General features: G+C 60.4%; 50 protein-coding genes and 3 pseudogenes. 24 read left to right on the top strand and 29 right to left on the bottom strand.

The annotated features are described in order from the left end of the window. Window positions 1-146 precede the first annotated feature (146 nt). Complete coding sequence (locus BLW02_RS14840) at window positions 147-374, bottom strand: HAD domain-containing protein (protein ID WP_244273713.1); 228 nt, start codon at window positions 372-374, stop codon at window positions 147-149. A gap of 155 nt (window positions 375-529) precedes the next feature. Between BLW02_RS14840 and sigZ the strand changes: the two genes are divergently transcribed. From sigZ to BLW02_RS14790, 9 genes are all read left to right on the top strand, one after another. After that, entirely contained in the window at window positions 530-1,045 is a 516-nt protein-coding gene (gene sigZ, locus BLW02_RS14835) for an RNA polymerase sigma factor SigZ (protein ID WP_092699796.1), read from the top strand. 95 nt (window positions 1,046-1,140) lie between these two features. Then, the gene (locus BLW02_RS14830; RefSeq protein ID WP_092699794.1) at window positions 1,141-2,193 is read left to right on the top strand and encodes a permease; all 1,053 of its coding nucleotides are present in this window, start codon (window positions 1,141-1,143) and stop codon (window positions 2,191-2,193) included. Between the two features lie 25 nt (window positions 2,194-2,218). After that, window positions 2,219-2,452 carry a thioredoxin family protein gene (locus BLW02_RS14825; protein ID WP_092699792.1) on the top strand — a complete coding sequence of 78 codons (234 nt, stop codon included), beginning with the start codon at window positions 2,219-2,221 and terminating at the stop codon, window positions 2,450-2,452. Further along, window positions 2,449-2,886, top strand: coding sequence for an OsmC family protein (locus BLW02_RS14820; RefSeq protein ID WP_092699790.1), 438 nt, complete (start codon window positions 2,449-2,451; stop codon window positions 2,884-2,886). The genes BLW02_RS14825 and BLW02_RS14820 overlap by 4 nt, the downstream gene beginning before the upstream one ends. A gap of 10 nt (window positions 2,887-2,896) precedes the next feature. After that, window positions 2,897-4,177, top strand: coding sequence for a hypothetical protein (locus BLW02_RS14815; RefSeq protein WP_244273712.1), 1,281 nt, complete (start codon window positions 2,897-2,899; stop codon window positions 4,175-4,177). 9 nt (window positions 4,178-4,186) lie between these two features. Further along, window positions 4,187-5,077, top strand: a complete 891-nt coding sequence (locus BLW02_RS14810) for a class II glutamine amidotransferase (RefSeq protein ID WP_092699786.1) — start codon at window positions 4,187-4,189, stop codon at window positions 5,075-5,077. Between the two features lie 178 nt (window positions 5,078-5,255). Beyond that, entirely contained in the window at window positions 5,256-6,344 is a 1,089-nt protein-coding gene (locus BLW02_RS14805) for an FAD-binding oxidoreductase (RefSeq protein ID WP_092699784.1), read from the top strand. Between the two features lie 17 nt (window positions 6,345-6,361). Beyond that, a complete protein-coding gene (locus tag BLW02_RS14800) occupies window positions 6,362-7,546 on the top strand; it encodes a thiolase family protein (RefSeq protein ID WP_092699782.1) in 1,185 nt (394 codons plus the stop codon). A 313-nt stretch (window positions 7,547-7,859) separates the two neighbouring features. Next, a complete protein-coding gene (locus BLW02_RS14790; RefSeq protein ID WP_092699778.1) occupies window positions 7,860-10,202 on the top strand; it encodes a heavy metal translocating P-type ATPase in 2,343 nt (780 codons plus the stop codon). A 10-nt stretch (window positions 10,203-10,212) separates the two neighbouring features. On the opposite strand, the gene arsH is transcribed toward BLW02_RS14790, so the two are convergent. The 6 genes and pseudogenes from arsH to BLW02_RS14765 all read right to left on the bottom strand — a co-directional run bounded on the left by arsH (window position 10,213) and on the right by BLW02_RS14765 (window position 15,145). Next, window positions 10,213-10,926 (bottom strand): arsenical resistance protein ArsH, encoded by a 714-nt coding sequence (arsH, locus tag BLW02_RS14785; protein WP_092699776.1) that lies wholly within the window; start codon window positions 10,924-10,926, stop codon window positions 10,213-10,215. Further along, on the bottom strand, window positions 10,901-11,947 hold the full coding sequence (arsB, locus tag BLW02_RS14780) for an ACR3 family arsenite efflux transporter (protein ID WP_208859741.1): 1,047 nt from the start codon (window positions 11,945-11,947) through the stop codon (window positions 10,901-10,903). Before arsB ends, arsH begins: the two co-directional genes overlap by 26 nt. Before the next feature lie 8 nt (window positions 11,948-11,955). Next, entirely contained in the window at window positions 11,956-12,462 is a 507-nt protein-coding gene (locus BLW02_RS14775) for an arsenate reductase ArsC (RefSeq protein ID WP_092699804.1), read from the bottom strand. A gap of 89 nt (window positions 12,463-12,551) precedes the next feature. After that, the gene (locus BLW02_RS14770; protein ID WP_092699774.1) at window positions 12,552-12,875 is read right to left on the bottom strand and encodes an ArsR/SmtB family transcription factor; all 324 of its coding nucleotides are present in this window, start codon (window positions 12,873-12,875) and stop codon (window positions 12,552-12,554) included. A 165-nt stretch (window positions 12,876-13,040) separates the two neighbouring features. Next, window positions 13,041-13,229: pseudogene (locus BLW02_RS19740) on the bottom strand (transposase); the annotation flags it as partial. A 53-nt stretch (window positions 13,230-13,282) separates the two neighbouring features. Continuing rightward, on the bottom strand, window positions 13,283-15,145 hold the full coding sequence (locus BLW02_RS14765) for a heavy metal translocating P-type ATPase (RefSeq protein WP_425285666.1): 1,863 nt from the start codon (window positions 15,143-15,145) through the stop codon (window positions 13,283-13,285). A 2-nt stretch (window positions 15,146-15,147) separates the two neighbouring features. On the opposite strand from BLW02_RS14765, the gene BLW02_RS20445 reads away from it, so the two are divergent. Beyond that, window positions 15,148-15,477, top strand: coding sequence for a TilS substrate C-terminal domain-containing protein (locus BLW02_RS20445; protein WP_425285665.1), 330 nt, complete (start codon window positions 15,148-15,150; stop codon window positions 15,475-15,477). A 445-nt stretch (window positions 15,478-15,922) separates the two neighbouring features. On the opposite strand, the gene BLW02_RS14760 is transcribed toward BLW02_RS20445, so the two are convergent. Both BLW02_RS14760 and BLW02_RS14755 read right to left on the bottom strand, forming a co-directional pair. Next, window positions 15,923-17,260 (bottom strand): heavy metal sensor histidine kinase, encoded by a 1,338-nt coding sequence (locus BLW02_RS14760; protein WP_092699770.1) that lies wholly within the window; start codon window positions 17,258-17,260, stop codon window positions 15,923-15,925. Then, entirely contained in the window at window positions 17,257-17,943 is a 687-nt protein-coding gene (locus tag BLW02_RS14755; protein WP_092699768.1) for a heavy metal response regulator transcription factor, read from the bottom strand. Before BLW02_RS14755 ends, BLW02_RS14760 begins: the two co-directional genes overlap by 4 nt. Before the next feature lie 156 nt (window positions 17,944-18,099). Here BLW02_RS14755 and BLW02_RS14750 point away from each other — a divergent pair, with 156 nt between their 5' ends. From BLW02_RS14750 to BLW02_RS14715, 8 genes are all read left to right on the top strand, one after another. Beyond that, window positions 18,100-18,438 (top strand): DUF4148 domain-containing protein, encoded by a 339-nt coding sequence (locus BLW02_RS14750; protein WP_092699766.1) that lies wholly within the window; start codon window positions 18,100-18,102, stop codon window positions 18,436-18,438. Between the two features lie 74 nt (window positions 18,439-18,512). Further along, window positions 18,513-18,872: a cation efflux protein, CzcI family gene (gene czcI / locus BLW02_RS20380; RefSeq protein WP_082758766.1), complete on the top strand. Its 360-nt coding sequence runs from the start codon at window positions 18,513-18,515 to the stop codon at window positions 18,870-18,872. 157 nt (window positions 18,873-19,029) lie between these two features. Next, window positions 19,030-20,385 (top strand): TolC family protein, encoded by a 1,356-nt coding sequence (locus tag BLW02_RS14740; RefSeq protein WP_092699764.1) that lies wholly within the window; start codon window positions 19,030-19,032, stop codon window positions 20,383-20,385. A gap of 2 nt (window positions 20,386-20,387) precedes the next feature. After that, on the top strand, window positions 20,388-22,004 hold the full coding sequence (locus BLW02_RS14735; protein WP_092699762.1) for an efflux RND transporter periplasmic adaptor subunit: 1,617 nt from the start codon (window positions 20,388-20,390) through the stop codon (window positions 22,002-22,004). A gap of 15 nt (window positions 22,005-22,019) precedes the next feature. Then, window positions 22,020-25,208: a CusA/CzcA family heavy metal efflux RND transporter gene (locus tag BLW02_RS14730; protein ID WP_092699760.1), complete on the top strand. Its 3,189-nt coding sequence runs from the start codon at window positions 22,020-22,022 to the stop codon at window positions 25,206-25,208. A gap of 63 nt (window positions 25,209-25,271) precedes the next feature. Continuing rightward, window positions 25,272-25,652, top strand: coding sequence for a hypothetical protein (locus BLW02_RS14725; RefSeq protein ID WP_044402376.1), 381 nt, complete (start codon window positions 25,272-25,274; stop codon window positions 25,650-25,652). A gap of 158 nt (window positions 25,653-25,810) precedes the next feature. Further along, on the top strand, window positions 25,811-26,068 hold the full coding sequence (locus BLW02_RS14720) for a hypothetical protein (RefSeq protein WP_092699802.1): 258 nt from the start codon (window positions 25,811-25,813) through the stop codon (window positions 26,066-26,068). Between the two features lie 67 nt (window positions 26,069-26,135). Next, window positions 26,136-26,696: a hypothetical protein gene (locus tag BLW02_RS14715; RefSeq protein WP_044402927.1), complete on the top strand. Its 561-nt coding sequence runs from the start codon at window positions 26,136-26,138 to the stop codon at window positions 26,694-26,696. A gap of 33 nt (window positions 26,697-26,729) precedes the next feature. On the opposite strand, the gene BLW02_RS14710 is transcribed toward BLW02_RS14715, so the two are convergent. Then, entirely contained in the window at window positions 26,730-27,782 is a 1,053-nt protein-coding gene (locus BLW02_RS14710; protein WP_092699758.1) for a DMT family transporter, read from the bottom strand. 68 nt (window positions 27,783-27,850) lie between these two features. On the opposite strand from BLW02_RS14710, the gene BLW02_RS14705 reads away from it, so the two are divergent. After that, the gene (locus BLW02_RS14705; protein WP_092699756.1) at window positions 27,851-28,699 is read left to right on the top strand and encodes a hypothetical protein; all 849 of its coding nucleotides are present in this window, start codon (window positions 27,851-27,853) and stop codon (window positions 28,697-28,699) included. Between the two features lie 302 nt (window positions 28,700-29,001). On the opposite strand, the gene BLW02_RS14700 is transcribed toward BLW02_RS14705, so the two are convergent. From BLW02_RS14700 to fabF, 3 genes are read right to left on the bottom strand one after another with little or no spacing between them, the layout of a single operon-like run. Beyond that, on the bottom strand, window positions 29,002-29,670 hold the full coding sequence (locus tag BLW02_RS14700) for a DUF1638 domain-containing protein (RefSeq protein WP_051249032.1): 669 nt from the start codon (window positions 29,668-29,670) through the stop codon (window positions 29,002-29,004). After that, on the bottom strand, window positions 29,657-30,280 hold the full coding sequence (locus tag BLW02_RS14695) for an SIS domain-containing protein (RefSeq protein ID WP_026437447.1): 624 nt from the start codon (window positions 30,278-30,280) through the stop codon (window positions 29,657-29,659). The genes BLW02_RS14700 and BLW02_RS14695 overlap by 14 nt, the downstream gene beginning before the upstream one ends. Window positions 30,281-30,288: 8 nt before the next feature. Further along, the gene (gene fabF / locus BLW02_RS14690) at window positions 30,289-31,554 is read right to left on the bottom strand and encodes a beta-ketoacyl-ACP synthase II (RefSeq protein ID WP_026437448.1); all 1,266 of its coding nucleotides are present in this window, start codon (window positions 31,552-31,554) and stop codon (window positions 30,289-30,291) included. Window positions 31,555-31,859: 305 nt separating this feature from the next. On the opposite strand from fabF, the gene BLW02_RS14685 reads away from it, so the two are divergent. Continuing rightward, window positions 31,860-32,432 (top strand): TetR/AcrR family transcriptional regulator, encoded by a 573-nt coding sequence (locus BLW02_RS14685; RefSeq protein WP_026437449.1) that lies wholly within the window; start codon window positions 31,860-31,862, stop codon window positions 32,430-32,432. A 123-nt stretch (window positions 32,433-32,555) separates the two neighbouring features. Here the strand turns inward: BLW02_RS14685 and BLW02_RS14680 are convergent, their stop codons facing one another. The 9 genes from BLW02_RS14680 to BLW02_RS14630 all read right to left on the bottom strand — a co-directional run bounded on the left by BLW02_RS14680 (window position 32,556) and on the right by BLW02_RS14630 (window position 40,001). Further along, entirely contained in the window at window positions 32,556-34,520 is a 1,965-nt protein-coding gene (locus BLW02_RS14680) for a relaxase/mobilization nuclease domain-containing protein (RefSeq protein WP_092699754.1), read from the bottom strand. A gap of 448 nt (window positions 34,521-34,968) precedes the next feature. After that, window positions 34,969-35,556, bottom strand: a complete 588-nt coding sequence (locus BLW02_RS14670; RefSeq protein WP_092699750.1) for a S26 family signal peptidase — start codon at window positions 35,554-35,556, stop codon at window positions 34,969-34,971. Beyond that, window positions 35,553-36,098: a DUF2840 domain-containing protein gene (locus BLW02_RS14665; RefSeq protein WP_092699748.1), complete on the bottom strand. Its 546-nt coding sequence runs from the start codon at window positions 36,096-36,098 to the stop codon at window positions 35,553-35,555. Before BLW02_RS14665 ends, BLW02_RS14670 begins: the two co-directional genes overlap by 4 nt. Beyond that, complete coding sequence (locus tag BLW02_RS14660) at window positions 36,095-36,346, bottom strand: chromosome partitioning protein ParB (protein WP_092699800.1); 252 nt, start codon at window positions 36,344-36,346, stop codon at window positions 36,095-36,097. Before BLW02_RS14660 ends, BLW02_RS14665 begins: the two co-directional genes overlap by 4 nt. Further along, complete coding sequence (gene parA, locus BLW02_RS14655) at window positions 36,343-36,981, bottom strand: ParA family partition ATPase (RefSeq protein ID WP_092699746.1); 639 nt, start codon at window positions 36,979-36,981, stop codon at window positions 36,343-36,345. The genes BLW02_RS14660 and parA overlap by 4 nt, the downstream gene beginning before the upstream one ends. 289 nt (window positions 36,982-37,270) lie before the next feature. Further along, window positions 37,271-38,044: a replication initiator protein A gene (locus BLW02_RS14645; RefSeq protein ID WP_244273714.1), complete on the bottom strand. Its 774-nt coding sequence runs from the start codon at window positions 38,042-38,044 to the stop codon at window positions 37,271-37,273. Between the two features lie 86 nt (window positions 38,045-38,130). Next, entirely contained in the window at window positions 38,131-38,406 is a 276-nt protein-coding gene (locus BLW02_RS14640; RefSeq protein ID WP_092699798.1) for a helix-turn-helix transcriptional regulator, read from the bottom strand. A 125-nt stretch (window positions 38,407-38,531) separates the two neighbouring features. Continuing rightward, window positions 38,532-39,287, bottom strand: coding sequence for a DUF2285 domain-containing protein (locus BLW02_RS14635; RefSeq protein ID WP_092699740.1), 756 nt, complete (start codon window positions 39,285-39,287; stop codon window positions 38,532-38,534). A gap of 363 nt (window positions 39,288-39,650) precedes the next feature. Further along, window positions 39,651-40,001 carry a DUF2958 domain-containing protein gene (locus BLW02_RS14630; protein ID WP_092699738.1) on the bottom strand — a complete coding sequence of 117 codons (351 nt, stop codon included), beginning with the start codon at window positions 39,999-40,001 and terminating at the stop codon, window positions 39,651-39,653. 317 nt (window positions 40,002-40,318) lie between these two features. On the opposite strand from BLW02_RS14630, the gene BLW02_RS14625 reads away from it, so the two are divergent. Beyond that, window positions 40,319-40,612 (top strand): helix-turn-helix domain-containing protein, encoded by a 294-nt coding sequence (locus BLW02_RS14625; protein ID WP_026437458.1) that lies wholly within the window; start codon window positions 40,319-40,321, stop codon window positions 40,610-40,612. Between the two features lie 67 nt (window positions 40,613-40,679). Here the strand turns inward: BLW02_RS14625 and BLW02_RS14620 are convergent, their stop codons facing one another. The 4 genes and pseudogenes from BLW02_RS14620 to BLW02_RS14600 form a co-directional block, all read right to left on the bottom strand. Then, entirely contained in the window at window positions 40,680-40,994 is a 315-nt protein-coding gene (locus BLW02_RS14620; protein ID WP_019718167.1) for a DUF736 domain-containing protein, read from the bottom strand. A gap of 643 nt (window positions 40,995-41,637) precedes the next feature. Next, window positions 41,638-42,795, bottom strand: a complete 1,158-nt coding sequence (locus BLW02_RS14610; protein ID WP_092699734.1) for an FAD-dependent oxidoreductase — start codon at window positions 42,793-42,795, stop codon at window positions 41,638-41,640. A gap of 429 nt (window positions 42,796-43,224) precedes the next feature. Beyond that, window positions 43,225-45,270 (bottom strand): ParB/RepB/Spo0J family partition protein, encoded by a 2,046-nt coding sequence (locus BLW02_RS14605; RefSeq protein ID WP_092699732.1) that lies wholly within the window; start codon window positions 45,268-45,270, stop codon window positions 43,225-43,227. A gap of 79 nt (window positions 45,271-45,349) precedes the next feature. Next, window positions 45,350-45,844, bottom strand: a pseudogene (locus BLW02_RS14600) (DUF932 domain-containing protein); the annotation flags it as partial. A gap of 57 nt (window positions 45,845-45,901) precedes the next feature. Here BLW02_RS14600 and BLW02_RS14595 point away from each other — a divergent pair. Together BLW02_RS14595 and BLW02_RS14590 are read left to right on the top strand one after the other, a co-directional pair. Beyond that, window positions 45,902-46,756 carry a DUF3732 domain-containing protein gene (locus BLW02_RS14595; RefSeq protein WP_244273711.1) on the top strand — a complete coding sequence of 285 codons (855 nt, stop codon included), beginning with the start codon at window positions 45,902-45,904 and terminating at the stop codon, window positions 46,754-46,756. A 19-nt stretch (window positions 46,757-46,775) separates the two neighbouring features. Then, a complete protein-coding gene (locus BLW02_RS14590; RefSeq protein ID WP_092699728.1) occupies window positions 46,776-47,585 on the top strand; it encodes an abortive infection family protein in 810 nt (269 codons plus the stop codon). A gap of 108 nt (window positions 47,586-47,693) precedes the next feature. On the opposite strand, the gene BLW02_RS14585 is transcribed toward BLW02_RS14590, so the two are convergent. The 3 genes from BLW02_RS14585 to BLW02_RS14575 all read right to left on the bottom strand — a co-directional run bounded on the left by BLW02_RS14585 (window position 47,694) and on the right by BLW02_RS14575 (window position 51,569). Then, window positions 47,694-49,151: a Shedu immune nuclease family protein gene (locus BLW02_RS14585; protein WP_092699726.1), complete on the bottom strand. Its 1,458-nt coding sequence runs from the start codon at window positions 49,149-49,151 to the stop codon at window positions 47,694-47,696. 210 nt (window positions 49,152-49,361) lie between these two features. Further along, on the bottom strand, window positions 49,362-50,966 hold the full coding sequence (locus BLW02_RS14580; RefSeq protein ID WP_092699724.1) for a hypothetical protein: 1,605 nt from the start codon (window positions 50,964-50,966) through the stop codon (window positions 49,362-49,364). Window positions 50,967-51,029: 63 nt separating this feature from the next. Then, a complete protein-coding gene (locus BLW02_RS14575) occupies window positions 51,030-51,569 on the bottom strand; it encodes a hypothetical protein (protein ID WP_092699722.1) in 540 nt (179 codons plus the stop codon). Between the two features lie 67 nt (window positions 51,570-51,636). Between BLW02_RS14575 and BLW02_RS14570 the strand changes: the two are divergent. Continuing rightward, window positions 51,637-51,964: pseudogene (locus BLW02_RS14570) on the top strand (Tn3 family transposase); the annotation flags it as partial.

Below are 51,964 nucleotides of genomic sequence, written 5' to 3'. Positions count from 1 at the left end.
CTTCCAGCGATTCATGGCTGCTATCGCCGAGAAAAGCTCCGCTACCATTCATTGAATATCAACCAGCGGTGTTGCACTTCAGATTTGAGACCGCCCCTAGATTGGTGTTTTCTGAGGTCAGGTGGTCTGCCCTCCTGGCAGTCTTTTCAAAGTGTGGTTTGAAGACGAGCTGTCAGTTGTGAACCGGTGGCCTGCGTAAGTCCCGTTCGCCCATCGACCAAAAACAACGACTTGCAGAACGGCCGATAGAGCCACGATCGATCATCCACCGCCACCCATCTGCGATGTGGCACATCGTTGGCCCAAAGCCAGGCCTGACACTCCGCCTCCCGCTCGTAGGCAGTCAGATAATTTGTAGCGATAGCTACAGCCATGACTGCTCATAGTAGAGACAATGTGAGACATGAAACTTGTCACCAAATTCCACCCCAAATGGAGCACCTGCCGCAAGGCCCAGGCAGCGACGGGTGAGGGTGTGAGCCAGACTGCGACGTGAATCATGGCGGGCGTGCATGAACTACCTTGCCTGATGGCCGCGTGGCATGCTCACGAGCGGCAATTGCGCGGCTGGTTGATCCAACACGTTGAAGATCACGCGACAGCGCAAGATCTGCTGCAAGACGTCTTCATGAAAGCTCTTCGCCAGGGAAAGGGCTTTTGTGATATCGATAACGCCCGTGCTTGGCTGTACGAGGTCGCGCGCAATACCGTGACCGACCACATGCGTCGTCGCCGCGAGTGGGTGGAACTGCCTGATGACTTGCCAGCGGTACCAGACGACCCTGTGCCTGCGGTAGACAGTCTCGCCTCTTGCCTGCCGCGTGTCCTTGGCGAGTTGAGTGAAGAAGACCGGGATGCCATCACCGAGTGCGACCTCAACGGCATGAGTCAGGAAGCCTACGCAAAGAAACTGGGCTTGAGTTTGCCTGGCGCCAAATCACGTATCCAGCGAGCCCGCAAGCGACTGAGGTTGCAGTTGACCCAATCCTGCCAAGTGAAGCTCGATGCTTCAGGGCAAGTCTGCTGTTTTGTGCCTCGTATCTGATGAGCATCCATTTGACGCCTGCATCTTTTTGACAGCATGTGCGTCTTCTTGACTGACAGGCTTGACCTGATGACCTAGAAGACCACACTGCTGCCATGAACACCACTGCATCCCCCGTACCCCGGCCTGCGCCCCTGATTCGTTGGCTAGCGGGCTTAGCGTTGGCGGCCCCCGTCTGGTTCTGGGCTTACCAACATCTCACGGATTTCGCCGATGCTGTCCTGAGTTTGACCGGTCTCACGCGCCAGAGCGCCTTGGGCGAGGCGCTGCACTTCTTCTTTTTCGACACACCCAAGGTCTTGCTTCTGCTGACGGGTATTGTGTTCGTCATGGGCATCGTGCAGACCTTCTTTGCACCAGAGCGCACACGCGCCCTGCTGGCGGGTAAACGAACCGGTGTTGGCAACGTACTGGCGGCCCTTCTGGGCATCGTCACACCTTTTTGCTCTTGCTCCGCTGTGCCCTTGTTCATCGGCCTGCTCTCGGCGGGCGTGCCGTTGGGCATTACCTTCTCGTTTTTGATATCAGCTCCCATGGTCAACGAGGTGGCATTGGCGCTCCTGTTTGGCATGTTCGGTTGGAAAGTGGCAGGCCTTTACCTGGGCATGGGGCTGCTGGTGGCCATCGTTTCTGGGCTGGTAATTGGCCGACTGGGTATGGAGAAGCACCTGGAGGACTGGGTGCAGGCCATCGCGCGGGGGGATGCAGCGCCTGTACAGGATGAGGGCCTCAATTGGGTGCAGCGTTTCGAGGCGGGCTGGAGCCACGTGCGTGAGATCGTGGGCAAGGTCTGGCCTTACGTGATCGTTGGCATTGCGCTGGGAGCTGGCATTCATGGCTATGTTCCTGAGGACTTCATGGCATCGATCATGGGACGTGATGCTTGGTGGTCAGTACCCGTGGCGGTCTTGCTGGGCGTGCCCATGTATACAAACGCAGCAGGCGTCATCCCCATCGTGGAAGCACTGATCGGCAAGGGTGCCGCGCTAGGAACAGTGCTGGCTTTCATGATGAGCGTGATCGCCTTGTCCGCCCCGGAAATGATCATCTTGCGCAAGGCGCTGAAACCTCGCTTGATTGCCACCTTTGCTGGCGTCGTTGCCCTGGGCATTTTGCTGGTGGGCTATGTGTTCAATCTGGTTCTGTAAACCTCTCATTCACAAGGGAACAATCATGAAAGACATCAAGGTTCTGGGCTCGGGCTGCGCTAACTGTAAGACCACCATTGCACTCATCGAACAAGTTGCGCAGGACAAGGGCGTCGAAATCAAGGTGGACAAGGTGCAAGACATGCAGGCCATCATCGGCTACGGCGTGATGTCCACTCCGGGCGTGGTCATCGATGGCAAGGTGGTGCATTCCGGTGGAGTGCCCAGCCGAGACAAGATTCAGCAGTGGTTCGCATGAGCGCCCCCGAAGCCGCCAAGCTCACGTTTGACGTGCTGTCTGCGCGACTGAGCGCGCATGCCAGTCAGGCGCAGTGCAAGCAAGCCACGATCACCCTGGACACCGATTTGGCGGGTAACCCACAGGCTTTTAACCCTGCGGAGTTGCTACTGGCAGCATTATCGGCATGCATGATCAAGGGCATTGAACGTGTTTTGCCGATCCTAAAGTTTGAATTGCGGGGCGTTGAGGTTCGTGTGCACGGTGTGCGTCAAGACGTGCCCCCACGCATCGAATCGATCACCTATGAGATCGTGGTCGATACAGACGAACCTGATCGCAGGCTGGCCTTGCTGCACGAAAACGTCAAAAAGTACGGAACGGTATTCAACACTGTGGCTCCAGGCACAGATCTGTCGGGGGTGTTGCGGCGCAAAGACCAGGCCACGACATGAGCTTCGATTGATGAACACTGTTGCGCTGCCCCTGACCACCGCCGAAGCGCTCAACCAGGGCTGCTATTGCCGCACGCTGAGCGCCGAGAAGTTGCAGCGTCAACTGGAGAAAGACGACAGTTTGGCTGGCATGGCGCAAGACATCGCGCGCACACGCCCGCATCTGTTTTCCTCTACGGTGGTTTTTCTGGCTCAGCCCGTTGTCGAGAAGATGCGGTTGGCCGTGCAAGCGCTGGAGCGCGTCATGGCGCTACCGGCTTACCAGACCCAGGCGCTGGCGCGCGCACCGGCCATCGCCCAGCATGAGTTCGGTCCCCTGGGCATGTTCATGGGCTATGACTTCCACCTGGGTGCACAAGGGCCCCGGCTCATCGAGGTCAATACCAATGCCGGTGGCGCCTTGCTCAATGCGGCGCTGGCCCGCGCCCAGCAGTCTTGCTGCGAAGCCATGAATTGGGCGTTCAAGCCTGACCCCACGCCGGCTGGTCTGGAAGACGAACTCTTTGAGATGTTCACCCGAGAATGGCGCCGCCAGCGGGGCGACACACCCATGGGCTCGGTGGCCATCGTGGATGACGATCCCGCCGCTCAGTACCTGGCGCCTGAGTTCGAACTGTGCCGCCACATGCTGAAACAACGTGGCGTAGATGCCCAAATATTGGCGCCCGAAGCCCTTGAATGGAGCGGCGGCCAGTTGTCTTCTGGTGGCGAAGTGATCGACATGGTCTACAACCGACTTACGGACTTCTACCTGACAGACCCTGCCCACAGCGCCCTGAAAAGCGCCTATGAAGCCGGGGTCGTGGTGATGAGCCCGCACCCGCGTGCACACGCCCTGCACGCCGAGAAGCGCAACTTGGTGGCCCTCAGCGATGCCACGCTGCTGTCATCCTGGGGTGTGAGCGAGGCCGATCAAGCGCTGCTGGCTGCGGTGGTGCCCCAAACCGTACAGGTTACGCCTGAGCGAGCTGAGGAACTCTGGGCGCAACGTCGCCAGTGGTTCTTCAAGCCCGAATCCGGCTATGGTGGCAAAGCCGTCTACCGAGGCGACAAGCTGACCCGCCGGGTCTGGCAGGACATCATTGCCGGCGGTTTCGTGGCACAGGCAATGGTGCCACCCGGCGAGCGCCTGATTGAGGTGGACGGCGTGCATACCGACCTCAAATTCGACATCCGAGCCTACACATACGCGGGGCATGTGCAACTGTTGGCCGCACGCATGTACATCGGCCAGACCACCAACTTCCGCACCAACGGTGGTGGGTTTGCACCTGCCGTCATCGTGCCTTAGGAGAAAGCCATGTGTGAACTCCTGGCCATGTCCAGTTCGCGACCGAGCCACCTGACGTTTTCACTTCAGGCCTTGACCGAGCACTCGGTGCATGGCAGTCGGGATGGGTGGGGTGCAGCGTTCTACGCAGGGCGCGATGTGGCGCTTTTTCGAGAGCCTGAAGCTGCCAGTGGCAGTGCCTTGGTGAGTTTTTTACAAAACCAGGGGCCCAGCACGACACTGGCTATCTCGCACATTCGTCACGCGACGATGGGTGAGGTGGCACTGGCCAACACTCAGCCGTTTGTGCGGGAGATGGCAGGGCGAATGCACACATTCGTACACAACGGCAACTTGCCCGGCATTAAAAGTCATCCGCGCTTCGCTGAGGGCCGTTTCCGGTCCATTGGCGATACAGATTCCGAACATGCATTTTGCATTTTGCTGGACCGTATCCAAGAACTATGGGCGACCACAGAAGTGCCCACGCTGGATGCGCGGCTGAGCGTGATTTCGAAATTTTCGAGCGAACTGCGTCAACTGGGACCCGCCAATTTTTTCTATACGGACAGTGATGTTCTGTTTGCCCATGGTGATCGTCGGTTGCAGGCAGCGGACGGGCGCACGCGATCGCCTGGACTTTGGTTACTTGAGCGCCGATGCGGGGATAGCGACAAGGCGTTGCATGCCGAAGGCATATCGGTAAAACCAGGGTTTCAGGACCTCGTGCTCATCGCAAGCGTCGCCTTGAACGCTGAACCTTGGAAAGCTTTCTCTGAAGGTGAACTGGTCGCTGTTTCGATGGGCAAGGTGCTCAAATCGGGCGTGCAACAGCCTGTGCCGACGCCCCCGCTAGAGCTCACAGTGGTTGGTTATGGCGAGGCTGTGCAGCGCATGCATATGAAGAAACGCCAGTTCTGATCCATCAGGGCTCTGTGGTGTTGAACGGTCTACTCCCGACAGAGGAAATTGAGGCCTGGCTCCTTGGTTTCAATCCGAAGGGGTAATTCACTGAGCTTGATTTTCATCAAGAACCATTTGTGATCCCTGTTGCCTGATAGCTGCCGGGTTTCATTCTTTTCTTCACCGAGACACAGGCATGCCCAATCCTCAATTCACCAAGCCCTGGCACGGTGTGCCACGCGACCAGATCCACTGGAACCCCAGCATCATTGAGGACGCATGCATCGGTTGCGGCACATGCGTCACGGGTTGCAGTCGCCTGGTCTACCGCTTTGAATTCGACCGTAAGAAGCCCGTTGTCGTCGATCCCATGAACTGCATGGTGGGCTGCACCACGTGCGCCAACACCTGCCCCGCGCACGCCATCGCTTTCCCATCCATCGACACGGTGCTGGCCTTGGAAGGGCTGGGGCAGGTTCGTCACGCAGTGGAAGACGATTTGCTGGCGCGCCACGACATCTTGATGGCGACCGAATCCCTCCCTCATCCTGATCGCATCATCACCTTGGCCGTCGCGCAGATAGAGCATCTCGGCACAGACGTGCTGCGGGTTCAATTCAAACCGGCGCAGGCGGGCGAATGCTTCTGCGAATTCACGCCGGGGCAGTACATCGAGTTGTGGCAACCTGAGTCCTCACACCTGTCGCGGTCCTATTCAATTGCCAACGCACCTCATGGTGACGGGAGCATCACCTTGCACATACGTCGCGTCGAGGGGGGGCGATTCACCCAGTGGGCGTTCGAAGCGATGAAGGTGGGTGACACGGTACAGGCCAGGGGCCCGCTGGGAGGCTTCACCATGCGCTCCAAGTCAGACACGCCCTTGCTGTTCATGGCTGGGGGAACGGGTCTAGCGCCCGTTCTTGCCTTGCTGGAGCAGCAGTCTCGATTTACCCCGCAGCGTGACATGGTGTTGGTGTGGGGCATGCGAAGCCCTGAGGCGTTTTATGCCCTGGATGATCTGCTCGCCTTGATGGCACGGGCGCCAGCGCTCAAGGTCTACCTGGCAAGCGCAGAGGGCTGGGCGGGACAGGTGGCTGCTGATGGACTCCTTCACCGTGTTGCCGGTACGGCAGTCGATGCGTTGATGCAGAACCCCGACTTACTCGGAGAGCGAGATGTCTATACCGCAGGCCCACCCGTGATGTTGCGAGAGATTGCCCGTGTATTGGAGACTGCGCGCGTCGATAGTGCCCGCATCCACATGGATTCTTTTGGTGTTTGACTACTCAAAGAGTGAACATGAGCCAAGCTGAAGTTGTGATTTGCGATCCCGTCCGAACCGCCATCGGTACCTATGGTGGGGCCCTCAAGGATGCGGCAGCACCAGATTTGGGCGCAGTCGTTATCCGGGAGAGCCTCAAACGCGCTGGCCTGCAGGTCGACAAGATTGAATCGCTCATCATGGGTAATGTCATCCAGGCGGGAGTGAAAATGAACCCCGCTCGACAAGCGGGCATCGGTGCCGGTCTGCCCGTTGAGGTGCCTGCGATGACCGTGAACCGGGTCTGTGGTTCCGGTGCCCAGGCCATTGCCAGTGCGGCACTGGAGATTTGGTCCGGCATGACCCAGGTCGCCATGGCAGGCGGTATGGAAAACATGGACCGTTCCCCCTACCTGCTGCCGCAAGGCCGTTGGGGCGCGCGCATGGGTGACGCCACACTGTTCGACAGCATGTTGTACGACGGCCTGAATGATGCCTTCAGCGGCAAACATTCCGGCTGGCACACTGAAGACCTGGTGGCGCTCAAGAAGATCAGTCGAGAAGACCAAGACCGTTGGGCCTTGCGCTCTCAGCAGCTGTTCTCCGCAGCGCAGGCCGATGGCAAGTTCGACGCCGAGATCGTGACCGTTGAGGTACCTGGCCGAAAGGGCCCTACGCTGTTTGCCCGTGACGAACACAACCGTCCCGAGACCACGGCCGAATCCCTGGCCAAGCTAAAGCCCGCTTTCCGCAAGGAAGGCACCATCACGGCGGGCAATGCGCCGGGCCTCAATACCGGGGCTGCGGCCATGATCGTGACCGAGAGGAACTGGGCCGAACGCCATGGCTTGAAGCCCATGGCGCGCCTGGTGAGTTACGGCGTGGGAGCGGTGGAGCCCGGCATGTTCGGCCTGGGACCCGTGCCTGCCGTACTTCAAGCCCTGAGCCGCGCCAAGTGGTCGGTTGCGGACGTCCAGCGTGTCGAAATCAACGAGGCCTTTGCCGCCATCGCCCTGGCCTGCCTGCGCGAGCTGGGCCTGCCTGAGGACATCGTCAACGTTGAAGGGGGCGCCATCGCTCACGGCCACCCGATTGGTGCCAGCGGTGCGGTGCTTACCACCCGGCTGTTGCATTCGATGAAGCGGGACGGCCTCAAGCGCGGCTTGGTGACCTTGTGCATCGGCGGTGGCCAAGGCATCGCATTGGCGCTTGAAATGCTTTGACGGCGATGCCGCATCTTTTTGATATGGTCTGCGTCTTCTCCTTTGAGACCACACTCAATGGAGCAAGATCATGTGCATGGGATACGCCAAGGACATTGCGGCATGGGCCTGTCAGGCGGAAGCAAGCCGACGCGACGCTGCATTGCAAGCGTGGGGCGAGACCTGGGTTGAACTGGGCATGGAGATGGTGGCTCTGATTGACCCCAGCGTGGGTGGGCCGCAGCCAGACCCGCAACAGGGGCGTTTGCGCCACGTGTCCGATTTGCCGACAGCTCAGCCTTTGTAAGAGGGTTGAGCCTTTACTAGACCCCGGATGACCGAAAAAATCTCTCTGCAGTTGGCCATCGTCCTACCGGGTGTGCCGGACGAACGGGATGCTTGCATCCGGCGACTGATCGACGTGCTGCAGGCTCAAGGGCTGGAGAAGGTGCATGTGACCCAGCAAGATGGCAAATCCCTGCTGTGCCTTCACTACGAACCGACGACCATCAGCCCTCCTCAAGTGCGAGAAATGGCCCAGGCAGCCGGTGCCCAGCTCAGCGCAAGGTACCAACATGAGTTGATGCGCATTGATGGTATGGACTGTGCCACCTGCGCAACCGTGATTGAGCACGCATTGCAGCGTCTTGAAGGCGTGGAAGAGGCTGCTGTGAGCTATGCGGCCGAGAGGATGCGTCTTGAGTACGACTCCCAGCGTGTGTCTCGACAAGCTATCGTGCAGCGTCTTCAAGCACTAGGGTACAGCGTTCGGGAGCCTGAGCACGAAGAAACCTGGTTGGAGCAATACCGGGAACTGATCGTGAGCGCTCTCGCTGGCGCACTGCTGCTGGCCGGATGGCTGGTGAGCATGCGGCAAGGTGCGGGCGCCTCACTCTTGTCAGTTGGGTTGATGGGCGCATCGATGGTGATTGGCGGCTACTACGCCATGCGCGACGCTTGGCAAAGCATCCGAGAGCGGGTCCTGGACATTGACGTGCTGATGATCGTTGCGGCCATGGGGGCTGCGGCGCTGGGTCAATGGGCGGAAGGTGCGCTACTGCTGGTGCTGTTCAGCCTGGGCCATGCCCTTGAACACTTGGCGATGGACCGCGCACGCCATGCCATGGAGGCGCTGGCCAACCTGGCGCCCAAAACGGCCCTGGTTTTGCGTGACGGCGCAGAGCGGGAACTGCCCGTAGAAGACCTGCAGCGCGGCGATCAGGTGCTGGTCAAACCTGGCCAGCGCATCGCGGCAGACGGTAAAGTGCTGGAAGGCATCTCGGCGGTCAACCAGTCGGCCATCACCGGCGAGTCGATGCCAGTGGACAAGATGGTCGATTCCCTGGTGTTTGCCGGGACGGTGAACGGTGAGGGTTTGCTGCGCGTCCAGGTGACCAAGCTGGCCAAGGACAGCTCACTGGCGCGCATGGTGCACATGGTGGCCGAAGCGCAAACCGAGAAGTCTCCGACCCAGCGCTTCGTCTCTCGGTTCGAGAAGGTCTTTGTGCCGTTGGTCCTGCTGGGCGTGGCGGCGCTGATCGTGATTCCACCCTTGCTAGGCATGCCCTTTGCCGAATCGTTCTACCGGGCCATGGCCGTGCTGGTGGCCGCCTCGCCGTGTGCCCTGGCCATCGCCACGCCTTCGGCCGTGCTGGCTGGCGTGGCCCGTGCCGCACGGGGCGGTGTACTCATCAAGGGCGGCATGCACCTTGAAAACCTGCGCACCTTGTCGGTCATGGCGTTTGACAAGACGGGAACGATCACGACGGGCAAACCCAGCGTCACCGATGTGATCGCGCTCCACGGTAGCGAAGCTGATTTGCTGACCTTGGCCGCGAGCGTCGAGAGCCGAAGCGGGCATCCATTGGCTCAGGCTGTGGTTCAGGCTGCACGCTCTCGTCAAGTCGCATGGCCCGAAGCCACCGATGTGCAATCCGTGACCGGAAAAGGCATGCACGCGGTGGTATCGGGTGTGCGTGTGAGCATCGGCAACCTGCGATTGTTTGAAGCCGAAGGGGTGCCCGATTCCGTTCGCCAGCAAGTGCTCGACCTGGAGGAAATTGGCAAGACCACCATGCTGGTGCGACGTGAGGGCACTTTTGTGGGTGTGCTCGCCTTGGCGGACACCACGCGTGCCGGAATGCACGAAGTGTTTGTAAAGTTGGCGTCCTTGGGCATCCGCGAGACTGTCATGTTGACAGGCGACAACGAGCCGGTCGCCAAGGCTGTTGCAGCATCTGTCGGTATCACCGATGTGCGCGCAGGGCTGCTCCCCGAGGACAAACTCAAGGTCATCGATGAGTTGATGCGTGACCACCGCCAAGTGGCCATGGTCGGGGATGGCGTGAACGACGCACCTGCGATGGCCCGCGCCACAGTCGGCATCGCCATGGGCGGCGCAGGCACCGATGTAGCCCTGGAAACGGCAGATGTGGCCCTGATGGGAGATGATCTATCGAGGCTACCGTTTGCCATCTCCCTGAGTCGCGCCTCACACGCCATCATCCAGCAAAATCTCTGGGCTGCATTTGGAGTCGTGGCGCTACTCATCCCTGCCACGCTGCTTGGGCTGGCGAGTATGGGCTTAGCGGTGCTGATTCACGAGGGAGCTACGGTTTTGGTGGTGCTCAACGCCTTGCGCCTCTTGCGTTTCAGAGACACCGATGCATTGAATTGAACACTGCCAATCAAATGCTGCGCTGATTCACCCGCTTTGACAGCGCCTCGGCACTCTCGCGTCGCTCGCTATACCGATCCACCAGATAGTCTGCACTATCGCGGGTCAGCAGCGTGAACTTCACCAGCTCTTCCATCACATCAATCACACGCTCGTAGTAGCTTGATGGCTTCATGCGGCCACTTTCGTCGAACTCCAGAAAGGCTTTTGCGACCGACGACTGGTTGGGGATGGTGATCATGCGCATCCACCGACCCAGTACCCGCATCTGATTGACGGCATTGAACGACTGCGAGCCACCCGAGACTTCCATCACCGCCAGCGTCTTGCCCTGGGTGGGACGCACGGCCCCCACGGACAGAGGTATCCAGTCAATCTGCATCTTCAGGATGCCGGTCATCGCGCCATGGCGCTCCGGTGAGGTCCAGACCATGCCCTCAGCCCATTGGGCCAGCTCTCGCAACTCCACCACCTTCGGATGGCTGTCGGGTTCTGAGTCCGGCAGCGGTAGACCGCGCGGGTCGTAGATGCGGGTTTCAGCACCGAGGGCGCGCAGCAGTCGCGCGGCCTCTTCGGTCAGCAATCGGCTATAGGAGCGCTCTCTCACAGAGCCGTAGAGCAGCAGGATGCGGGGTGCATGGGTAGAACGCTGTGCGGGCACCAGTCGCTGAAGATCGGCCTGCTCGAAGAGCGTGGCATCAACGTTGGGAAGATCCGGATTCATACCAGTCCTTTGAAGAGTTCACGACTTTGACCACCAGCAGCATGACCGGCACCTCGATGAGCACGCCCACCACCGTGGCCAGGGCTGCACCCGAATGAAAACCGAACAGGCTGATGGCTGTCGCCACCGCCAGCTCGAAGAAGTTGGAAGCACCGATCAATGCTGACGGGCAGGCAATCGCATGCTTTTCTCCCGCTGCGCGATTGAGCCAATACGCCAGTGCCGAGTTGAAGAACACCTGGATCAGGATGGGTACGGCCAGCAATGCGATGACCAAGGGTTGCTGCAGGATGGCCTCGCCCTGGAACGCGAACAGCAGCACCAGAGTGAGCAGTAGCGCAGCAATGGACCAGGGACCAATGCGATGCAGCGCAGCGTCGAACACGGCTTGACCTCGGGCCAGCAGTGCCCGGCGCAACCATTGGGCCAGCACAACGGGAATCAGGATGTACAGGACGACAGAGGTGAGCAACGTGTCCCACGGCACCGTGATTGCCGACAGGCCCAGCAGGAAAGCCACGAGCGGCGCGAACGCGACGATCATGATGCTGTCGTTCAGCGCGACCTGGGACAGCGTGAACAGCGGGTCGCCCCCCGTGAGACGGCTCCACACGAACACCATGGCGGTGCACGGAGCGGCGGCTAGCAGGATCAGGCCAGCGATGTAGCTGTCGATCTGGTCAGCTGGCAGGTACGGGGCAAACCACTGACGTATGAACAGCCAGCCCAAAAAAGCCATGGAGAACGGCTTGACCAGCCAGTTCACGAACAAGGTGACCCCGATGCCGCGCATGTGGTTGCCCACTTCGCCCAGGGCGGCAAAATCCACCTTGAGCAGCATCGGAATGATCATCACCCAGATGAGCAGGCCCACCGGAATGTTCACGCGGGCGACTTCCCACGCACCAATCGCGCGTGCTGCGCCAGGAAACACCTGGCCCAACCCGATCCCCACCACGATGCACAGCACCACCCAAACGGTGAGGTAGCGCTCGAACACGCTCATGCTGGATTTCTGCATCGCGTTTCTCAGTTTGTGACCAGTTGGCGAGCGGTGGTCTGAAGCACCGCCTTGGCCAGCTTGTCTTCGGGAAGGCTCACCAGCAGTTCGAGCCGACGCTTCATGGCGTGCAGCGTCTGGCGGAAGGCTTCAAGCTTCTGCTCGTCCGTGCCGTCGCCCTCGCTGGGGTCTGCATAGCCCCAGTGCGCTGTGGCGGGGTGGCCTGGCCAGATGGGGCAGACCTCGCCCGCCGCGTTGTCGCACACCGTGATGATCAGGTCCATCTGGGGCGCGTCGGGCGTGGCAAACTCATCCCAGTTCTTGCTGCGCAGGCCTTCGGTGGAAATGCCTGCTTTTTGCAGCACCTGCAGACCCAGGGGGTTGGGTTGCTGGTTGTCGCGTGGGCTGCTCCCTGCGGAGTAGGCCTTGAACCGACCGCCACCCATGTCATTGAGCAGTGCTTCGGCCAGGATGCTGCGCGCCGAGTTGTGCGTGCAGAGAAAGAGAACGTTCAAGGGTTGTGGGGTTGCGCTCATGGTGAACTCCAGGGTCAATGGTGGTGAGATGGGTGAATCTGGGCTGAGCGCACAGGCGCTTGGGGCATGGATCGCCTATGGCGAACCACTCAGCAGTTGCAGGAGACTGCCTCTTCAGTGAGGCATGGCGCACCCTGGCAACAGTTTTCTGTCAGATATGCCAGCAGATCGTTCATGGTCTGGTACGAGGCGCGGTACACCAAGTTGCGCCCGTGGCGCTCTTGGCTCACCAGGCCAGCATGGGTCAACTCTTTGAGGTGAAACGACAGGGTGTTGGAGGCGACCCCCAACTGCTCGGAGATTGCGCCAGGGGTGAGACCATCCTTGCCTGCAACGACGAGTGCGCGGAAGACACGGAGGCGCACCTCTTGCGCAAGGGCTGCGAGCGAGCGCACTACATCTGATTCATTCATTGCTCAATAATACAATGATTGTTGAAATATTGAAAATAGCTGCCTGATTTCCACAACTCCACATGGCGATCTTCTGGGGTGTCTACGACTGGGGACTTCCGCGCGCGCGCCTGGGCATGACATGCGCCAGCCGAGCGAGAGTGTTCAGCGCAATGTTCCGGTCGCCGGCAGTCCATGGGTGTCCACTGCAATGTGGCGCTGGATGCCAGAAACCTTTTGCCTGCGTTATAGCCATTCAAGGCCGCTGTTTCCGTGTTCTCAACGGTTTGTGCGTCCACGGTCAAGAACCTGCTTCAGGCGTTGCGCCCCGCGCCAACCTGATTCTTTTAAAGCCTGCTCCAGCAGGCTGCAACCCTAACGCGCCTCATGGCGCCGACACTAGCTCTAGTGGGAGTGTGCATGCTCAGCTAGTTTTCGCTCCCCGCCTTCTGGTCTGGCGCCCCTCGTGCCCCTCGGAGCAGGCGCAGGCCGTTGGCCACTACCAGCAAGCTCGCTCCCATGTCAGCGAAGACCGCCATCCACATGGTCGCGGTGCCAACGACCGCCATCACCAGGAAGACGCTCTTGATGCCCAGGGCCAGGGTGATGTTCTGCCAGAGAATGGCGTGGGTGCGCTTGGATAGACGCACTGTCTCGGCGACGCGCTGCAGGTCATCGTTCATGATGACCACATCGGCCGCTTCCATGGCCGTGTCGGTTCCCGCTGCACCCATGGCAAAACCGATGTCGGCCTGCGCCAGCGCCGGCGCATCATTGATGCCATCGCCGGTCATTCCGGTAGCGCCATAGCGCTTTTGCATTTCCTTGATGGCGTCGAGTTTGGCTTCGGGCAGCAGATCGCCACGGGCATCATCAATGCCGGCCTGGGCAGCGATGGCTTTTGCGGTGGCCGTGTTGTCGCCGGTCAGCATCACCGAGGTCACACCCAGTGCCTTGAGATCGACGATGGCCTGTTTCGATGTCTCACGGATGGTGTCCGCTACCGCGAACAGCGCCAGGACGCCCGAATCGTCAGCCAGGAGGGTTACCGTGCGGCCTTGCTTTTCGTGGATGACCAGCTCCGCCTCCAGCTCCGGACCACACAGTCCTTGCTCATGGATCAGACGGTGATTGCCCAGCATCAAGCGCACACCATTGACCATGCCTTCGACACCGCGCCCAGGCAAGGCCTTGAAGCTTTCCGCTTCTGGGCCCTTTACGTCCAAGCCCTGGACGATCGCCTTTGAAACCGGGTGATCGGAGCGAGCCGCCAGGCTGGCAGCCATTTGCTGGACTGCTACCTCGTTACCGGCACCCCACACCTGCCACTTCACCAGCTTGGGTTTGCCTTCGGTGATGGTGCCGGTCTTGTCCAGCGCCACCGCCTTCAGAAGCCGGGCATCTTCCAAATAGGTTCCGCCCTTGATCAAGATCCCACGGCGCGCTCCCGCGGCCAATCCGCTGACCACCGTGACTGGCGTGGAAATGACCAGAGCGCACGGGCAGGCGATAACCAGCAGAACCAGGGCCTTATAGAGTGCCTCCAGCCAGGTAAGGTCCATCAGGAAAGGAGTGAGCACCGCCACCGCCACGGCAATGGCAAAGACTGCCGGGGTGTAGATGGCTGCGAACCGGTCCACAAAGCGCTGCGTCGGAGCGCGCGTTCCTTGCGCTTGTTCGACGGCTTGGATGATTCTGGCCAAGGTGGTATTGCTCGACAAGGCCGTAACCTCGAACTCCAGTTCACCGGTCTCGTTGATCGTACCGGCGAACACTTGGTCGCCAGGTGCCTTGTCCACGGGGATGCTCTCGCCAGTCACGGGGGCCTGGTTGATGGCGCCATTGCCCTTGGTCACCTTGCCGTCCAGCGGCACGCGTTCGCCCGGCTTGATGCGCACGGTCGCTCCAATGGCCACCGAAGCCACTGGTGTAACGACCCATGCGCCGTTGGTGTCCAGCACCAAAGCCTCTTCGGGTGCCAGTTCCAGCAAGCCCTTGATAGCGTTACGGGCCCGGTCCACCGCCTTGGCTTCGATGAGTTCGGCAATCGCGTACAGGGCCATCACCATCGCGGCCTCAGGCCATTGCCCAATGAGAAACGCGCCAGTGACGGCCACCGACATCAGAGCATTGATGTTCAACTTGCCGCGCAGCAGTGCCGCAATGCCTTTTTTGTAGGTGTCGATACCGGCCAGCCAGATGGCCAGCGCGGCAATCGCCATGCCGGCCACTTTCCAGGTCATCTGGTCAGGGGCGAAGAACGCGAGAACCTCAGCCCCCGTGGCGAACACGAGTGCGGCAACCAAACGTGAGATGCCGCCTGCAAAACCATGTCCATGGTCGTCGCCTTCGGTGGATCCAACCACGTGTCCCCCCTTGGCTTCGCCCGCGTCTGCCACTGGTTGCGGATCGAAACCCGCATTGCGGATGGCGTCGAGTGCCAATCGGTAGGTGCCTTCATCGGCCTCGATCTTCAGCGTCCGCGCGCCCAGCTGAAAACCCAGAGAACGAATTCCACCCAGAGGTTCCAGAGCACGGCGAATCTCAGCCTCCTCCGCACTGCAATCCATGGTCGCTATGCGAAACAACCGTCCTTGGCTGCCTTGGGATGGTGCTGCGGTAGCGACCGGCCGTGGATCGAAGCCTGCCTTGCGGATTGCATCGAGCGCCAGGGGCAAGGCGTGATCCTCCGCATCGATCTTCAGAGTGCGCGCGCTGAGCTGGAAGCCCAGTGAACGGATACCCTGCACAGGCTCCAAAGCCCGCCGTATCTCAGCCTCTTCGGCACTGCAGTCCATGGTGGCGATCCTGAACAGCTTGGCTTGGTTCGGGTTGCCTGGTGAAGGAACTGAAGTTGGGACATTCGAACAGCCTGAGGAGCAGCAGGGGTCAACAGTGGTGGGAGGAGTGCTGGTTTCTGATTTCATAGACCAATTGGAAACCTTGAAGTGGCTTTAAAGTCAAGCAGCAATAGAAATATCGCTGCTTCGTCCTACGTAAATCGGATTCTTGAACGGGCCGCGCTACGTGGCAGCGTCACAAGCGATCCCAGTCTGTCGAAATCGCCATCAATTCGGGCGAATTTCGATTCCCACATTCGTTACCCCATTTTCTGACGATGCGAATGGCCTGCCCTGATGCATGCGTGCAATACCGCCTACTATGGCCAAACCGAGGCCATGGTTGCTCTGCCCATGGCTGCGAGCAGGATCTGCGCGGAAAAATCGATCAAACAGCTGCGGAAGTATCTCGGGATCGATCGTGCTGCCGTAGTTGGTAACACTGATCAGCACACAACCCTCATCGGTGGTTCTGAGGTTGATCTGGACGACTGAGCCAGAGCTCGCGTATCGAGTTGCGTTGCCGAGCAAGTTCGACAGGGCTCGGCGCAGCAACGGCACGTCGAAGGCGCCATGCGCATCACCAACCACTTTAGCTGTGAGACCTGCCTCGGACAGTGCGGCCTCGTGGTAGTCCAGTACGTCAGCAGCCATTGATGCAAGGCTCGCCACGGGGGCGCGGCGCGCTCCCACACCCCGATCCGCCTGGGACAGGAACAGCATGTCATTGACGATGCCGGTCAGGCGGTGCAACTCCTCCAAGTTGGACGCCAGCACCTCGCGAATATCCGCCTGCTCAGGGCGCAGCAAAGCCAGTTCATTGTTGGCAATGAGCGTGGCCAAAGGCGTGCACAACTCATGCGCCACGTCAGCATTGAAGCCCTCCATTTGTAAATACGCCTTCTCAATGCGCGCCAGAAGCGCGTTGAACTGATCGATCAGAGGCACGAGCTCAAGGGGCTGCTCGCCGCTGTCGAGACGTTGCTGCAGATTGTCAGCCGACACTGCGCGCGTCTGACTGGCCAGTCTTCGGACGGGCGCCAGGCCCAAGTTGACCAGGGAGAATCCGCCTAGCGATACAACGACGGCCCCACCGATGGCTGCGACCAGCAAGGTAAGAGCAAGTCGGTGCAACAACTGGTTGTCGGTTTGGATATCCAGCGACAGCTGAACGCGCAAGTTCTTTGAGGGAGTCTGGTCCGTAGTCTGTGCTACTTCGAACTGCCGTTGGCGCCATACCGTCTTCGCATTCTGGTTGCGGGTGTGGGCGTAGAGAACAATCCCGTCCGCCCGCGCGACTTCGAGCGACAGATCTCCGTGCCCAACAAGGAAGTCATCGAGTTTGTGCGCAAGGTCTTCCGAATCCCCATGCTCCTTGCCATCCACTAGCAAGTGCCGAATGACGTTTTCCTTTTGCGCCAGCGTTTCCTCTTGCCGATCACGAAAATTGAACTCGGTCACCAGATACACCATCAGACAGATCACCCCGAGTCCGGCAAAGCTCTGCAGCGCCAGCCACCACGACAACCGCTGGCGCAATGAGCGATGTTGGGCCAGCTCCTTCATCCGTTGCGGTCCTCCATCACGTATCCCATGCCGCGAATGGTGTGGAGCAGCGCAGTGCCAAACGGAACATCGATCTTGGTACGGAGGCGCCGGATCGCGACTTCCACTACGCTGGTATCGCTGTCGAAATTCATGTCCCACACCTGCTCAGCGATCTCAGTGCGAGAAAGCACTTCGCCTTTTCTTCTCAGAAACAGAGTCAGCAGCAGAAACTCCTTCGCAGTCAACTCCAAGCGCTGGCCACACCGGGACGCTTTGCGCCGTACCAGGTCTAATTCCAGGTCGCCCAACCGCAGTTGCGTGGGCTCTGCGGCATCCCGCGCGCCATGGGTCCGCCGCAGCAGCACCTGGATGCGGGCGCTCAGTTCGGAAAACGCAAAGGGCTTGACCAGATAGTCGTCGGCACCCGTCTTGAGTCCCAATACCCGATCCTCGACGCTGACCCTTGCTGTCAACATCAAGACCGGGGTCTGCTTGGTCTTGCGAAAGGCCGTTAGAAGGCTGAAGCCGTCGATCCCTGGGAGCATCGCGTCCAAGACCAGCAGATCGTGCACGCCTTCCAGAGCCATGTGAAGGCCATCCACCCCGTTGTGTGCAACGTCTACCACGTAGCCGATCTCTCCCAGGCCCTTGCGCAGATACTCGGCCAGCTTGACTTCGTCTTCGATGAGCAGAATTTTCATGCCGCCATTCTCGAAGAATGTGGCGCGTTTGTAGTTTACGAATTTGTAATCTGGCGGTGGGCGCAGTGTCGCGCGCGGATTTTTACAGTCTCCTCGTGTCGAAAGGCATAGTCCCGGCAAATCGCCGAGGGCTGATTCAAATCAAGGGACAACACCATGACCGTTCGCAAACCCCTCACGCTCACTTTGATTGCCTTCGCTATCGCGGCTCCAGGATTGGCATCTGCCTCGTCGCTGTACCATCCCGCCGACGGCGAAGTGGGCATGACCACCCATCCCGACCACATGCAGAGCACAATGTCCCGTGGCGATGTGCTTCAGGCTGTCGAAGTAGCGCGCCGGGATGGCACGCTGGCGACCCTTTCACGCGGGGGTGCGTTGCCCGTCAAAGCAACGGGCGCAACGAAGACCCGTGAGCAAGTTCAACAGGAATTTCTCAACATGTCGGCAGCTGAAAAGAAGGCTCTTCAGGACCTTTACGGCGGCGGTCGCTGATTTCTAAACTTAGCGCTCCTCAGCGGCCATCCACGCCCGAGCGCGCCCTTCATGACGCATGCTAGACTTCAAAAATGCGCCGCTTGATCGCCGTTCTTATGCTTGCATTGCTTCCGTTCCAGTTCAGCTGGTCTGCGGTGGCTGCTTATTGCATGCATGAGAGCTCAACCTCGCAGTCGCAGCATTTGGGGCATCACGAACACCAGCATGAAGCCAAAGGCGGGAATGGTCAGGCCGAAAAGTCCAGCCAGGGAGCCGATGCATTTGATGTTGACTGTTCAGTTTGCCATGGCGCGGGTATCGGGGCCTTGAGCTGGTCAGATGCAAAGCCAGCCTTTTCCCATGACAGCCGTGTGGAGTGTTCCCCAGGCCAGCGCCTGCTGGCTGTAACGCCCACGCCCCCTGACCGCCCTCAGTGGTCCGTCCTCGCCTGATCGGCGGGGGCATCTCACTTTTCTTTTTCAGTCTTGTCCGCCATCGCGGCGGAAGCAGTTGCGTGTGTTGCAGCTGAAGTGACTGACGAGTTGCCAGGCAGCTGCACGGTTGCCAGCCCGCCGATTCCCTCGTGTTTTGAAATCACTGGAGAATCGGATGTTCAAGGGTACTTACCTTCAAGAGATGCCGCACGCATGGCGCGGCGGTAGAAAGATCAAGCTCGCGGCAGGCGCCGCAGCTATATGGCTGAGCGCCTCGGGCGGTGCCTTTTCCCAGGGCCTGCCACCAGGGCCAGCCGTTGGCGAACGAGCACCTCAGTCTGCTGCAGCGGCCGCAGCTGAGCCTTTGTCGCTGGCCAAGGCCATCGAACTGGCCCTGGAGGGAAATCCGGAGGTGGCTGCGGCAAAGCGCCAATGGGAGGCAACCGAAGGACAGGTTCTTCAAGGACGCTCGCGCCCCAATCCAGAGCTCGCGTACTCGCTGGAAGACACACGCTCCAAAACACGTACGCAAAGCTGGCAACTCAATCTTCCCGTAGAACTGGGTGGAAAGCGTGCGGCACGCACTAAGGCGGCCGAAAAAACGCGCGAGCAAGCACAAGCCCAACTCGCCGAGCTGCAAGCCACCGTGCGGGCCAATGTCGCTGCCGCTTACTTTGATGTTCTGACTGCGCAGGAACGATTGGTACTGGCCAGAGACAGCGCAGCGCTGGCCAAATCCTCAACGGATACCGTCTCAAAGCGTGTAGCCGCTGGCAAAGTATCCCCTGTGGAAGAGTCCAAGGCCCGGGTTGCAGAAGCCGGCGTTCGCGTCGAACTCGCCCAGGCCGCGAGCGAACAACGCAATGCTCTGTCCCGCCTGTTCGCGCTGTTGGGACGGATCGATGCGCCTTACACCGTGCTGGAGGGCAAGGCCGAGAACCTGCCCTCGGTCCCGAGCCTCGCCGATCTCCAGCCCTTGATTTCTTCTGCGCCAGGCGTGGTACTTGCGCGAATCGAGGTGGATCGGCGCGAGGCATTGACCGCCCTGGAGCTAAGCAAGCGCGTGCCCGATGTCACCGTCAGCGTCGGCATGCAGCGCAGCAACGAAACGCAGCGCAACGTCCTTCTTTTCGGGGTCTCTGTGCCTCTTCCCATCTTCGACCGCAACCAAGGCAACCTCCTGGAGGCGCTGAAACTTGAGGACAAGGCCCGCGATGAGCTGCAAGCAGCCTCCGTGCGCCTGCACAGCGAAGTGGCGCAGGGACAAGAGCGCCTTTCCACGATCACCGCAGAGGTTCAGTCACTGCAGCAGGACGTTCTGCCCGGTGCGAAGTCGGCCTATGACGCCGCCACCATTGGTTTCGAGAACGGTAAGTTCAATTTCCTGGAAGTGCTCGATGCCCAACGCACTTACTTCACAGCCAAATCCCAGTACCTTAAAGCCCTTGGCGAAGCACACCGTGCAGCGGCTGATATCGACCGCCTGCTCGGGGCCAGCATGGTTCCCGGCCTGATCGCAACGCAACACTGAGCATGACCATGAACACGAACTCCAGCAAATCCACCATCAGTAAAAAACACCTGATCGCCATTGCAGTAGTCCTCGCAATAGGGGTCGGCGCGGGAACCTTCATCTTGCAAGGTGGCGGCAAGCCCAGAGCCGCAGCCACCGAGGACGATGGCCACGGGCACGGCGGCCATACCGAGGCCAAGGGACACGGCGACGGCGAGCACCATGGCAAGGGTAGCGAAAAGGGCCACGACGATGACAAGGGGCATGCCGATGGTGAACACCATGAAAAGAGCGAAGCCAAGGGACCACATGGCGGTACCGTGTTCAAGGAAGGCGACTTCAGCTTGGAAGCATTGTTGTCTGAAGACGGTGGCGAGCCTCGACTGCGAATCTGGCTGTCCGACAAAGATAAACCGCTGCCCCTGAATGCTGCAACGGTCACGGCAACTGTGACCCGCCCGACAGATGAAAAGCAGAAACTGACGTTTGCCGCTGAAAAAGACAGTCTTGTCAGCCGAGAGATCGTTGCTGAACCCCATTCGTTCGACATCGAGATCATTGCGCAGACTGCCACAGAGCCTTTCATGTTCGTGATGAGCAAGGAAGAAGGAAAGATCGAACTGACCGATGCCCAGATTAAGGCTGCATCCATCAGCCTGGACAATGCGGTCAAAGCCAACATCAAGACGGCGTTGCTCCTTCCCGGGGAGATACGCTTGAACGAAGATCGCACGTCTCACGTTGTTCCCCGGCTTGCGGGAGTCGTGGAAAGCGTCAATGCCAGCTTGGGCCAAGTGGTCAAGAAAGGACAAGTTTTGGCGGTGATCGCGAGCCCGACTGCTTCCGAGCAACGCAGCGAGCTGCAGACGGCCCAAAAGCGCTTAACGCTGGCAAAGACCACCTACGAGCGAGAAAAAAAGCTGTGGGAGCAGAAGGTGTCTGCCGAGCAGGACTACCTGCAGGCCAAGCAGGCCTTGAGCGAAGCAGAGGTCGCAGTAGCCAACGCCAATCAGAAACTGAGCGCGATGGGCCTGTCCGCCTCGTCGGTAGCAGGACTGAACCGTATCGAGTTGCGAGCGCCCTTTGATGGCATTGTCATCGAGAAGCACCTCAGTCTCGGCGAAGCCGTGAAGGAAGATACTGCGGTTTTCACCATCTCGGACCTTTCTCAGGTTTGGGCTGAGATCAACGTTCCGGCGAAGGATCTGCCATCGGTGCGCGTGGGCGAAAAGGTCACGATCAAGGCCACAGCCTTTGACGCCTCGGCCACAGGCACTGTCGCTTTTGTAGGAGCGCTCATTGGCGAGCAAACCCGCACGGCAAAAGCCCGCGTGGTTCTTGACAACCCCAAGGGCGCTTGGCGCCCCGGCCTGTTCGTCAATGTTGAGGTGGTGTCCGAAGAAACGGCAGCGCCTGTAACCATCTCGGCCGACGCCGTCCAAAACGTCGGGGAAAAGCCGGTGGTCTTCCTCAAGGTTGATGGAGGCTTTATCGCTCAACCCGTGAAGCTGGGCCGAAGCGATGGCAAGCGGGTCGAAGTCCTCTCGGGTCTCAAAGCCGGTATGCCCTACGCCTCGACCGGCAGCTTCGTCGTGAAGTCTGAACTCGGCAAGGGATCTGCCGAACACACGCACTGATCGCGGAGCGCATACATGTTTGAAAAACTCATTCGATTCTCGATCGAACAGCGATGGTTGGTGCTTCTAGCGGCCCTGGGCATGGCGGCGCTTGGCGTCTTCAGCTACCAAAAGCTGCCTATCGATGCGGTCCCTGACATCACGAACGTCCAGGTTCAGATCAACACCCAGGCCGCAGGCTACTCGCCTTTGGAGACTGAGCAGCGGGTTACATACCCCATCGAGACGGTCATGGCTGGCCTGCCAAACCTGGAGCAGACCAGGTCGCTTTCGCGGTACGGTCTGTCGCAGGTGACCGTCATTTTTAAAGACGGAACCGACATCTATTTTGCTCGGCAGCTCGTCAACGAGCGTATCCAGGAGGCGCGCGACAAGCTGCCTGCCGGCATCACGCCAGCGCTGGGGCCCATCTCGACCGGGCTGGGCGAAATCTATCTCTGGACTGTCGAAACCAAGGACGGGGCGAAGAAGCCCGACGGCTCGCCCTATACCGCGACAGACCTGCGCGAGATTCAGGACTGGATCATCAAGCCACAGCTGCGAAATGTTCCTGGCGTGACCGAGATCAATTCCATTGGCGGCTTTGCCAAGGAATACCAGATCGCGCCCATCCCTGAACGCCTGGCTTCTCTGGGCGTGACACTGCAGGATGTGGTCACTGCGCTGGACCGCAACAACGGCAATGTGGGCGCGGGCTATATCGAAAAGCGTGGCGAGCAGTATCTGATTCGTGCACCTGGTCAGGTGAAGTCGCTGGAAGACATCGGTAACGTGATCCTCAGCAGCGCCAACGGTGTTCCTGTGCGCGTTCGCGACGTGGCAGAAGTTGGCATTGGCCGGGAACTGCGCACAGGTGCTGCAACAGACAACGGGCGCGAAGTGGTCCTCGGCACGGTGTTCATGCTGATCGGCGAGAACAGCCGGACTGTCTCGCAGGCGGTGGACAAGAAGATGTTGGAAGTCAACAAGAGCCTCCCAGAGGGGGTACACGCGGTGACAGTCTACGACCGTACCGTGCTTGTTGACAAAGCCATCAGTACGGTGAAGAAGAACCTGCTGGAAGGCGCGGTTCTGGTGATCGTGATCCTGTTCCTCTTTCTGGGCAACATCCGTGCCGCCATCATCACGGCAATGGTCATCCCCTTGTCGATGCTTTTTACCTTCACGGGTATGGTTCAGTACAAGGTGAGCGCCAACCTGATGAGCCTGGGAGCGTTGGACTTCGGCATCATCATCGACGGAGCGGTGGTGATCGTTGAGAACTGCGTACGGAGACTTGCCCATGCACAAGCGCACCACGGTCGGCCACTGACGCGGGCTGAGCGCTTCCATGAGGTATTTTTGGCATCCCAGGAGTCAAGGCGTCCATTGCTGTTCGGACAGCTCATCATCATGGTGGTGTACCTGCCCATCTTCGCGCTGACAGGCGTTGAAGGGAAGATGTTCCACCCCATGGCATTCACGGTGGTCGCGGCACTGCTGGGCGCCATGATTCTGTCGGTGACATTCGTCCCCGCAGCGGTGGCCCTGTTCATCGGCAATCGGGTCAGCGAGAAGGAAAACTTCCTGCTGGGCCATGCCAAGCGCTTGTATGGTCCACTGCTCGACCGTGTCATGGCCGCCAAGGCGGTCGTACTGACCGCAGCTGCAGTTGCTGTGGTCTTGTGCGGGTTGATCGCCACGCGCATGGGCAGCGAATTTGTGCCCAATCTCAATGAAGGCGACTTTGCGATCCAGGCGCTGCGCATCCCGGGTACCAGCCTTTCCCAGTCAGTCCAAATGCAGCAGCAGATTGAAAGGACCTTGAAAGAGAAGTTCCCCGAGATCGAGCGCATCTTCGCCAGAACCGGTACTGCGGAGATTGCCTCGGACCCCATGCCGCCGAACATTTCGGACGGGTACATCATGCTCAAGCCAATGGCCGAATGGCCCGAACCTCGAAAAACCCGCGACGAACTACTCGCGGCGATTCAGGAAGTCATCGGGAAAATCCCGGGCAACAACTATGAGTTCTCCCAGCCCATTCAGCTGCGCTTTAACGAGCTGATCTCCGGGGTGCGCAGTGACGTAGCCGTGAAGATCTTCGGTGACGACATGGATGTCCTGAACAAGTCCGCAGAAGAAGTCTCCGCAATGCTGCAGAAGATTCAGGGCTCCTCTGAGGTGAAGGTTGAGCAGACGACGGGGCTTCCGATGCTCACCGTGAATATCGACCGCCAGAAGGCTGCTCGCTATGGTCTGAACGTTGCCGACATTCAAGACACCGTGGCCACCGCTATCGGTGGACGCGAGGCCGGCACTATGTTCGAGGGCGACCGCAGATTCGACATCCTGGTTCGTCTGCCTGAATCCCTGCGCAACGATCTCGAAGGGATGAAGCGCCTTCCTATCCCGCTGCCGCGTTCTGCCAATGGGACAGAGGCCAAAACGAACTTCATCCCGCTGGGCGAGGTAGCAACATTCGAGCTTGCTCCTGGCCCCAACCAGGTGAGCCGAGAGAACGGCAAGCGCCGCATCGTCGTGAGCACCAACGTGCGCGGGCGCGATGTGGGCTCTTTCGTCGCAGAGGCTGAGAAAGGCCTGGCCCAGATCAAGATTCCTACCGGCTATTGGACGAGCTGGGGCGGAACCTTCGAGAACTTGCAGTCGGCCACGCAGCGCCTGCAGGTCGTCGTGCCGGTGTCCCTGCTGCTGGTTTTCGTGCTGCTATTCGCTATGTTCGGCAACGTCAAGGATGGTCTGCTGGTCTTCACTGGCATCCCATTCGCTTTGACGGGGGGCATCCTGGCGCTTTGGCTTCGCGACATTCCGATGTCTATCTCTGCGGCTGTCGGCTTCATCGCGCTTTCTGGGGTGGCCGTGCTCAATGGTCTGGTGATGATTTCGTACATCCGCAGCTTGAGGGAAGGCGGCGTTGGTCTTGACGAAGCAATCCGTGACGGCGCGCTCACCCGGCTACGGCCGGTTCTGATGACTGCCCTGGTGGCCTCGCTGGGCTTCATTCCAATGGCCATTGCGACAGGCACCGGCGCTGAAGTCCAGCGTCCCCTGGCCACCGTGGTGATCGGCGGAATTCTCTCGTCCACGCTGCTCACGCTTCTCGTGCTGCCGATTCTTTACCGTCTGGCCCACCGGCCCGATGAGGAAGACGAGGACGTGTCCGCTGAGCCCTCGCATCCCCCAGACGTGTCCGCGTCCGCGTAGTTGAAACGGTCCCGCTCGCTGATCGTGGGACCGTCCCTTTTCTCCAACCCCAAAGGAACTGTCATGAAACTCTCCCAACTCATTCTCGCCCTGTCAGTGTCGATCTCGGGCGCAGCCTTCGCTGCGGACAATCACGGTCACGACCTAAAGCCGATGCACGGTGGTGCTGTTGCAGAAGCCAAGGAGGTCGAGTACGAATTCGTTGCTAGCGCCGACAAACTGCAGCTCTATATGCGCGACCACGGGAAGCCCGTTGCTGTGACGGGGATGACAGCCAAGGTCACTCTGCTGGCTGGCAGCGAGAAGCAGGAAGTTCAGCTCCAGGTCGGCGACGGCAAGCTGGAAGCGTCGGGCAGCTTCAAGGTTCCCGCAGGTACCAAAGCCGTCGTCGCCGTCTCGAAGGCCGGCAAGTCGGTTGCCTCCGTTCGCTTCACGCTGAAGTAGTACACGAAGGCCGGCTGGGGGGGATCGCCTTCGCAACGCCTCCAGAAGTGATCCCACTTTCCGCAGTCCGTTCACGTCAAAGCAGCTGACTACATATCGGCGAGGTCGGACCGCCCATCGGCAACATGCCTGTGCTGGAGGCCAAAAAGGAGCGATCCATGTCAATGCAGGCTGCACAGGTCGCGCTCTTTGCCAAGCTGTTCTGGATTTGGATCGGCTTGTTGATCTCCGTGTTTGTGTTTTGGAGGCTGCGGCGTATCTGGCTCAAACGCCACCCGCCAATGGCGGTGAGAGTCAAGTACAGCCGACGCTTGGCCAAGAGACTGAGGGATCGACAGGCAATGCGTTTGAAACACCGAAAAACACCGAAATCGCGACACCGCCATATGCAATCCAAGGCGGCAGACCGTGGGTGACGGTACCGGAGTCGCTGATGAAGCTTCAGGCAATACGCAACAACCTCCACAGCAAAAGAACAGATCCATGACAAAAATACCTGCATATTCAGGCACCCGCCGCCTCTGCGTGATCCTGACCTCTGTGCTGGCAGCTAGCCTGCTGGCGGGTTGTGCTACCTCTACTGGGGCCGATACCTCCGCCGAAGCGCCATACTGCTACAAGACCAGTAAGGGCAGAGTAGTCGCGTGCACTCGGGTGCCCGCCCCCAGCCTGAATGCCGACGCTCAGGCGAAGCGCTTTACTCCCGATCCGAATGCGCTCACCGTCTACGTCGTACGGCGCAACTGGGGAGATGGCGGGCGCTTTGTGAAGATCAGCGCGGATAACGCAATGGCCGCCGAGACTCTCCCCAACACGATGGTGCGCTTCAAGTTGAAGCCAGGAACGCATACGTTCACCTTGGATTTCGAAGGAGAGCGTCAAGTCGCAACCGTGGATGGTAAAGCTGGTGACCTACGATTTCTTCGGATCGATGGAACGGTTTGGGCATGGAAGAGCACGTTTGTATGGGCGACTGACGGCGAGGATGCAATTCGGGAAAGGGCTTACAAGGCTCGCCTGGTCGCCGACCTGACGGTCAAGTGACCTCGGGGGAGCAGACAAAAAAATACCGGGGGTTCAGTGAACGTGTTGATGGTGCACGTCAGGAGCATGGGGATGGGCGTGGGTCATAGGTTCATGGGTGTGCTTGTGACTGTGGCTGCCCTTTGGCATCACATCGTGCAAATGTGAATGGTGCCCATCGTCGTGCCGGTGGGCATGCTCATGCTCAAGCACTTCGTGTGTGTGCTCGTGACCATGGCTTTCCGCCAAGTGCAGTACCACTCCTGCCAGCATCAATACCCCGCCCAGCAGCATCAACAATCCCGCAGGGCGGTCCCCGAAACCGAAGGCCACGGCAGCACCGATGAAGGGCGCGAAAGCAAACACCGAGCCTGTGCGCGCCGCGCCAAACGCCCGCTGGGCAAGAAGGTAAAAGCGCAGACTCAGGCCGTAGCCAGTGGCTCCCACGGCGAGAAGTCCTAGTGCTGCGGATAACGAAGGCCAAGGCTCCCCAGTCGAAACCGCCAATGCAGCCGTCACTACGGCTCCCAAGGTAGCCTTGGCCATCACCACCTGGCTGGGGTCGCGCTCTGCCAGTCCACGGGACAAAGTGTTGTCCACCCCCCAGGCGACCGTGGCCAGCAACACGGCAAGCAACCCCATCAGCTGAACTCCTCCCTGTAGGCCCTGGTCCAGAACAAGCGCCATTCCTCCTGCGAGCAGCAAGAGCATGGCGGCCCACACGCGGCGGTCCATGGTTTCGCTGTACAGCCACCATGCCAGCGTCGCGGTGAACAACGCCTCCAACGTGAGCATGAGCGATGCGCTGGCCCCGCTCGTGTGCTGCAGGCCCCAGGCCAGGGCCACCGGCCCCAGCGCCGCGCCAAAGCCAGCCATCGCCAGAAGGCTCGGAATGTCGGACCGTTGCACCCGCGCTTCATGCGCAGCAGTCCGCAGCGACAGTAACCCGATCAGGGCCGCTCCTGCATACAGGAGCGCCGCCGTGCTGAAAGCGCCCAATCCAACGCCCAACTTTTGTACCAAAGGCGTGCTGATGCCGAACAGGGCTGCTGCCAGCAGTGCAAACAGGCCGCCGCGCAGGGCTGGAAGGTGCAAAAAGTCGGTCATGGTGCGAGTGATTTCACCATGAAGTACATGGCCTACCATTGGGTAGCGATTCATGGAGGGGCGCAGCTATGGAAACCGAGGTGGGAGCGATAGCCGAGGGGCAGCAGATTCCCAGTGGCAATGACGTGATGGAGGCGCAGTTCAAGTTGCAAGAAGCGACCGAGAACGGCGAGCCCGCTCAGAAGCTGTATTTGAAGACGTTCCAACCCATCGACCGGGACATGCAGATATGGCAAGCAAGACCCGAATCGGAATGGCCCTTGCTGGCTACCATCCTGGCAAACAGGATCATCATGTATCCAATACATGCGAATCCACACACAAAGCGCTACCTAAAGCCAAAGCATGGACGCTTCACGACCGTTATTTACGAAGATGGCGCCCGTAGCGATTTGCCAAGCGACCCGCAGGACGCAGCAGCTCACGTCGCATTGAGACTGGCATCGAGCATTTTTGATCTGCCTGGTGACGGGCTTGGCCTTATCAAAGATCTCGACATGGTTTGGCGGGTCCTGTCGCTGGTACAGCAAGCAGACATTCTTGCCATTGGGAAAAAAACAGAAATGCGCCTGGATGGGCGCACGGTGTTTATCGACCAGAGTGAACTGGACAGCCTGCGCCGCGCCTTCAACCGGACCAAGACCCGTGGGCGAAGCCTGATCCAAAGGATCCAGCAGGGCCTCGTTTATGACGACGTGCTCACGAGAATCAATCCCGAGAAGTTCCAACGGATCGAGCGGGTTGCTCCACCTTTGGTGCGGGTACGACGCGAAAGCGCCGCGCAGACCTCCAGTCGCGAGCGCGCGGAGCGTCGAGCCAATGTTCAGACAGTACGAAAGGAGTGCATTGACTTTCGTCTGCGAATCGAAATGGCGGACAACTTCACAAGCCAAACTTTCTTCGAAGAACAGCAGTGATAGGCGAGCGCTTCGGACGTTCGGAGGCTTCTATCATGCGGCCTACTTGCTCAAAGAGAGGTGTTCGGTGCCAAAGACGCTGAGTCAAATGAAAAAACGCCTAGAAGAGGCAATGAGCCAAGCCAACGACGCGGAGGAGATCATTCCTCTGTTGAAGAAGGTTATTGCTCAATACGATCTGATTCCAGCCGATCTGTTTGATCTGTCCCATCAAGCACCCAAGTTGGCAACTCCAAAGCACCCAAAGACGCCAATTGCACGGCCACAGGTACGTTCTGCGGCGGCAATTTCATCTCGTCGTGTTAGCTCGCGCTGGCGATGGGGATGCGGTGAGTTAGAAAGCTATCAATACCCTGAAGGCCGGTAGTCCGCATTTCAAATCGCAATTCCAGCCTTTCGGCAGCCAAACGCGCCTTTTTCTCCAGCACGGGATCAGGAATCTGAGCGAGATACAGTGCCCGGGTGAAGTTCCCGAAGTAGTCGGGGAGTAATTCTGGATACAGATCCAGGCCCAGATTGCGGATAATGAACTGATCAAAATGACGCACCAGGAAATCAGTCAGATAGAAGGTTCCACCTTCTGCCTCGTGCAATGCTTTGAACTGCTCAACACCAGCGAAGAACGCATAACAGTGGTCGCCTTCAATACGTGCGACCCCTTCCTCCTCAAGAACTTCGTCCAGTTTCCCACCCGTTCCGCAGTCTCCATACAGACATAGGATTTCGTCATAGGAAGATCGGTTCTCTTTGATCTTCTGCCTCATACCTTCCGGTATTTTTTGCGGGGTCATATGCCACGACGCCGGGAGACAGGTGACATCGATATCCGTCAATTGATTCATGCGTGTCACTTCCAGCAGCTCTCGGGCTACGGCTCCGCATGCAATGACAAGCGTCTTCTTCTTGCGTGGTTTGCGGCCTCGCTCTGGAGGATTCGAGGATTCGGCGTGGGCGGTGTTATGTGTGTGCATTCTTGGAGACTCCTGCCACGTTGTCTTCGCGAGCTTTGGCCCCAAGGTATCCCCCGTGATGACGAAGCCCATAGTCGTGGCGAGAGAAGCCTTTTCTCTCCATGAGAATGAGTGCGATCGCATCCCCGATCGCGGACATCACTGCGATGCTTGCGGTCGGTGTGAGGCCCAATAGGCAAGGCTCTTCAATGAGTCCCATATCGATGACGTTATCGCTCAGGCGGCGCATTTCGGACTCGGGATGGGATGTGATGCCAATGATCGGACCACAATCCAGGTGGCGGGCAAGCTCGATCAACTCCAGAACTTCCCGCGTCTTGCCGCTAGTCGAGAAGGCCACGATGCAGTCGTTCGGAGAGATTAGGCCTAGATCGCCATGCGCAGCCTCGCCTGGATGAAGGTAGGTCGCCGGCGTGCCGGTGGAACAAAGCGTAGCGGCAAATTTCTTGGCCACGAACCCGGCTTTCCCCATTCCAGTCGTGACGATCTTTCCCTGACATTCGAACAGGGTGTCAATGGAATTATCGAAAGAAACATTTAGATTGACGGCTGTTATGGCCGCCGCTTCCGCGGCTAGGATGGCCTTCGCCCTGGTTATCCATTGAGACATTGTTTTCCTTAGCTCAGCTTCCGCAGAAGAATGGACGCATTCACGCCACCGAATCCGAAGCCATTAGATATGGCGTACTCGGACGCAATGGGGTGAGCGGAACCACCAATGATGTCGAGCCCTTCGGCTGCGATGTCCCGGTTTTCCAGATTAAGTGTGGGCGGAGCGATCTGATCTCGTAAGGCCAATGCCGTGAAGATCGCTTCCGTCGCGCCGGCTGCTCCGAGAAGATGGCCCGTGGACGATTTCGTTGCGCTGATCGCGGTGCGGTAATGATCGCCAAAGACTGCCTTAATGGCCGAGATCTCGCCCCTATCACCAACCTGAGTTGAAGTCGCATGAGCGTTGAGATGGCGAACTTCGTCTGGCGGTATGTTGGCTTGTTCTAGGGCGATCTCCATCGCTCGTCTCGCCCCACGACCATCCTCAGGCCCGGATGTTATGTGATAGGCATCGGAGGTCGTCCCATAGCCGACGACCTCCGCGATTGGGCGGGCGCCCCGTGCACGCGCGTGATCCAGATCCTCGATCACGAGCATGCCAGCTCCTTCGCTCATGACGAATCCATCCCGTGCGGAGTCAAACGGCCTTGAGGACTTCGACGGTTGATCATAGTTAGCGGTAGATAAAGCTCGCGCGGCCGCGAATCCGCCTAGGCTGACCTCATTGATACAGGCTTCCGCGCCGCCGCAAAGCGCAATGTCGGCCTCGTTGGCGCGGATGAGCCTGGCGGCGTCACCGATAGCCTGGACGCTGGCCGCGCATGCTGTGACCGGGGCCCCTGACGGTCCGGTAAAGCCGTACTTGATTGAGACTTGGCCCGCCGCCAGGTTGATCAGAAACGAGGGAATGGTGAAAGGAGAGAGTTTCCCCGGGCCCCGCTGGCGAACCGTATCCACAGCGCTCGTAATCGCATGAAACCCTCCGATTGCGGAGGCGACGATAGTGGCGGTTCGAGCGCGGTCGCGCTCTGAGGTGGGACGCCACCCGGCTTGGCCAATAGCCTCTTCCGCCGCGGCTAACGCGAACACGATGAAACGGTCCATTCTGCGCAAATCCCGTTCCATAACGAAAAGTACAGGGTCGAACCCAGCCGCCGGGTCGTCATCAACACCCGGTACTTGTCCGGCTACCTTGACTGATAGGTTATTGGACAGAGCTGTAGGCAGCCAACTCAATCCTGACTTTGCCGCGAGGAGGCGAGTCCAGACGGATTCCAATCCAACCCCCAAAGGCGTAACCAAGCCCATCCCTGTGATCACAACTCTACGCATATGAAGTGCTCTCAAGATCGGCGCCATTGACGGCGCCCTATGAATCCACAGCTCATCAGTGAGCATGGCTTCCTGCAAAATTAGATGTTACTCAACATCTTTACACGTGCAATGATGCCATGTAACATCTAAGAGCGCAAACTATTCCATGCGAGAGGCGCTACGCATGCTGTGACGTTCGCGCAGCAGCGGGGCTGTCACAACCCGTCTTCTAGTGCGGGCGAACCTTGCTATGGGCAGGCAGGAGCGGCATGAACGGATTCGATCCTGTTGAACACTGTTTACCTTGAGGGCATTGCTGCACGATGAGAAAGTCGAGAGAAGAAACTGTTGCTACCCGCGCACGGATCGTTGAAGCCGCTTCCAGTGAATTTCGCCGCAATGGCATTGATGGAACCGGACTAGACGATCTGATGGCTGCAGCGGGGTTGACCCGGGGCGGCTTCTATCGGCATTTCGAGTCGAAGAACCAACTCGTCGCCGAAGCGTGTTCGGTCGCTGCGCAGCGGCAAATTGACGGCATCTCGCTGGCACTGCGAGGAAAGCGCCGCTCATCTGGCCTGCGTAGTGTCGCCAACTTCTACCTGGATCAATCTCGCCGAGATGATCCGACCATCAGTTGCCCGCTCGCGATGCTTGGGAGCGAGCTTGCTAGATGTGATAGCGCGACACGCTCTTCTGCAACAGATAGTTTTTCCAAGCTGGTAGATATCATTTTCTCCCAGATCGATTCGGAGGACTCCGAAAAGGCACGCAGTAAAGCTGTCGTCATCGCCACCACACTTATCGGCGCTCTTACGGTCGCTCACTTCATCAACGACTCGTCCCTCTCGGATCAAGTCCTTGAAACAGTCAAGCAAGCCTGTGCCTCCGCGTAATGTCTGCTTTCAGTTGACGCTGACAGTTGGCTTGCCGCCGCCGGGCACAAAGCAGGCGCCGCGTCACGTGTGCTAATGCGCACTGACGCTAGGGCTAAGAGCCTAGCACTGGAGCGCTAGGGTTCACCGGTTGTTGTCATGCCCTCGTTGTCGTCCGATGTCCCAAGACGCTCCTCCGCCGCGGACCGTCGCGGCGAGCTGTTGTCCCAACCGCTGTTCGATCACTGGCTTCCAGGGCACCAGCGAGAACCCCATGCCGTCATCGAGCATCGCATAGCGCCCGCTGGCAAGCATGACGCTACGCCGGTAGATGCCGGGCACGCGCTGGCCATCAGCCACTGGCCGATGCTCCAGCCCGGTTTCGTCGGCAATGTCCTTCGCGGCCTGTGCCAGCTCTCGACCGCGCAGCGTTGCCAGCAGGTTGCGCGCGAGGACGACGCGCTGCCCGCGATGCTCGGCCAACCCCTGTTCGGCCAGAAAATCGGCGCGCTCGCGTAGGGCGTCCTTGACCTCTGCCCCAAAGCCCAGGTCGCCCAGTCCCTTGCCGCCACCGATCAACTGCTGGTCGAGCCAGGTGGCGCCGATCATGCGGGCCTGCCGCTCGATCGGCAGATGCGATTTCAGTTCCACCGCTACGCCACCTCCCAGGCGCTGCGCGTCGTATTGGCGACCACGCTCGGTCAAGTCATCGGGGACGCGCCAGACGCCTTCGGCCTCCCGCTCCACGATGCCGGCGCGGCGCAGGGCTTCGAGCCGGCGCAAGTGTGCAGCGACCACTTCGCGCGGGTCGCGGTCGGGCGTTGCCTGACCTTGGGCGACGGCCAAGTGATGATCGGTGCGATACACGCCATCGACGGCCAACGCGGCGATGTTGCGGTCGGCGGGGCGCATGTCGGCCGAGCCTTTCACTTCCACCACGGCGCCAGTCGGGTACTGCTCCAGCTCCGACCGAGGCGGCAGCGCGACGTAGTGCGCCTTGCCGTCCATGCCGTCGACAATCAGATAGCCCTTGTCGTATAGCTCGTCGGCCAGCCCCTTACCGGCGACGCGGCCGACAATTGCGCGGCCATCCTCGCCGGGTTGGAACACGGCAAGCTCGCGCAGCTTGCCGCTCATGGCCCGCTGCATCGTGCGGATGATGTCGCCGCGCTCGCCCATCGCCCGCAACGTCGGCTCGGCTTCGGCATGGACAGCCCACGCGCCGGGCTGCTGCTCGGTCGTCAACCCCATGCGCTGCAAGCGTTGCAGCCGGCCCATCAGCATTTGCCGCTGCCGTTGCAGCCGGGGTTCGGCGAAGCGTTCGGTGCGCACCAGGCCATCATTGCCGGCCTCGCGCTGCAAGGTGCGATCCAGACCTGTCCATCGCTCCTGATCGACTTCGCGCAGCATGGCGCGCTGCATTTCTAACTCGGTGCGCGGCCCCAGCCATTCGGTCGCCAGTTCCGATGCCCGATGACGCATTCCCTCGGCGATGTAGTCGCGGGAAATGATGAGGTCCTTGCCGGTGTCGTCCTTGCCGCGCAGGACGACGTGCGTATGCGGGTTGTCCGTGTTCCAGTGATCGACTGCTACCCACTCCAGGCGCGTGCCCAGATCGGCCTCAATGCGCGCCATCAGATGCCGGGTGTAGGTGCGCAGGTCTTCAAGCTGTTCGGCATCCTCCGGCGAGACGATGAAACGGAACTGGTGCCGATCCTCTCGCCCGCGTTCCTCGAAGGCGGCGGTATCTGCCGCGTCGGTCGTCGGGCCGTAGGCGTGGCCCGGCCCGCCCTGGCGATCGACGCCTTCGCGCTCAATGTAGCGCAGGTGCGAAGCGGTCGAGCGCGGCCCGGCCTTCGCCAGATTCACCAGCCGAGCTTTGATCGTCACGCGCCGCGCGTTGGCCGTCAGCGAACGCCCAGCAAAGCGGGCCGCGACATGGCCGCGCCCTAAGCGGGAACCGGGCCGTTGACCGACCTTGCCAGCCGCCTTGCCGAGCCTCACCCCGGCCTTGCTGGTTTGGCGCAGCACCTTGTTGATAAAGGCGTCGCCGCGCTGCTTCGGCGCACCAGGGCGGACGCGGAAACGGTCATCGTCGCGACTGCTCATGGGGCGTCCCCATCCAAGACCATCGCAGTCGGGCGTGCGAAGCACGCGCTTTCGCCAATGCCGATGCGGCATTGCGCACCTTCGCGGCACGCTGCCGCTCCTTGGCGCGTGCCGCGCCACCCCCACGTGCAGACAGGGTTTTCAAGCGGCCCAGTGCCGCGACCTTTTATCTTGCCTTCCGCCTTTGCCCTTCGCTTTCGCTCCGGTCCTCGGCGTCCCGGCGGTGCTGCGCTGCCCACAGCCAGCCCGCCGGCGAACGCAGCCACAGCCACAAGCTGGGCACGTTCGAGGCAAAGCGCCTGCACGTGTGAAGGCCGCGCCGGATGTTGCGCGAAGTGCAGCGCGGATGCGCTCGCACTGCACGCGCGACGACACGGTCGCGACCAGCAGAACGACACGCCTGATGGCACGATGAGATGCACGGGAGCGTGCAGCGAATCGGCGGCCATCATGGGCGTGTCTCCAGCCAGACCGGATGCGCAACACCGATCACGGTGGATGCAGCAACCGGCCCGAAATACCGGCTGTCGAACGACGCCGGGTTGGTCACGCTCAACAGGAATAGTTCGCCAGGTTCAAGGCGGCGGCACTGCTGCCAGGATGGCAGCGGGCGGCCCAGCCGGTCGGCCGGCAGCACGGCGGCCGCAGCGACCCCGTCGATGCGAACGACACCGCCAGCGATGCACACCTCCTGCGGTGATACGGCGCCCACTCGCTTGAGCAGCGGAATGCGCGTTGGCAGGTAGCCGCGCTGCGCAGCCAGTGCGGCGGCTTCGGCCGGCAGTGGGACAAGCACGATGCTGCCCACGGACAACGGACGTGGCAGCGAGGCGGCCCGATGGCTGAACGGTTCGATGCGATACCAGCCGACCGCCACACTGTCAGACGGGTTGTAGGTCAGACGCGGCAGCGGCGACACGAACGCGGCCCAGGCCAGCGCAGCGAGGCCGGCAGCGGCAAAGCCCGTCAGCACGATGCGAGCGCGCAGGCGCGAGCGAGGATGCGGTGCAATGCTGGATGTGGAAAGCGTCGTCATGGCAACGCCCTCCCGGCCAGCCAGGCCGCATGTCGCTCGGCGGTGTATTCGGGTAGCGGCAAGCGCGCAGCGAGCCGGTTGCCGAGCGTGCGCCAGTACGCGGGCGACACGTCGGCAGGCGCAATGCCCAGCGCCTCAATGGCGTCGAGCTGCGCAAACACGCCGCGGACGGCGGGTTCGCCTTCGGCGTGCAGCAGCAACCGCGCGCCGGGCAACACGCCGGGGATGCGCTGCGCCGCATCCAGCGACGTGCAAGCCTGCATCACCATGAGTTCCCAACGGATCGTGCCGTAGTCATTGGCCTGCCACCGGATGCGGCAAAACACGGCCCCCGACAAGAACATCGCGACACGGCGCCAGTGGTCAAGCCGGACGATGCGTGACGGTTCGCCGAAGCGCAGATAGAGGTCAATGCGCCGCTCGACGTAGGCGAGCGATACGCGGGTCAACGGCACGGTGCCGGCCCGTCTGGCGAGCACCGCGAGCGAAGGTGCATTCGCGTTGGTTGTAGCAGCCGTGGCCGCAGAAGGTTGTCCATTCATTGGGAGTTCTCCGGAAACTCGCGTTCCAGCAGTGCGCGCAGCAGTTCGGCCACCGTCACGCCACGCGTGAAGGCAGACACCTTGATGCGCGCCCGCATGGTGGGTGTGATGTCGAGGGTCAGGCGCGCGGTATAGAGGTCGCCCTTTTGCAACGCATCGGCGTCGCCCTGGCGAATCCACGCCTCGGCGTGCGGATTCGCGGGCGGACGTGCGCCGATGCCGATGCGTTTGCCGCGCGTATTCGTCATGTCGGCCACCGCAGCAGTTCATCGGTGAGCGCGGCGATCTCGCGCGCGGCGGCGCTGTCAGGCGTCGTCTCGCGGGCGAGCCGGCCGGCGGCCACGCTATCGGCAAAGACGATGCGCTGATGCACTTCCGAGCGCAGCGCCGGCAGCGGCTGTTCGGCCAGCGACTGCCGCGCCTCCCGGCCGATGATGGTGGTGCTGACGCGCCGGTTGATGACGAAGGCCGCGCGTAGCGCAGGCCGGAACACTTGCGCTTCGCGGATCAACGCCACCATCTCGGCACTGGCCCACAGGTCGTAGGGACTGGGCTGCACCGGGATCAGCACACGCTCGGCCGCCAGCAGCGCGGAGCGCGCCAAGGCGGCGATGCGAGGTGGCCCGTCGATGATGACGTGATCGGCGCGCCTGGCGAGCTCTGGGGCCTCCTGGTGCAGCGTTTCGCGTGCCAGACCCACGGCGCTGAACAGCCTGGGCAGACCTTGCTGACTTCTGCGCTGTGTCCAGTCCAGCGATGAACCCTGCGGATCGGCATCCAGCAGGATGACCGATTGCCCGCGCAGCGCCAGTTCGCCCGCGATGTGCGTGGCGAGCGTGGTCTTGCCCACGCCGCCTTTCTGATTGAGCAAGGCAACGATCATGGCGCGGCCCTCCGATCTGGAAAGCCGGCGTGCTTGTGCCCTGAAAACCGGGGTTGTTTTTGCTTCCGGGGTTGCTTTGCTTTTTGCCTTTCGGCAGTTGTCCACCGAAACGGCGCGCTTCTACTAAAAGTTAGAGAATTTAAGTTAGGTAAGTTAAGGGGCGTCGAAACCCGCGCCGTTATTGGCTTTGCGGGCGATTCGTACTCCTGATAGCACGATAGCCTTACTCCCGATAGCACGATACCCGTTACTCCTGATAGCACGAGCCCGTCCACAGGTTCTCCCGCAGTTATCCCCGTGCCGTGAACGGCACGGGTCGGAAGGTCAATAACTCCGTCCGGTCGCCCGGCATCCGTTCGATGCCCAGGACGTAGCCTGGCAGTGATTGCCGCGCCACCAAAACGCGCAGGTCGTAGGCGAAATCCGAAAACCGCGTGCTGCTGCCAGACTTGCGATACAGGTGTCGGAAGTCGAACTGCCAGCCAGCTTCCTGTCGGCCGCCATGCTTGCGCACCAGCCGATACAGCCATCGCTCGATGCCGCCAGTGAGCCGGAAGTACGCACGGTCGATGGTGAGCACCAACGCCGCGTCGAGCACGCCCGCATAGAACCAGTCCGGCAGGATCAGCTCGATGCCCAGCGGCGTGCCGCGGGCGTCGGCCAACTCTTTCCACTCGTTGATCCAAGAAAAGCGGTGCAGCCGCCGCCCAGTCGTTTCGCGAATGGAAGTGGCCACCGTGGTCGACTGCAAGCGATCCAGTGCAGCCTTGAGACGCTGGTAGTCGCGCAGCGACGTTCCACGCCCGATGAAGCGCAGGATCTCGTAGGGCGTTGCTTGCATCAGGCGCGATGGGCGAATGCCCGCATCGCGCGCTTCCACGATTTGCGAAGCGGCCCAGATCAGGATGTCCGCATCCCAGATGGTGGCGATGCCATGCTCCAGTGTCCCTTCCACGCGTATCGTGACGTTGCCGCTGCGAAAGTCGATGGGCGCTGTGCGCTGCGATTTCGCAAGCGAGAAGAACGGAAAGGCCATCAGGTCCTGGCTGTCGCGCGGCGCCATGTCGCCCGGCAAGGCGCGGAACAGATCGAGCTGTTCCCGCTCCCGCGATGGGTTGGACAGGGCAATGGCCACCGGCGAGCCACCGATCAGCGCGCACGGCTATCGGCCGAGTGGTGCTCGGCGTATTCCGGATCGGACGTGGTTTCATAGCTGCGCTGGTCGGCCCAGGCATCAAGGTCGGCCACCGCGTACATGACGCGCCGGCCGAACTTGCGGAATTTCGGCCCGTTGCCGATCACGCGCTGTTTCTCCAGCGTGCGCGGCGAGAGGCGCAGGTAGTCGGCGGCCTCATCATTGGTGAGATAGCGTTGTGGCTGCGCCGGCGTGGGAGCGGCGGCAGGTTGCAAGGGAGCGGGTCGCATGGTGAGAACCTCCATCGGTCAGGAACGCCCGGCCACACAACGCGACCGGATGGAGGCAGTCTCAAGAAAGAGGTGCGGAGCGCAGAGGGTCGTTTTGCAGTGAAGGCAAAGCGACCCTCCCCAGGTCATTCGAGCTGTGCCAGACGGCGATAGCCGCCGCGCATCAGCAATCGGCCGCGCTGCACCAAGCGGCGCACGCGCGAACGCAGGCCACCGTCGGCGTACCAGCCGCCGGCCACGGCTTCAGCGCCGAACAGCCCAGCGGCTGTTTCGCGCAAGGATGCGCCCGCCAGGGTCGCGTCAAGTGCCTGGAGCGTGTGCAACTCCAGCAGCGCGGCAGGCGTGGGCCGGGAGCGGGCCGCTGCCGCAGGCACGGTCTCGGCGACCACGGCCAGCTTGTCAAGTTCGGCCGCCATCGTGTGGTAGCGCCCGCAGGGCGCAGCACACGCGCGGACGGCATACAGATAGGCCATGCCATCGGTCAGGCCCGGTGCCAGTGCGAGCCGCACGCAGCAGCCGGGCCATCGTGCCACCAGCACCAAGCGCTTGCCGTCGTGAATCAGATGCTTGTGGCCCGGGATGCGCCAGAACTCGAAGGCGTCGGCATCGGGTGGCGGGTCGGCGTCCGGGTAGAGCTGGAGCACGGCGTCATGGTCGGGGAACCAGGCTGGATGCGCGTCGCGCGCGTCCAGCGTCGGGTCTTCCAGCAGGCGCAACCCCCAGGGGTGCGCCGCTTCGGGCCGGCGGCGACGGCGCAGCCAGTCGCGCCGGTAGTCGGGATGGCGGCGCAGGTACTCCCAGGCCAGCGCGAGCCCGTCCAGGTGCAGCACGTAGAGATACGCGGCGGTTGGATACCAGAAATCGGCGCTTCGATCAGCCATGACGCGACCTCCTGTTCGACAGGAACGTCGCCACGACCTCGGGCGCGAATAGCTACGGCATCAAGACATCAAAGCGCCATCAGGATGGCGTAATTTAAGCTGTAGAGAGAGTGTCAAGACCGATTAGCTCCGAAACCTTGCTCGGGTCGTCCGAGTGCGACGGCCGCGCATCCCGGAAATGGGGCGCGGCACTGACACCGTGCCGCAGCCCACGCCACACATCATGTCTTTCTGGGTCATGTTGCACCCTCTTGGTGCGAGAGTACCGATTCAGACCCCAGCCGTCTTGAGTCAGATTGAGAAAGACACAATGCGCTGCAACGGCCTGTGTCTGGATGCCCGCCGCCGGGAGCAGGTTGTCCGTCAGTCGGGGATCGAACCATCGCGCTCCGCCAGGCGGGCGTATTCCGATAACGGCCGCGAGGCGCGGAAATACAGGTCACGCAGGACGGGTCGCTGCTGCGGTCCCACGATGCCCGCTAGGTCGGACAACTTGACCGTCCCCAGTGCCGGCAAGCCAATGCCGAGGTCGATCAGCCCCCACGCGGTATCGCCATCGGTTGGGTCGAGCGCCGCCAGCAGCCAGGTCGCATGCGCATCCGGCGTGAACAGTCGCAACACCGGCAGCGGGTCGATGCTCTGGCCGGCGGCGCGCGCCGCGCCGTTCGCGAGCAGCCGTGCGCGTTCGTCGGCGGTGGTGAGCGGCTGGGTCATGGGCGGGAGTCCCACGTATCCGCGAATGCACGAACACGCTTTTCCGGAGAAGCACGGAACCGCCAAGCCGGGTATGTGACTTCGTGCGCAAGCACGAATGCACAAGCTCTCAAATCCGTACGTGCACAGAAACGTAGACGTGGAATTGTGGATGTCAGGAAAAGCACGAATGCGGCTCCCCGGTTCTGGCGAAATCCTCAGATGCGGATTTCCTTAAAGGCACAAATACGGAAAACAAAACACCAATTGAACACTATAGATTGTAGCCCTATAGGGCGCAATGGGTTGTCATCTTGGTTTTATAGGGAAAACCATTGGTGGCGGCTAAAAACTCATTGGCAACGGCAATACGGACGGTCAGAAAAGCGCGTGGCTTGAGCCAGGAAGCGTTTTCTGACGTGTCGAGCCGTACCTATATGAGTTCACTGGAACGCGACCTGAAAAGCCCGACGCTGCACAAACTGACCGAGCTGTGCGAGGTCATGGAAGTGCATCCGCTCACGCTGCTGACGCTGGCCTATGCCGGCGACAGCCCGCACAAGGCCGATCAGCTTCTGGCGCAGGTGCGCCAAGAGCTGGAAGCAATCTTGAAGAAGCGCGACGCGCCGTAGGCGCGCGCGGTGCTGCGATCAGCAGCACTGCGCCCCGCCGCAACGGGCGGGGCGCTAGGGGCGGCCGTCAGGCCGCTTGAGGCTTGCTGCGCGACCAGATCAGGTCGTGCGTGCCGTCCTCACCTTCGATCAAGCGGGCATAGACCGTCGCGGGGAACGAAGGATCGTCCACGGTCACGGACAGGTAATCCCGCCCGGCTTCGCTGGTCTTCTTCCACGCCGCGCCGATGTCGTGGCTTGCCGCCTGCAGGCGGAAGTCGGGGGCGTTCTCGTTGTTGCCCTTGTCGTTGGGAACCAGCTTGACCTTGACGTTGAGCGTCAGGGTGCGGAGTGTGCCGGTGAAACCGTCTTTGTCTGCGGTGAAGGTGCCGATGTTAGCCATGATGATTTTCCTTTCGGGTTGAACAAGATCGCGCCAGTGCGTCCTTGTTGTGATCCGGTCGGCGGGGGATGGGCGGGTCGCACCGCGCAGCGGTCGCAACGCAGTGGAGAACCGGGAAGCGAAAAGAATTTGTCCCGCGAGGAAGCCGCCGAACGTAGTGACAAAGGCGGGGAAATTGTTTGCGCTGGAAGGTTGCGGCCATGAAGCCCAAGGCGCAGCCGTGCCCTCGCCAGGATTCACAACAGACCAAGGACGTACAGGCCGACCGCTCCCGAAAGGAGACATGGCCGACTCGACATCTCCGCGCCACGGCTTCACTGGCTCGTGCCCTGACGCGGGCAAGGCCAACACCCCAACGAAAGGTGAGAACGCCCCTTGCCGCGGCTTGCGGCGACGTGCATGAGGCGCGGCGTGGAAGTTCCATAAGCAAGGCCGGGCGCGTGTCGGTGAACCGTCCATCGTGACGTACAGGCGATGTACCGCCAGCGTCGGGACAGCACGCTTTTGCACAACCTGCCGCAGCAAGCCGGGGCGTAGCCCCACAAGCCCCGCCCATTGCGGCGGGGCGCCATCAAAACCTCACCCGCGCCAGCGGGCACCGACATCAAGCGATTGTGTTCCGGTCGACGTGGCAAGCCCGCGGCTAGTGCGCAGAGAACAGTTCGGCCACGCTCCGGGGCGCGTCGTTGCCGAAGAAACGCCGATGGTTCTGGGCCGTCTGGTCGGCGACGGCGGCGCTGCGCGGAAAAAGCGCCTGTTCATACGCCGCGAGTGCCGCCTCGATGTCACCGGGATGATCACGCAGCGCCAAGCCCAGCTCGGCGCCATCCAGGATAGCCAGGTTCGCTCCTTCGCCCGCGAACGGAGACATCAAGTGGGCGGCATCGCCGACGAGCGTGACACCGGGAACGCGTTCCCAACGCTGGTCGATCGGTAAGGCATAGATGGGTCGCAAGATGGGCGGCGTGTCGCTATCAGTGACCAAGGCGAGAAGCGGCGGTGCCCAACCCTCGAATTCGTCGGCAACGCGGCGCAGTGCGACCGCCGGCTTGCTGAAGTCGATGGCGCCGATCCACGCTTCCGGCTTGTTCAACGCGACATAGGTGCGTAGCGCGCCGCTCGCGTAACGGTGGGCCAGGATGCCTTGGCCCGGCTCGACCGCCATCAGCGTACCGCTGCCGATCGCCTCTGCGCTGGCCTTGTATCGCGTGTCGCCATCAAAGAGATTGGTTTCGATGAAAGTCGTGCCGATGTACGCCGGCTTTGCGGCCGACAGCAGCGGACGAACCTTCGACCAGGCGCCGTCGGTGCCGACCAGCAGATCCGCCGTGATCGTCGAACCGTCGGCGAAAGCCAGTTGGTGCCGCCCGTCGGCAAGGCGACTCGCCTGCACAAGCTTGCGGCCCCACTGGACGGCGTTGGCAGGCAGGGACTCGATCAGCAGCCGGCGCAGCGCGCCGCGATCAACTTCGGGCCTGGCCGTGCTGCCCGAGCCGGGCTTGTCGAGCAGGACGTTGCCGTGTCTGTCGACCACGCGCTTGGCATCCTCGCCCGGGAGTGCGAGAGCAAGAAACTGGTCGTGGAGGCCCGCGGCCTTCAGCCCGAGTTGGCCGTTGTATTCATGGATGTCCAGCAAGCCGCCCTGCGCCCGCGCATCGGGCGAAGCTTCAGCTTCGTAGATCGTCGCGGGAATGCCGTTGACGTGAAGGACACGTGCGAGCGTCAAGCCACCAAGCCCTGCGCCGACGATGGCGATACGAGGATGTGCGGAAGGAAATGAGGAGTCGAGGTGTGTGTTCATGGCGCGTTCCAGTAGCTGCGAGCTTTCGCGTCAATGCGCGACAGTTCGCAGAAGGGCCGACAGATGTCGGGGAAACGCTGGCCAACCTCGCTAAAGCTGCTCGGTGACGTGTATTCGGTTGTCGAATGCCCGTGGCATGCAGACAACCGTTTTTCGCGGTCTTGCAAAGCAAAGTATCGCACGGACTCCCGCCGCTGAGCTAGGCCGGCCACTGTGGCTGGGTTCCATCGAATTTTCGCCGACGCGAGCGGGCACCGATCGCCGTGCCGCGCGCAAAGCCATTGCGCGCCCGCCCCGTCGCCGCCTGGCCGAAGGCGGCGACGGGGCGATTTTTGCTGTGGACGTTGAAACCGGGCGCGGCAGACCTGCCGCGCCCGGTTCTGGATGAAAGGAAACCCCTGCGCAGTGCGCCGGGGCTATGGGACTACCTCACGCGGCCAGCGCGTGGGCCTCCACCTCGTCGTCGGCATATTCCGGCGCATCGGCGTCGTCCGCTTCCTGCACGCCTTCCGGTTCCGTGTGATGCTCGATCTGGAACACGGCGGGCATCCAGCCGCTGCCCTCGGCCAGCCGTTCGGCTTCGCTGGCAATGTCGCCCTTCTTGAGCTTCGACAGACGGGTGACGTGTTCCGGGGCGTACTGGCTGACGGCTTCCAGAATCGCCGCCTTCGGTACGTGCTGGAAATAACCCTCGGCGGTCGGCTTCCACCATGCCGCCATGTCCAGCCCCACGGCCTGCGCCAGTTCCGCGCCGGGCTGGCGCTGTGTGGCGCGGGGCGTCACCACGTCCACGGTGGACGCAGCGCACACGGCCAGCAGCCGCACCAGCTCGTCTTGCGGCTTCGCCAGCAGCACGGCGAACAGTTCGGCGCTGTCCTGTGGCAATGCCTCGCCCGCGATCTGCTGCAACTCGCGCAGCGCCACGGCGGCAGGCGATTCTGGCCAGTCTGGGGCCATGCCTTGCAGTCGGTCTTGCACGGTCAGGCGCACGCCAAGCGGCAGGTCGTGGCCGTAGTGGTTTTCCAGCAAGACGGTCTGCACCATGCCATGCACCAGCGCAGCCAGCGCCACCTGCGGATGCCGGGCCACTTCGATTTGCAGCGCGGCAGTGCGGTGCGCGCTCAACCGTTGCGCCAGTCGGTCGGACAGGCTGGCGGCGGTCGTCACCGGCTCGGCGTCCTCGCCTTCGTTGTCGTCCGCGCCTTCGGTTCCGGCGAAGCCTTGCCGCAACCGTTCCAGCGTGCGCAGTGCCTTCGCCTCTGCCTCACGCAACAGGCCGCGATGCATCACGGCCTCGCCGCTGCGATCGATGGTAACGATGGCACCGGCGACAGCGCGCACGTCCGGGACGTAACCCTGCAAGGCATCCTCCACGGCCTGCAGTTCTCCGGTCACCTGTTCGCGGCGCGATTCCAGCGTTTCCGTCCTGCCGCCGTCCTCGGCGTCGTAGGCATCCTCCAGTTCAGCGTCGATCTTGTCCAGGCGGTTTTGCAGCGAGGCGATGCGGCGGGCTTCGCGGGCAGTCGGCTCTCTGCGCTGGCGCGGGGCATTCTGGAACGCCTGCCGTTCGGCATGGCTCAAGTGCGGCACGGCTTCCACCCACGCCCAGCCTTCGGCGCGGATGCCTTCGGCCAGTTTGTTCAACTTGCCGCGCACCAGCGTTTCCAGCAGCGCGGCGTCGGTCAGATAGGTGCCGCTATCGTCGTCGGCGAACAGGTCGCGGCGGACGCCGCCACCCGCCGCCGTGTAGGCATCCATTCCGATGAAATGCACCAGCGGGTGCGATGCATCGATTTCGCGTTCCGTCAGACGCTCGCGCAGTGCGGATGCGCTGCGCTGCCACTCCGGCGCGGAGTAGAACGCGGTTTGCTGAGCGGCGTGGTCGTCGGTGATGGTCAGGGCCATCAACTGTTCCAGCGTCACGCCACCAGTCCGATAGTCGGCCATCAGGCGCGGCGAGACGTTCGCCAGCTTCAAGCGGCGTTGCACCACCAGCGGAGACACGCCGAAGTCTGCGGCAATGTCCTCAATCGGACGGCCTTCCTTGACCAGCGCGGCGAATGCCTCGAACTGGTCGGCGGGGTGCATCTGCTCGCGCAGCAGGTTTTCGGCAAGGCTCACGGTGCGCGCCGAAGCATCGGGCACCAGCAGGCACGGCACTTCGTAGTCGGCGACGATGCGCTTCTTCTTCGCCAGCAGCTTCAAGGCGGTAAGACGACGATCACCGGCCACCACTTCGTACTGCTCGCCATCGGCGGCGAGGATGACGACGAGGTTTTGCAGCAGGCCAATGCGGGAAATGCTTGCGGCCAGTTCGGGGATGGACAGGCGCGGGGTCGTGCGCGCGTTGCGTTTGGATCGGCGCGACAGCAACTGCGAGAGCGGAACCAGAATCAGGTTCTTGGTCGGATCGGCCACTTCCAGCGGTGCAGCGGTTTCGATGGCGCGGGCTTCGGTATAGGTAACGGCGTTCATGGTGATAACTCCTTGCGATTAGGGATGCAGCAACGAAAGAAGCGGCAAGGGCTGCTGCCTGCCCCTGCCGCGTGGGGATTCAGGCTTTCAACTGGCGCATGCCATCGGCCAGCAGCCAAAGCGCACGGTTGAGGCGGATGTTTTGGTCGATGCCCTGCACCGGACGGGTCTGCTGGCGGCGTCCGTTGGCGCTGCGCCCGCGCAAGCCGCCTTGGGTCAGGTTTTCTTGCGTGCGGTTGAACACGCTCCACAAGTCCGGGCGGCGGTCGTCGAAGCGGCGCGGCATCAGGATTTGCGATTCCGTGATGGGCGCGGGCTTGCCGGGGTCGTCGTACTTAAGGGCCAGCGCGGCACGGGCGAACACCTCGGACTCGCCATCGTTCAAGGTGATAGCGTGCATGGCATCGCGGGATTCCTTCACTCGGTCGAAACCGCTCAACACTTCGTAAGCGCCTTCGATGACGTGTCCGGCCACGTCGCCCTTATGCGGCACACGCACGTCCGCCACCGTGTCGCCGCAGACAAGGCCATTGCTGCAAACGAACCGGAACATCCCGGCCAACATCTGATAGCTCTGGAGTCTCCTGTCGCGAAAGTGCTCCTCAACGAGTTGGCAACACTCGACGAGGAAATGAGCATCGTCGCCGGCCAACGCCCCAAATTGGAAGCGTATCTGGCCGAACAGGATGAAAAAGTCCGGGAGGTCGTGGACGCGATAAAGAGTAAGGAGGCAGAGCTTTCCGCAGCGATCGCCGCGAATGAAGTTATTGCGCAGATGGGGACGCGCAACAATGCGGCGGCGCGAGTTGTTGGTCGCATCAGCTTGTTCCTTGAGAATCTTGTTCCCAATGCGGAGTTGGTCGCGCGCGAGGCAGAGCATCGCCGCCTGAAATTCAAGGTCGAGGAACTGGAGAAGAAAGTCGGTGCTGACGACAGCCACGAACGACTGACTTCGATTCTGAACAACATTTCAGCGCAGGTGTCACGGTACATCCAGACCTTCGAGGCGGAGTTCAGCGCCTTCCCTGCACGACTCGACCTAAACCATCTCACCATCGTTTTCGACCGTCCGGATCGTCCGGTTCCCATGAGCCGAACCGGTGGCGGCGAGAACCATCTGGCCTACCACCTCTCAGCATTGTTGGCACTGCACCTTTTTGCCTCGAAGAACAATTGCCCGATTCCGCAGTTCCTGCTCATCGATCAGCCGACCCAGGTTTATTTCCCTTCGGAGAAGGTTTATCAAGAGGCGGATGGAACTGTTCAGAAGACGGAGGCTGACGCCGACCTGGCGGCCGTTCGTCGATTGTTCGAACTGTTGCTGAATTTCACGAAGAAGGATGTCCCGGGTTTCCAACTCATCGTGACCGAACATGCCAATCTTCGAGAACAATGGTTCCAAGATGCTTTGGTTGAACAGCCATGGACCAAGCCACCAGCACTGGTGCCGGAAGACTGGCCGTTGACGCCCCGGTCATCTTCTTGATCAGAAGAGCGGAAGAACCATGACCAGCAAAATTCCGAACTCCGTCATTGGCGCCGTATCTTCTGTTCTCGCAGAGTATTACTACAGCCATTCAACGCTGAACTCTCTGTTCATGGAAAGTGGGGCTCCGGGCGGCGTGCCCGAAGGAAACTGCGAGACGAAGTGCAGCAGTTGGCTTAGGCGCTGCAACGATGATTCGACCGTCGACCCACTGCAAGTGCTTGGACAGGTTATTCAGAAGTTCATGGATCTGGAGCCCAACGACTGGAACCAGAAGATTGGCCCCGGACAAGAGCGCATCCGAGTAAGCCTGAGCAAGAACCAGTTGACCTATCAGATGAATGGGTTCATCACCATAGCGGGAGCAAGTCCTGCGGCGAAGTCACTCGCAGACTACTTCAAGGCGGGTGACTTTTCGTCTATCGAAGCAGAGTTCGAACGCGCCATATCGCACGTTGATCGCGACCCGCATGCCGCGATCACTGCTGCCAGCGCCATCATTGAAGCCTTATGCAAGACGTACATTGAGATGCATGGACTGGAGATGCCATCCAAGCAGACGATCGGCCCGCTCTGGAAGGTCGTGCAGCAGCATCTTGGCCTCAACGTCGACCCCACGCTGGAGGATGATCAGAAGCGAATATTGGGAGGGCTGGCATCTATTGTGGATGGCATCGGTGCTTTGCGCACACACATTGGATCGGCACATGGTCGCGGCATCGAACCTCCGAAAATCGCTTCGTCAGAGGCTCGTTTGGCCGTTCACGCATCGCACACTATTGTCATTTTCGTGATGGAGCGATGGCTCGGCACGACGCCGCGACCATAGTTAATCGCATGAACATAGGACACCCCAAGTGACGCGAAGCGAACGTTCAATAGCCGGGAACTCCAAAGAGCGTCCAACGGGGCCGGCCTCTCCAAGCGACGTCTTAGGTCAGAACAGGTCTGGTTCAGGCTTCGGAGTCAGTTGCATCTCCAGGAATTCAAGCTTCGCTAGCAGTTCGTCAAAGGTGACAATGTCCACATCCTTACACGCGTTTCGGAACACTTCAAAGCTGCGCAATTTGCTTGAATCAGTGGGCAAGCGGCCTGCGACGACCACGCATTTGACCACGTCGGCCCCGGACAGGCGCAGGGCCAGGTTGTCATTTACATGAGTCATCCAGCGTTGCCGAAGCTCGCTCTGTTGAAACAGCACCTGGGTCACCGCACCAGAGAGTTCCGAGTTTGGACCAAAGACATCCTGCCCGCGGTAGGCCGCACCCTGTAGCAACGCCGTCTCAGGCGTTTTGATTTCAACAATGGCGAGTGCTTGGCCACATTCCTTGAAGAGGAAATCGCCGATCTGAGCACCGGCACCGGTCAACGTAGAACCCTTCGCGTGGAATTGCGTATGAGTCAACTCGACGGGACGCGCAAAAGCCATGCTCAGGACGAATTTGTTCTGCTCAAAGAACGTCTGCCAGTGCGATTCCGTGAGCTTACCGGCAAGTTTCGCCTTGAATGCCCCAATCATATTTGCGAGTGTCACCCGCTCAATCTCGGCATGCAGCTGCATCAGCTCTTGGGGAGCCTCCGTCACTAGCTCACTGAGCTGCTTGCGCACGGCCTGCACACTGGAGCGACGCTCGGTACGCTCGCGCGCTGCAGTCTGCTTCGCCCCCTCACGTCGAACCTCGACCAAGGGCGGATTCACCCGCACGATTCGTCGGAATCGTTCGGGATCAAGCCTTGTGAGCACGTCGTCGTGCACAATGCCATGCTTTGTTTGACGAATGAGCTTACGGCCGTTCGTCGTGACCCGATTGAAGGCGCGGCGCAGCCTATCGACTTCCTGAGTGCTAATCGAAACTACGCCATCTTTAGCGTGCATTTCCGGGTGTTGGCTGATCACGAGGACCTCGGCGTGCTGAATCCGCGATAGGCCTTGCCACACAGGGTCAAGATCCCTGTTGAGGCCGAGGCCATTGCCGGGAGGGTCAAAGAGGCCCCAGGCTAAGCGTAATTCAATGCGCGATGCCGCCGCTTCAGCGTCATCCAGCAACTCTTCGCCGTGGTCATCGACGTAGATGACCGTAGCGAATTGCCCGTTCTTGGGCGTCAGATAGCGCTGGGCGTGTGGATTCACGTGGATCGGCCGCGAGATGATTCTGTTCGGAAGGATGGTTGCCAGCAGCGGCCAGTCTTCCTCGGGCATTGCATGCCAAATCCTCGTCTTAGCATCGGCGAGCCTGTATGTTCGCAGAAAGAGCTTTCGTGCAGGCTCGGTGCCCTCTGTCGCTGCTTCCAAACGGAAATGTGCTTTCAGCACACCCTCATCACTAAATGGCTGCGGCGCGACCGCAACTCCACCCGTTCCATTTTCCATCTGCCAACCCTTCGTCGGATTCATTATCTATGGCTGGCATATACGCCATTGAGCGTGGATGCTAGTTCCGCGCCGACCTCGGCTCTTATGTCGTCACTTGTATATGTTCATCTGAATGGTCAGATCGGTATTGAAACGAATATAGCCCGCAATCACGATGGATTATTATCTGGTAGCGGCCTTTTGGCTTAAAAACTTCTGGCATCCATGTCAGATGAAGTTTGGCCCCGCACGTCATTGCTGTGCACCCTCAAGCGCTTGAGCGAATTCCGGTATGTCATGCCTCAATACATGATCAAGTTTTCCAAAAACTCTACGAAGTTCACGCCGATAGTTCGGCTTGGTCGGCAGATCCAGGCCATAGATCAGCGACTTGATGAAGCTCTGAGTTACGGCGACTACCCGTGTCGTGTCTTTAATTCTTCTGTATCGGCTCAATGAAATCTCCAGCATGTAATGCTTGAAACGATCATCAATCTTCAGCGAACTAATGATGCTCTGGATAATGGTCCCGAGCGCATCGGTTGCTTTCTCGGGTATGTAGTAGACGTTAAAGTCGGGCTTCTCCGTCACATTTTTGTCAATCACGGCGACATCAACTTCGAGGCAATCATCGACCCAGTTCGAGGCGATGCTCACGATTTGATAGAGCAAATAGTGGAAAGATGTTGGGAATTCATGATTTCCGTCGTCAGGAGCCACATCACGTAATTGCTCCAGAATTGCATCGGTGAAGTGGGTGAAGTAGAAGAGCCATAGATGGTCTTGCTGCCCCTGATGTATTCCTTCATGGATCATGATTTCGAAGAGCTTTATTCCTGCATAAACAGGACTGTGATACTTGCCGACTTCGCCAAAGTAACCAAGCGATCGGTTGTACGCCTCCACAAGTTTCGGGTCTTCGTCCAGTCGCCTGAGGACTGATTCGCCAATGGCGCGATACAACCCATGATGAGCGGCAACGGAAACGTCTTTGAAGAAGAAATGGAGAATTCTATTCGTGGGTGGCAACGCAAGACGATGGCGCCCGTTCAAGTTCTCGTTGTTCTTCAGTTCGACGTAGAGCCTACTGCCGCTGTCAGAGAGGAGCGCATCCATGAATAGCTCGACAAAGTCTTCGCGCACCGCCTCCGGTCGTTCGAGTATTCGCAGGCCGAAATCGGGATATGCCGCAGCCAGGTGGCTCACAAGTGACGGTGAATTGGAAAGGCTTCGTAGGAGTTCTTGGGCTTGATCGGCAGAAGAGTCCCATCCAGCGATGGTCGACTCAAGGCGCCTGAGCGTCGATCGAATCCATCGCTTCAGTTGGTTCTCGTGCTTCGACCGTACACCGCTTAAAATCGCCTCGAGGTCAAATGTTGATCTGGGCGTCATCTTTGCAACCGCGCGAGCCAGCACGGGCCGATAGCGACTGATGTTGAGCAGCTTAGAAAATTGCGGCTCAACGAGCGATACCAGTTCGTCGTAGCGCTTGGTCAGCAAAAGGTTATCGACGAGCTTTGCGAAAAGCCCAATATTTCGTCTTGCTAGCTTGGGCGCGCGTGCACGGACTAGGAGAAAAAGACCGAGGCCAAGCAACAGTAGATAGATGGAGCTGCTTTTGTCTAGGCCCCACTTCCATGGGCCAAAGCTGTGATACAGGCCGACGGAGCGGAGCGCAGGCTCGAAGACCAGATAGTGAACAGCTAGAAATACGCCGACGACGATGAGCCAGTCGAACCATGTGACGCTCAGCCTGAATCGAAGGCGAGTCGCGGCCGGAACGATTGCCCATACAGCCGCGATGAGGCCAAGGATAGTTAGCAGGCTGCTGGTGTCGATAGAGGTTCCGTTCGGCATCGGGCTGTCCAGTTTTAGGATTTTGTGGGTCTTGGTTCTCCCCGTCGACTCGCTTGTCGAGGGCTAGGCATTGCGAGGCGCAAACGTGATGTTCTGAACGATAGGAATCTCGCGATTGTTGCCGTAGTCCTGAAGAATCCAGGAGGGCACGTAGGAGTAGTGGCGGAACGTGTCCTTAAAATCATCGTCCTCAAAGAACTCGATCAAATCCCAGTTATCGCGTTCGGAGAACGGTAGCGCATAGACGTACATATAGCAGCCGAGCCGAAATTCGCATACGACATGGGGTAGCCGCGAGACGTCCTTCTTCCGGATATACAAAGTGATCTGAGCCGATGGATCGGGTGAGAGCGGAACAATGGCCGCAGCCACTTTCGGAATGGGCATATCGGCCGAACTGCCGTAGCGCACCCATCCGACAGTCCTCTGCAGAGCAGCGAGTTCAGCTTCCGGGATCACGGAAAGTGCGATCTTGCTGAGCGCCTGATAGAACCTCAGCGGAACGATGCGCTTTTCCTTGCCCAACTGGGCGCTCAGTACACCAGATGCGTCCTTGGAGATTTTGTCCGACACGACGACCATGCGCTCGCCGTCATGGAACATCTTGCCCCCGGTAAATTCGATGCTGGGTCGCGAGCCGCGCGCCTCGATGCCTAGGAAAACACGCTGAATGTTACGTGAACTGCGCGACGAAGTGGCGCGCTGCGCCGACCGCGATCAGCTACTCGTGCGGGCGCGTCAATGGCTGTACAAGAACAAGCTGGTGATCGTGCACGAGCGGGCAATTCGGACACTGATTGCGGCGGCACTTGCCCAGCTTGAAGTTGAAACAGGCACCGCCATCGCCGCCAGCGTTGATCCAGCAACACTTGATCGCTGGCGAGCCTCAGTTTCAGAGCTGCGCCCAGATGGACAAACCCAGCAGAGTTGGCTATGGGCTGCACCGGCGAAACACTCAACCCGCCAAATCAGCGAGGTACTGGAGCGCATCGACCTGC

Source organism: Acidovorax soli, assembly GCF_900107605.1.
In the GTDB taxonomy this organism is placed as follows: Bacteria; Pseudomonadota; Gammaproteobacteria; order Burkholderiales; family Burkholderiaceae_C; genus Acidovorax; species Acidovorax soli.
This window is presented reverse-complemented; position numbering and strand designations above follow the sequence as displayed.

Excerpts from the sequence above, each read along its gene's own strand:
- BLW02_RS14840 (WP_244273713.1), bottom strand. The coding sequence starts at position 374 with ATGGCTGTAGCTATCGCTACAAATTATCTGACTGCCTACGAGCGGGAG.
- sigZ (WP_092699796.1), top strand. The coding sequence starts at position 530 with ATGGCCGCGTGGCATGCTCACGAGCGGCAATTGCGCGGCTGGTTGATC.
- BLW02_RS14830 (WP_092699794.1), top strand. The coding sequence starts at position 1,141 with ATGAACACCACTGCATCCCCCGTACCCCGGCCTGCGCCCCTGATTCGT.
- BLW02_RS14825 (WP_092699792.1), top strand. The coding sequence starts at position 2,219 with ATGAAAGACATCAAGGTTCTGGGCTCGGGCTGCGCTAACTGTAAGACC.
- BLW02_RS14820 (WP_092699790.1), top strand. The coding sequence starts at position 2,449 with ATGAGCGCCCCCGAAGCCGCCAAGCTCACGTTTGACGTGCTGTCTGCG.
- BLW02_RS14815 (WP_244273712.1), top strand. The coding sequence starts at position 2,897 with ATGAACACTGTTGCGCTGCCCCTGACCACCGCCGAAGCGCTCAACCAG.
- BLW02_RS14810 (WP_092699786.1), top strand. The coding sequence starts at position 4,187 with ATGTGTGAACTCCTGGCCATGTCCAGTTCGCGACCGAGCCACCTGACG.
- BLW02_RS14805 (WP_092699784.1), top strand. The coding sequence starts at position 5,256 with ATGCCCAATCCTCAATTCACCAAGCCCTGGCACGGTGTGCCACGCGAC.
- BLW02_RS14800 (WP_092699782.1), top strand. The coding sequence starts at position 6,362 with ATGAGCCAAGCTGAAGTTGTGATTTGCGATCCCGTCCGAACCGCCATC.
- BLW02_RS14790 (WP_092699778.1), top strand. The coding sequence starts at position 7,860 with ATGACCGAAAAAATCTCTCTGCAGTTGGCCATCGTCCTACCGGGTGTG.
- arsH (WP_092699776.1), bottom strand. The coding sequence starts at position 10,926 with ATGAATCCGGATCTTCCCAACGTTGATGCCACGCTCTTCGAGCAGGCC.
- arsB (WP_208859741.1), bottom strand. The coding sequence starts at position 11,947 with ATGCAGAAATCCAGCATGAGCGTGTTCGAGCGCTACCTCACCGTTTGG.
- BLW02_RS14775 (WP_092699804.1), bottom strand. The coding sequence starts at position 12,462 with ATGAGCGCAACCCCACAACCCTTGAACGTTCTCTTTCTCTGCACGCAC.
- BLW02_RS14770 (WP_092699774.1), bottom strand. The coding sequence starts at position 12,875 with ATGAATGAATCAGATGTAGTGCGCTCGCTCGCAGCCCTTGCGCAAGAG.
- BLW02_RS14760 (WP_092699770.1), bottom strand. The coding sequence starts at position 17,260 with ATGAAGGAGCTGGCCCAACATCGCTCATTGCGCCAGCGGTTGTCGTGG.
- BLW02_RS14755 (WP_092699768.1), bottom strand. The coding sequence starts at position 17,943 with ATGAAAATTCTGCTCATCGAAGACGAAGTCAAGCTGGCCGAGTATCTG.
- BLW02_RS14750 (WP_092699766.1), top strand. The coding sequence starts at position 18,100 with ATGACCGTTCGCAAACCCCTCACGCTCACTTTGATTGCCTTCGCTATC.
- czcI (WP_082758766.1), top strand. The coding sequence starts at position 18,513 with ATGCGCCGCTTGATCGCCGTTCTTATGCTTGCATTGCTTCCGTTCCAG.
- BLW02_RS14740 (WP_092699764.1), top strand. The coding sequence starts at position 19,030 with ATGTTCAAGGGTACTTACCTTCAAGAGATGCCGCACGCATGGCGCGGC.
- BLW02_RS14735 (WP_092699762.1), top strand. The coding sequence starts at position 20,388 with ATGACCATGAACACGAACTCCAGCAAATCCACCATCAGTAAAAAACAC.
- BLW02_RS14730 (WP_092699760.1), top strand. The coding sequence starts at position 22,020 with ATGTTTGAAAAACTCATTCGATTCTCGATCGAACAGCGATGGTTGGTG.
- BLW02_RS14725 (WP_044402376.1), top strand. The coding sequence starts at position 25,272 with ATGAAACTCTCCCAACTCATTCTCGCCCTGTCAGTGTCGATCTCGGGC.
- BLW02_RS14720 (WP_092699802.1), top strand. The coding sequence starts at position 25,811 with ATGTCAATGCAGGCTGCACAGGTCGCGCTCTTTGCCAAGCTGTTCTGG.
- BLW02_RS14715 (WP_044402927.1), top strand. The coding sequence starts at position 26,136 with ATGACAAAAATACCTGCATATTCAGGCACCCGCCGCCTCTGCGTGATC.
- BLW02_RS14710 (WP_092699758.1), bottom strand. The coding sequence starts at position 27,782 with ATGACCGACTTTTTGCACCTTCCAGCCCTGCGCGGCGGCCTGTTTGCA.
- BLW02_RS14705 (WP_092699756.1), top strand. The coding sequence starts at position 27,851 with ATGGAAACCGAGGTGGGAGCGATAGCCGAGGGGCAGCAGATTCCCAGT.
- BLW02_RS14700 (WP_051249032.1), bottom strand. The coding sequence starts at position 29,670 with ATGCACACACATAACACCGCCCACGCCGAATCCTCGAATCCTCCAGAG.
- BLW02_RS14695 (WP_026437447.1), bottom strand. The coding sequence starts at position 30,280 with ATGTCTCAATGGATAACCAGGGCGAAGGCCATCCTAGCCGCGGAAGCG.
- fabF (WP_026437448.1), bottom strand. The coding sequence starts at position 31,554 with ATGCGTAGAGTTGTGATCACAGGGATGGGCTTGGTTACGCCTTTGGGG.
- BLW02_RS14685 (WP_026437449.1), top strand. The coding sequence starts at position 31,860 with ATGAGAAAGTCGAGAGAAGAAACTGTTGCTACCCGCGCACGGATCGTT.
- BLW02_RS14680 (WP_092699754.1), bottom strand. The coding sequence starts at position 34,520 with ATGAGCAGTCGCGACGATGACCGTTTCCGCGTCCGCCCTGGTGCGCCG.
- BLW02_RS14670 (WP_092699750.1), bottom strand. The coding sequence starts at position 35,556 with ATGACGACGCTTTCCACATCCAGCATTGCACCGCATCCTCGCTCGCGC.
- BLW02_RS14665 (WP_092699748.1), bottom strand. The coding sequence starts at position 36,098 with ATGAATGGACAACCTTCTGCGGCCACGGCTGCTACAACCAACGCGAAT.
- BLW02_RS14660 (WP_092699800.1), bottom strand. The coding sequence starts at position 36,346 with ATGACGAATACGCGCGGCAAACGCATCGGCATCGGCGCACGTCCGCCC.
- parA (WP_092699746.1), bottom strand. The coding sequence starts at position 36,981 with ATGATCGTTGCCTTGCTCAATCAGAAAGGCGGCGTGGGCAAGACCACG.
- BLW02_RS14645 (WP_244273714.1), bottom strand. The coding sequence starts at position 38,044 with ATGGCGCCGCGCGACAGCCAGGACCTGATGGCCTTTCCGTTCTTCTCG.
- BLW02_RS14640 (WP_092699798.1), bottom strand. The coding sequence starts at position 38,406 with ATGCGACCCGCTCCCTTGCAACCTGCCGCCGCTCCCACGCCGGCGCAG.
- BLW02_RS14635 (WP_092699740.1), bottom strand. The coding sequence starts at position 39,287 with ATGGCTGATCGAAGCGCCGATTTCTGGTATCCAACCGCCGCGTATCTC.
- BLW02_RS14630 (WP_092699738.1), bottom strand. The coding sequence starts at position 40,001 with ATGACCCAGCCGCTCACCACCGCCGACGAACGCGCACGGCTGCTCGCG.
- BLW02_RS14620 (WP_019718167.1), bottom strand. The coding sequence starts at position 40,994 with ATGGCTAACATCGGCACCTTCACCGCAGACAAAGACGGTTTCACCGGC.
- BLW02_RS14610 (WP_092699734.1), bottom strand. The coding sequence starts at position 42,795 with ATGAACACACACCTCGACTCCTCATTTCCTTCCGCACATCCTCGTATC.
- BLW02_RS14605 (WP_092699732.1), bottom strand. The coding sequence starts at position 45,270 with ATGAACGCCGTTACCTATACCGAAGCCCGCGCCATCGAAACCGCTGCA.
- BLW02_RS14595 (WP_244273711.1), top strand. The coding sequence starts at position 45,902 with ATGAGCATCGTCGCCGGCCAACGCCCCAAATTGGAAGCGTATCTGGCC.
- BLW02_RS14590 (WP_092699728.1), top strand. The coding sequence starts at position 46,776 with ATGACCAGCAAAATTCCGAACTCCGTCATTGGCGCCGTATCTTCTGTT.
- BLW02_RS14585 (WP_092699726.1), bottom strand. The coding sequence starts at position 49,151 with ATGAATCCGACGAAGGGTTGGCAGATGGAAAATGGAACGGGTGGAGTT.
- BLW02_RS14580 (WP_092699724.1), bottom strand. The coding sequence starts at position 50,966 with ATGCCGAACGGAACCTCTATCGACACCAGCAGCCTGCTAACTATCCTT.
- BLW02_RS14575 (WP_092699722.1), bottom strand. The coding sequence starts at position 51,569 with ATGTTCCATGACGGCGAGCGCATGGTCGTCGTGTCGGACAAAATCTCC.